A 53,724-nucleotide genomic window follows, 5' to 3' on the forward strand; every position below is an offset into this window, starting at 1 on the left:
GATCCCCGCCATGGGACACAAGGTCGAGCGCCTGACCCAGATCGATGGTTCGATGCCGCGCCTCAATGCCATCCCGAAGGGCTGCGCTTTCAACCCGCGCTGCCCCAAGGCCTTCGACAAATGCTACATCGATCGCCCCGAGCCGATGCCCGCCGGCAACAGCCAGGCGGCCTGCTGGCTGGTGAAGGAGCCGGTCCATGTCTGAGAAGAAGACCATGCCGATGCTGTCGGCGAAGAATCTGCGCAAGATATTCGATGTCTCTGCGCCCTGGCTCAACCGCCTGCTGGAAGGCAAGGGCAAGAGCCTGGTGCGCGCCGTCGATGGCGTCAGCTTCGATATCAACAAGGGCGAGACGTTCAGCCTGGTGGGCGAGTCCGGCTGCGGCAAATCCACGGTGGCGCGCCTGATCGTCGGTCTGTACGAAGCCAATGGCGGTTCGATCAATTTCGAAGGTGTCGAACTGGCCACGGCGGCGGATCGTGCGCGCCATCCCGATATCCAGGGCCGCATGCAGATGATCTTCCAGGATCCTTATGCATCGCTGAACCCGCGCTGGCGCGTGGGCGACATCATTGCCGAGCCCATCCGCTTCCGCGGCCTGCTCAAGGACAAGGCCAGCGTGGACAAGCGCGTGGGTGAATTGCTCAGCCAGGTCGGCCTGTCGCCGGTCGATGCCCGCAAGTATCCGCATGAATTCTCCGGCGGCCAGCGACAGCGCATCTCGATTGCGCGCGCCCTGGCCGGCGAGCCGGAATTCCTGGTCTGCGACGAGCCGACCTCGGCACTCGACGTTTCGGTACAGGCCCAGATCCTGAACCTGATGAAGGATCTGCAACGCAAGTTGGGTCTGACCTACCTGTTCATCAGCCACAACCTGGCCGTTGTGTATCACGTCTCCGACAAGGTCGGTGTGATGTATCTTGGCCGTCTGGTCGAATGGGCCGACACGCAGACGCTGTTCAGCCGGCCGCAGCATCCCTATACCCGCATGCTGCTGGATGCCATTCCAGATCTCGACATGACCGGTCGTGCCCGCACGCCGGTGGCGGGCGAGGTGCCCAGCCCGCTCAATCCGCCGCCGGGTTGCAGTTTCCACCCGCGCTGCCCGCTGGCCAATGAGCGCTGCAAGCGCGAAGTCCCGCAGAGCATAACAGTCGAGGGCGGCGCTGTTGCCTGTCATGCGGTGGAAGAGGGGCGTCTGCCGCCCTGGAAGGCCCAGGCCGCGGCCTGATCTGCCCCATTTACCGATAGCCCGGATGCGCCCGCGCTTGTAACGACGCGGTCGCATGCCTACACTTGTTATGTGGACCGTGAGTATCGATCCGCAGTGATGTCGTCAGCGGCGCAAGCCGCCACCACCTTCCGATAACAGGCCCGCCGCCGGGGGACACAGCGGCAGGGCCCAGAACAAGGAGGCCGGGCGATGAGTTACCGCGATATCGTCGTTCATCTTACGTTGGACCCGCGCAATGCTGCGCGCATCCAGCTTGCCATCGGCATGGCGCGCCGCTTCGGTGCCCGGGTCAGCGGGCTTTACACCGTGCCTCCGCCCAACGTGCCTTATTACATGGGCGAGTACATCCCCACCGAACTGATCCAGAAGCAGATGGACGAGGCGCAGAAAGCCTCCGTCTCGGCCCATACCGAATTCATGTCGACCTGCGCGAGTGCCGGTATCGAGCATCGCTGGCTCAGCAGCGAACTAGCACCGGTGGAGGCCCTGCGGCTCACCGTGCGCGCCAGCGACATCGCCATCGTCGGTCAGCCCGATCCGAGTCCGGCCGATCCCTCCTCGATACCGTATGGCACCGACGTACTGCCGCATGAATTGGCCCTGCAGGCCGGGCGGCCGGTCCTGGCGGTGCCGCATGGCGGCCCGGTAGCCGAGATCGGCCGCCGCATCCTGGTGGCATGGAACGGCAAGCGTGAGGCCACGCGGGCGCTGCATGATGCCATGCCGCTACTGCGCAGCGCCGAAACCGTGCATCTCATCACGGTCGGCCCCGAGCGCAAGGGGCGCACCCTGCTGGCCGAGATCACCGAGCATCTGCAGCGTCACGGCCTGCGCCTGGAAACCGCAATTGTCGATCCCGCCGGCCAGAAGGTCGGCACGGCCCTGATGGCCGAGGCGCAGGCCCGCCAGGCCGACCTGGTGGTGATGGGCGCCTTTGGTCATTCGCGCCTGCGCGAGATGGTTTTCGGCGGTGTGACGGAAACCATCCTGTCCGGTATGTCGTTGCCCGTATTGCTCAGCAACTGAGACCCACCGTCAACGGATAATCCGGTTGATGCAGGTCAATGCCTCGCACGCATTGCGGGTTAGGCTGCTGGCATGACCGGGGCGAAACCCGGCGCATGATGACAACCGGAAGAGGGCACCATGGCCATTCGCGACATTCTCGTTCATCTTTCTGAAGACCCGCGCAATGGCGCCAAGATCGATGTGGCCCTGCAGGTTGCCCAGCGCGACGGCGCGCATGTCACGGCGCTTTACACGCTGCCGCCGCCGCAGCACCTCTTTTATATGGGCGAGTACGTTCCGCCTGAATTCTATCAGCGCCAGATCGACGAGGCCCGCGCCGCCGCCAAGAAGGCGAAGGCTGAATTCGAGGCGGCCGCCGCCAAGCAGGGTGTTGGCGCGGAGTGGGTGGAAAGCGAACGCCTGCCGGTGGATGCGATCGAGACCTATGGCCGCGCCTTCGATCTGCTGGTGCTCGGCCAGCCCGACCCGGATCCGGAAAACCCGGTGCTTGTGCCTTCGGGCATGGATGTGCTGCCGCATGACATCTCGCTGCGCGCCGGTCGCCCGATCCTTGCGGTGCCGTATGCGGGCAGTTATCCCAGGATCGGCCGCCGCGTGATGGTCGCCTGGAATGGCAGCCGCGAAGCAACTCGCGCCGTGCACGATGCCCTGCCGTTCTTGACCAAGGCCGAGCATGTCACTGTTTATGGCATCAATGCCGACCGCAGCCGCGGCACGCCCGGTGCCGAACTCGCCCGCCATCTCGCCCGCCATGGCGTGAAGGTGGATGTCGCCAACACGGTGGTCGAGGATATGGAAGCGGGCGAAGCGCTGCTGTCGGCCTTGACCGATCGCAGCATCGACCTGCTGGTGATGGGCGCTTATGGTCATTCCCGTCTGCGCGAGGTGGTGTTCGGCGGTGTCACCGAAACCATCCTGTCGTCGATGACGGTTCCGGTCCTGCTCAGCAACTGATCACCCATGTCGGCTACCGCCTATCGCGATATCGCCATCCATATCGGCATGAATGCCGGTGGCGAACTGCCGGCGCAACTGGCCTATGCGGCTGCAATGGCCGCCGGCTGCGGCGCGCATCTGACCGGCTTGTTCAACCGGCCGCCGCTGCCGCTGGTGCGGCATTACGTCCCGCCTGAGGTGATCGAGCGTCACAAGGCCGAATGCGACGCCGCGGCGCTGAAGGCCCGGCAGCAGCTTGAAGCGGCGGCGCGAGCCCAGGGCGTGGGTGCCGACTGGTGCGACATGCCGGGGTCGGCGCTGGAGATGGTGTCGACCCAGGCGCGCGCCAGCGACCTGCTGCTGCTCTCCGGCGTGATGCCCGGCCAGAAGGCTGCCCGTGAATACGACCGCGAGACCCTGGCCGATGAAGTCGTGCTCGCCCTGGGCCGGCCGGTGCTTCTGTTGCCCGGCAATCCGAAGCCCGGCTTGCCGGCGGCGATCCTGATCGGCTGGAATGGCAGCCGCGAGGCTAGCCGCGCGGTGCATGATGCCATGCCCCTGCTGCAGCAGGCGGCGAAAGTCACCATCCTGTGCCTCGATCCCGGGCGCAAGCAGGGCCTGCCGGGCGCGGAACTGGCACGTCATCTGGCGCGGCAGGGCGTGACGACGGATCTTCTGATCCGTGATGGCCACGACCGCGACGCAGGAAAAATGCTGCAGCAGACCGCTTGGGACACCAAGGCCGACATGATCGTCATGGGCGCCTATGGCCATGGCAGGCTGCGCGAGACGATACTGGGTGGCGCCACCGCACATATGCTGGCCAAGGCCGACCTGCCGGTTTTCTTCAGCCACTAGCGGGAAGCGGCGGCTGGGCATTTGCCGTCGGGACGACAGCGCCCTACATTGGGCGGACCGATGGATTCCGCCATGTTGCTTGCCGCGTCTGAAACCCAGCTCCTCGTGATCGACATCCAGGCCCGGCTGCTGCCGGTGATGCGGGATGGTGCGCGCGTGGTGCGCCAGGCCGGCATCCTGCTCCAGGCGGCGCGGCGGCTCGCCATTCCGGCCCTGATCACCGAGCAGTATCCCCAGGGGTTGGGGCCGACCGTGCCTGAAGTGATGGCCGAGGCCGGCGATGCGCCGGTGATGGCCAAGATGCATTTCTCGGCCGCCAGCGATCCCGCCATCCGCGGCCGCATCGAAGCGGCCGGCCGGTCGCAGGTCGTGATCGCCGGCATCGAGGCGCATGTCTGCGTATTGCAGACGGCACTCACGTTAAGGGAAGCGGGTCACAGGGTCGCCGTCGTGGTCGATGCCGTGTCGTCGCGTCATGCCGATAGCGTCTCGGTGGCCTTGCAGCGCCTGCAGGCAGCGGGCGTGGACCTCGTCACCACCGAGATGTGCCTATTCGAATGGCTGGGCAGCGCGACCCATCCCGATTTCAAGAGCCTGTCCAGCCTGATCAAGTAATCCGACAAGAAAGGATGCCGCCATGCGCCAGCCGCTGGTGCTGATTCCCGGCCTGTTGCTCACCGATGATTTCTGGCGCGAACAGGTCGCTCGCCTGTCCGATGTCGCGCAGTGCATCGTGCCATCCTGCCACTACGACATGGACAATTTCAGCGACATGGCGCGTGCCATCCTGGCCGAGGCACCCGAGACCTTCGCCCTCTGCGGCCTCTCGATGGGTGGTTACGTCGCACAAGAGATCATGCGGCAGGCGCCGGGCCGCGTCACGCGCATCACGCTGATGGATACCTCGGCCCGCGCCGACACGCCGGAACAGACCGAGCGCCGCCGCGCCCTGATCAAGCTGGGCCAGATCGGCCGCTTCCGCGGGGTGACGCCGCAATTGCTGCCGGTACTGCTGCATCCCGACAACCTGTCGGACAAGGCGATGACCGACCGGTTGATGGCGATGGCCGAGCAGATCGGCCGCGATGGCTTCATCCGGCAGCAGACCGCCATCATCGCCCGGCCCGATGGCCGCGAGGACCTGAAGGCATACACATTGCCGGCGCTGGTACTATGCGGCCGGCAGGACGCACTCACGCCGCTGGAACTGCATGAGGAAATGGCGGCGCTGATTCCCGGGGCGAAGCTGAAGGTGATTGAGCATTGCGGCCATCTGCCGCCGATGGAAAAGCCCGACGAGACGGCGGCGGCTTTGCGCGACTGGCTGGCCGCCTGAACGGCGGCGTCAGATCGGATCGAGGCTGGCTTCGCTCAGCCGGGCGACCGACACCCGGTTGCGGCCTCCGGTCTTGGCCTGGTCGAGCGCCGTTTCGGCGCGCTGCATCAGGCTGTTCCAGTCATCGCCATGCAGGCCAAGCGTCGCAATGCCGAAACTGGCGGTGATCGGGGGCGCGGTGGTCTCAGCGCCGGGATGCATGGCAGCGATCTGCTGCCGCAGACGTTCGGCTAGCTGTTGCGCACCGGCCAGCCGCGTGCTGGGCAGCAGGATGCACAGGGTGGTGCCGTCGATGCGCGCCAGGTAATCCTCGCGGCGCATGTTGGTGTTGATGATGCCGGCGATCTGCTGCAGCACGGCATCGCCAAAGCCGTTGCCTTTCTGGCGGCTGAGGGCTTCGAAATGATCGATGTCGAGAGCGATCGCCGACAGCCCGTAGCCATGGCGGCGCGCCCGTGAAACTTCCTTGGTGCCGATCTCGTTGAGTAGCCCGCGATTGACCAGACCGGTGGCCTGGTCGGTGCGTACGGTGGTCTGCAGCCGCTGCAGCAGTCGCTGGCTCACCATCAGGGCGCAGGCGATGGTCGCGAGCAGGGCAGCCAGGGCCGGGATCAGGTACACCCCTTGGCCCAGAGGGCCGGCCCGCAGGCCATCCTGCTGCAGCTGGCCGGTCATCGCGCTGAACAGACGCATGATGTACAACGCCGACAGCACGCCGAACAGCAGGCCGACAAAGGCCTGGGTCTGCATCAGCGCGGTTTCAACGCGATAGAACATGGTCCAGGCGATGGCAGCACAGATCGCGGCGATCACGACGGCCGCGATGGCGGAACGAACGACGACATCCGGGTTGGCGAAGACGAACCAGGAGAACAGCCCGAGGAATGTGGCCAGCAACAGGGCCGCGCTGCGCCAGGGCAGACGCTGTCCCTTGAACTGGCAGCTGCCGAACCAGAACAGGATATAGCCGATCACGAACAGCGTGTTGCCGGACAGAGCGACGATGGGCTCATAACCCGGCTTGCGCAGCACCAGGATGGCAAGGCCCACGCCGAAGGTGATGTTGGCCAATGCCCATGTCGAAGGTCCCGCCTCGCGCGGATGCACCACGCTGACGCCGACCATGATCACCGTGTTGATGACGGTTATGGCGATGGTCGCCAGGGCGATGATGGGCAGGTTCTCGACCCCAATCACCTCAGGCATACTTGCTCACACGTCGATGTCGGTGGCGAAGGCCGCGCGTTCCTGGATGAACTGGAACCGCAGCTCTGGCTTGCGGCCCATCAGGCGCTCCACAAGGTCGTCGGCTTCCTTGGCCTCGTCCACCGGCACCTGCACGCGCAGCAGGGTACGGTTTTTCGGGTTCATGGTGGTTTCCTTCAGCTGCGCGGGCGGCATCTCGCCCAGGCCCTTGAAGCGGCTGATTTCCACCTTGCGGCTGCCGAAATGCTGTTTGATCAGCTTGTCCTTGTCGTCGTCGTCCATGGCGTAAAAGGTCTTGCCGCCGGCTGAGAGGCGGTACAGCGGCGGCTGCGCCAGGTAGAGATGGCCGTGCTCGATCAGCTTGGGCATCTCGCGGAAAAAGAAGGTCATCAGCAGAGATGCGATATGCGCGCCATCGACATCGGCATCGGTCATGATGATGACCTTGTCGTAGCGCAGCTCTTCCTCGCGGTATTTGCCGCCGGTGCCGCAGCCCAGTGCCTGGATCAGGTCGGCCAGTTCCTGGTTGGCGGCCAGCTTGCCCGAACCGGCCGATGCAACGTTGAGAATCTTACCGCGCAGCGGCAGCACGGCCTGGCGGCGGCGGTCGCGCGCCTGCTTGGCCGAACCGCCCGCCGAGTCACCCTCGACGATGAAGATTTCCGAACCGTTGGCGGCTTCGTCGGCGCAGTCGGCCAGCTTGCCGGGCAGGCGCAGCTTGCGCGTGGCCGACTTGCGGTTGACTTCCTTTTCGGCGCGGCGGCGCAGGCGGTCCTCGGCCCGTTCGATCAGGCGCGCGAGCAGGGCATTGGCATGCTGCGGTGCGCCGGCCAGCCAGTGGTCGAAATGGTCCTTCACGGCCGCCTCGACCAGCTTCTGCGCCTCCACCGTCACCAGCTTGTCCTTGGTCTGGCCCTGGAATTGCGGGTCCTTGATGAAGACCGAGAGCATCGCCGTGCCGGCGGTGAGGATGTCGTCGGCGGTGATCTGCGCCGCCTTCTTGTTGTTGGCGAGCTCGGCGTAATCCTTGATGCCACGCATCAGGGCGCTGCGGAAGCCGGCCTCGTGCGTGCCGCCCTCGGGCGTGGTCACGGTGTTGCAGTAGGATTGCAGCCAGCCTTCGTCGATATCGCTGGGCCAGTGGATCGCCCATTCCACCTTGCCGCGTTCGCCCGCCAGTTCGGCGCGGCCGGCAAACGGCGTCGGCGTCACGGTCTGCTGGCCTTCGAGCTGCTCGTTCAGATAGTCCTGAAGCCCGCCGGGGAAATGCAGCACCGCCTCGGCCGGCGTCTCGTCGCCTTCCTTCAGCAGTTCGGGCGCGCAGGCCCAGTGAATCTTCACACCCGGATACAGATAGGCCTTCGAGCGCGCCATCTTGAAGATGCGCGCGGCGCGGAAATGCGCGCCCTTGCCGAAGATCTGCTCGTCGGGATGGAAGATCACGGTGGTGCCGCGCCGGTTCGGCGCGCTGCCCACCTTCACCAGCTTGCCCTGCGGCGTGCCGCGCGAATACTCCTGCCGCCACAGCTCGCGGTCGCGCGCCACTTCCACGGTCAGGCGGTCGGACAGCGCGTTCACCACCGAGATACCCACGCCATGCAGGCCGCCGGCGGTGGAATAGACCTTGGACGAGAACTTGCCGCCGGAATGCAGCGTGGTGAGGATGACCTCCAGTGCCGACTTGTCCTTGAACTTGGGATGCCGGTCGATCGGGATGCCGCGGCCGTTATCGGCCACCTTCAGGCTGCCATCGGCCTGGAGCGTCACTTCGATGCGGTCGGCATGGCCGGCCACGGCCTCGTCCATCGAATTGTCGAGCACTTCGGCGAACAGGTGGTGCAGGGCGCGCTCGTCGGTGCCGCCGATATACATGCCGGGCCGGCGCCGCACCGGCTCCAGGCCCTCCAGAACTTCGATGTCCTTGGCGGTGTAATCGCTGCCGCCCTTGCTTCCCTGCTGGAACAAGTCGTTCATACTATTCACGGATTTCGATTAAGGGGTGACTCGGATTTGCGCCGCAGTATAGTGGGGCCCGTGCCGGCGGCACAACCAACATATGGTAGGAATATAGGACCATGACCCAGACCTCGACGCGCGGCGAACCGGTGATTCGCTCGGCCCCGATGCCGGCCGACATGAACGGCAACGGCGACATCTTCGGCGGCTGGGTGTTGAGCCAGATGGACATCGCCGGCGGCATCGTGGCGGCCCGCCGCGCCCAGGGCCGGGTGGTGACCGTGGCGGTGGATGCCATGACCTTCCACCAGCCGATCAAGGTGGGCGACGTGGTCTCGATCTACGGCAGCGTGGTGCGGGTCGGCCGCAGCTCGATGGCGGTGAAGCTGGAGACCATCGTGGCGCGGCGGCTGGACCCCACCGAGATCAAGGTAACCGAGGGCGTCTATACCTACGTCGCCATCGACGAGAACGGCCGGCCGCGCCCGGTTCCCAAAGAGGGTGCATGAGCAACGGCCCGCGCCATTACGCCGCCGACGAGATCGTCGCGCCGGAACTGATCGCGTTGCAGGCGCTGTACGATGATTTGCGCGGGCAGCAGCCGATGCTGGCCTATGACGCGCTGCCGCCGGTGGAAGCCCTGCCGGGCGTCGCCGACCTCGCGCTGGCGGAGGCGCTGGCCGACGGGCGCTATCGTTATCTGGCCATGGGCAACGGCTATCGCCATGTGGCGGGCGAGGCGCTGAAAACCGGCGCCGATGGCACGGTGATCGAAACCCGCCCGGTGGTGCGCCAGCATTTCGACCTGGCGGTGACCGAGCGCCGGCCGGTGCATGTGAGCGTGACGCGCTGGGACGGGCCGAAAATCCTGCAATACGACCGGCTGATCCTGCCTTTGCTGGATGGCCGCGGCGAGATCGCCCACCTGCTGGCGGGCGAGGTGTTCCTGCGCTACGCCAAGGGCTGAGGCGTTCGTCCCGATAGTTTGATCTGGAACAAAGCCGCTTTACCGGGCGGGTCTAGGCTGGTGCGCAGGGATGCAGCAGCAGCGGGAGGAGACCCATGCAGGCGCAGCACACATATCAGAAACCCGGCCTCGGCTGCTGGCTGAAGGCCGTGTGGAACAAACTGGCCGAGGAGCAGGAATGGCGCGGCCTGGCCAGCGAGGACCGCCACCGCATCGCCCAGGACATGGCGTTGAGCGACGGCGACCTGGCGGCCCTGGTGCGCAATGGCGGCGGCAGCGCCGAGCTGGAGGAATTGCTGGCCCGGCGGGCGGCGGCGGGCAAAGCCCGGCTGGCGCCGGAACTGCTGCGCGACATGCAGCATAACTGCGCCTTCTGCGCCGAGCGGCCGGAATGCCGCGACTGGCTGGCAACGAATGAGTCGGCCGGCGCGCCGGCCTTCTGTCCGAACCGCGAGGTCCTGGCGCCGCAAGGTTAGTCGCCGGCACAGCCGGAAGTAGAGAGGGCGGGCGGCCGACAGGCCGGGCAGTGTCAGGGCAGGGCGGCGAGGCCGCTATGCCTTTGGTCGGCCGTGGACTTTTCCTGGCCGGGCGCGGCCAAAGCGCGGCCGAGAGCGGCAGGCCGTCGCCAGCGGCCTGCCAATAATCGCCAATAATCGACAATGATTGCCAACTTTGGCCAATCGTCGCCAATTCCGTCCGGGCTTGTGCCGGGAGCGCACCCGTGCGGCGGGTGGTGGACGACACGGATTCACGATGCGCAACAGCAGCAAATGAGAACATAGAGTGAATATTCCCGGGGACAAGATCGCGGCTTGACATTAAACCAAAAGGTTGAATATTTAACCGCCATGCAGACCGCGACCCCGATACCCCAGATTACGCCGCCCCAGATCACAGCTTTGGATCACACCCTGCTGGCGCTGGCCGACCCGACCCGGCGGGCCATCCTGCAGCGCCTGTGTGACCAGGGCGGCGAGGCCCGCGTCACCGACCTGGCGCTGCCCTTCGCCATGTCGCTCAACGCGGTGTCGAAGCATATCCGCCTGCTGGAACGCGCCGACCTGGTGCGCCGGCGCAGGCAGGGGCGGGAACATCTGCTGAGTTTCAATCCGTCGCCGCTGACCCAGGCGGAACGCTGGATCGCCGAGCGCAAGGCGATGTGGGAACGCCGCCTCGATGCGCTGGGCGATTTCCTCAATGCGACCAAACCCGATCAGGAGTGAAACAGAGAACCATGAGCCAGACCGCGATGAGCAAGCCGCGTTCCGCCCTGCACAACACCTTCACCATCACCCGCGTCTACGACGCGCCGCCGTCGCGCGTGTTCGCCGCCTTCGCCGATCCGAAGGCCAAGGCGAAATGGTTTTCGCCGCCGCCGGACTGGGTGGATGTGAAACAGAGCGTCGAGTTCCGCGTCGGCGGCCGCGAGCATAGCAGCGCCCGCGACAGCAGCGGCGTGACGCATGTCTTCGATTCGATCTATTACGACATCGTGCCGGATGCACGTATCGTCTATGCCTATGACATGCATCTGGGTGAGAAACGCATCTCGGTGTCGCTCACCACCATCGACCTGCAGCCAGAGGCGGGCGGGAAGACCAGGCTCACCTTTACCGAACAGGGCGTCTATCTCGACGGCTACGACGATGCGAAGGCGCGCGAAGAGGGCACGGCGTGGCTGCTCGGGAAACTGGGGGAGACGCTGTAAGGCCGTAACCTCACCATCGCACCACCGTCATGCCACGGCTTGGCCGTGGCATCCACGAGTTGGCTTTTTCCACCTAAAGCGTCTCATACAGATCATTCCAGTCCGGATTGAGCGTATGGATCAGCCGCACCTTCCAGGCACGCGGCCAGCGTTTCAGCGTCTTCTCGCGGCGGATCGCATCGGTGATGCTGGCATGCTCTTCGGCATAGACCAGCCGTTTAAGACCGTATGTCTTGCTGAAATCTTCGACCAGTCCCTCGCGATGCTCATGGGCGCGACGGCGGATATCGGCCGTGACGCCCACATAGATCGTGCCGTTGGGTTTGTTGGAAACGATATAGACCCAGCCACCGGACATGCGGCAGGATTGCGTGAGGCAAAGCGGCGGGCAAGGGGAAAGTTGTGGCTGTTCAGGCGATTCCACCGCCCCCAACATCGTCATGCTCGGGCTCGGCCCGAGCATCCACGAGTTATTTTGGAGGAAGCAATGGCTTCACACACCACACTAACTGGTTCGGCTGGGCAACATCTTGTAATGGCGGAATTACTTCGACGGGGCTATATCGCAGCTCTTGCTCCTGAAGGCGTGCCGATGACGGATATTTTGGTAACAGATCTAAAAGGCAGTAGGCTTTGCTCTATACAGGTCAAAACCCGCCGCGATAAAGGTTCGGATGGTGGTTGGCACATGAGTGCTAAACACGAAGAAACATCAGATGACAAATTTTTCTATTGTTTTGTTGATTTGGGTAAAGAGGGACTGGGAATTCCAAAATATTGGATAGTTCGAAGCGATGTAGTCGCGAGAACGCTTAAAGCCACCCATAAGGCTTGGCTCCAAAAGGAAGGAAAGAAAGGACAAAAACATAAAGACGGTCCAATGAGGAGATTCCAGCCGGACTACAAAGACAAATACCCAACAAATAAAAACCCATATCCGTTGGGTTGGCTTGATGAACATAGGGATGCTTGGGAGACGTTAAAATTAGACGTAGCCCCGACAATGAACGAAAGCTAATGCATGCTCGGGCCAAGCCCGAGCATGACAGTAAAAAAGCGAGCAAAAAAATACTCGTGGATGCCACGCCCACGGCGTGGCATGACGATTGGGGGATGGGCGGTCGAGCTGTGGCATGACGGTGCGGCGGGAGCGGTACCGATAGCAGCGGAGCTCGCCTAACCCCCTGAACCGCCTGTTCCTCCCGCCCTCCGCTTGACGCCGCTCTCATCTCCCCCTATACCCCGCCGCAGCAGGGCCGGCGGATGATGGTCGCCATTCCCTGATCGGCCCTGACTATGCTGGGTGGGCCGTTGCGATATCGCCGCCCTCGTATCCCGGAAGACTGGATTTCATGACCGATTCCCAAAACGCCGCTTTTGCCGGCGTCGTGCCGCCTTTGGCGCAGGCCCTCACCGCGCGCGGCTATAGCGCGCTCACCCCCGTGCAGTTGGCCGTGCTGGGGCCCAATCTCACCGAGGCCGATCTGCTGGTGTCGGCCCAGACCGGTTCGGGCAAGACGGTGGCCTTCGGTTTGGCCATCGCGCCCACCTTGCTGCAGGGTTCCGACGGTTTCGAGCCCTTTCGGCCGGGTGGCTGGGCGCCGCCGCTGGCGCTGATCATCGCGCCCACGCGCGAACTGGCCCTGCAGGTCTGCCGCGAACTTGAGTGGCTCTATGCGCCCACCAATGCCCGCGTGGTGTCCTGCGTCGGCGGCATGGACATGCGCACCGAGCGCCAGGCGCTGAATGCCGGCGCCCATATCGTGGTCGGTACGCCGGGCCGCCTGCGCGACCATATCGAGCGCGGCGCGCTGGATATCGGCGCGCTCCGCGCCGTGGTGCTGGACGAAGCCGACGAGATGCTGGACCTCGGTTTCCGCGAGGACCTGGAATTCATCCTCGATGCCGCGCCGCCCGAGCGCCGCACCCTGCTGTTTTCCGCCACCGTGCCCAAACCCATCGCCATGCTGGCCAAACGCTTCCAGCGCGAGGCGGTGCGCATTTCCACGGCGCAGGAAAAATCCCAGCATGTGGATATCGAATACCGCGTGCTGGCCGTGGCGCCGAACGAGCGCGAGAATGCCATCATCAACGTGCTGCGGTTTTTCGACGCCAAGAGCACCATGGTGTTCTGCGGCACCCGCATGGCGGTGACGCATCTGGCCGCGCGGCTGGGCAATCGCGGCTTTGCCGTGGTGGCCCTGTCGGGCGAGCTGTCGCAGACCGAGCGAACCCATGCCCTGCAGGCGATGCGCGACGGCCGGGCGCGGGTCTGCGTGGCGACCGACGTGGCGGCGCGCGGCATCGACCTGCCGGGGCTGGATCTGGTCGTGCATGCCGATCCGCCGGTGAATGCCGAGACTTTGCTGCATCGTTCGGGCCGCACCGGGCGGGCCGGCAACAAGGGCATCTGCGTGGTGCTGGCGCCGCATAACCGCAAGCGCGGGGTGCAGCGCCTGCTGCAGGAGGCCAAGATCGTGGCACAATGGGGCACGCCGCCGCGCGCAACTGACATCATCGCCGCCGACCGCACGCGCATGCTCAACGATGCCAGCCTGCTGGCCGATGTCACCGACGAGGAACGCAGTTTCGCCACCGAACTGCTGGCACAACATGGCGCCGAGAAAGTGGCGGCGGCTTACCTGCGCCTGCAGCAGGCCAGCCGCCCGGCGCCGGAGGAACTGCTGGACATCGCGCCGGAGCCGGAATTCCAGCCCAGGCCGCGCCGCGAATACGGCAGCGGGGAGAGCCGGGGCGGCGTGTGGTTCAGCATCTCGGCCGGGCACAAGCAGAATGCCGAGCCGCGCTGGCTGCTGCCGCTGATCTGCCGGGTCGGGCACATCACGCGCCGCGATGTCGGCGCGATCAAGATCTTCCACACCGAAAGCCAGTTCGAGATTTCGGCTGAAGCTGCCGAACGCTTCGCCGCGCAGATCGAGCGCGAGGGCACCGGCGAGAAGCAGATCACCATCACGCGGCTGCCCAACGGGCCCACCGAACAGGCCGCCGAGGCGCGCCCGCGCGAGGATGCCAGGCCCTATAAGAAGACGCCTTACAAGCCGGGGCAGTACAAGGGCGGCGAGGGGAAATTTGGCGGGGGCAAGCCGGGCGCAGGCGGCGCAGACGGCAATCACAAGCCCTTTAAGCCAAAGTTCGCCGGCAAGCCGAAATTCAAAAAGCGCGACCACAAGGCGTAAATTGCCGCTGACTTGGGCGGGCGGCCATGGCATGACTAAGCCATGCTGCTCACCCTGTTCGACTATCTCGGCACCTTCGTCTTCGCGCTCTCGGGCGCCACGGCCGGCGTACGCCGCCGGCTGGATGTGTTCGGCGTGCTGGTGCTGGCCTTCGCTGCCGCTTCGGCCGGCGGCATCCTGCGCGATGTGCTGATCGGCGCCCTGCCGCCAGCGGCTTTGCGCGACTGGCCCTATCTGGCGATTGCCGTGGTCGCCGGGCTGATCGTGTTTTTCTTCCATGCCCAGGTCGAGCGGCTGAAACATCCGGTGCAGATTTTCGATGCGGCCGGCCTGGCGCTGTTCGCCGTGCTGGGCGCGCAGAAGGCGCTGGTCTACGGGCTCAACCCGCTGGCCGCCGCCTTGCTCGGCACGCTCAGCGGCATCGGCGGCGGCATGGCGCGCGACATCCTGCTGGCGGAAATCCCCACCGTGCTGCGCGCCGAGGTCTATGCCGTGGCGGCCTTGGCCGGCGCCGCGATGGTGGTGGCGATGGATGCCGCCGGGCTGGACCTGCATGCCGGCGTGATCGCCGGCGGCGTGCTGTGCTTCGTGATCCGCATCGCCGCGTTACGCCGTGGCTGGCGGCTCGCGGTCGCCAGTCTCGCTGGGGCGGAGCCGAAGGACGACGAGGCTCAGAAGCGGTAATCCGGCTGCTCGCGGTCGAGCTGGCGTTTGGCCGAGTCCAGATGCAGGCGCGCGGATTCGCGGTCGCCCTCGCGCATCTGGGCATAGGTCGCCTCGGCGATCTCCTTCGGCACCGGCACCACCTTGCGGCCCGTCGCCATGGCGATGCACTGCACCTGGCAGGCGCGCTCCAGGTAGTACAGATCGTCCCAGGCCTCGGCGATGGTCGGCGCCAGCACCATCACGCCGTGATGGCGCATGAAGATGATATCGGCGCTGCCGACGCTGGCGGCGATGCGGTCGCCCTCGGCATGGTCCAGCGCCAGACCGTTATAGTCGCCATCCACCTTGGTGCGGCCGTAGAATTTCAGCGCGGTCTGGCCGGCGAACACCAAAGGATCGCCTTCGGTCATGCACAGCGCCGTGGCATAGGGCATGTGGGTATGGAAGGCGACGCGGGCACGCGGCACGCGCAGGTGCATGCGGGCATGGATGAAAAACGCCGTCGCCTCGGGCTGGCCTTGGCCGGCGATCACGTTGCCATGGAAATCGCAGACCAGCAGGCTGGAGGCGCTGACCTCCGAAAAGGCCTGGCCATAGGGATTGACCAGGAACAGGTCGTCATGGCCCGGCAGCACGGCGGAGAAATGGTTGCAGATGCCCTCATGCATGCCGTGTTTCGCCGCCATGCGGAAACAGGCGGCGAGGTCGACGCGCGCCTGCCTGATCTCAGGCGTGTTGAGATCGGGACGGTTATGGCCGGTCTGCACGGCAGGGCGGAAATCGAGGGGGCGAGGATCGAGGGCATGGGCCATGGGGCGGCTCCGCAGATAATGGTCGGATAGACTCTGGCACAGCCGCTGTGTGTACGAAAGCGATGGAAATGCATGGCGACAATTCCGCTGTTGCCGCCATGGCCGGCCTGCGGCAGGGTTGGCAGGGTGATCATCGGATGAGGCCGGAAGAATGTCGCTACAGATCGGTTTCCTGCTGTTTCCCAACCTGACGCAGCTCGACCTGACCGGGCCGTGGGAGGTGTTTTCCAAGCTGCCCGGCGCCACCAACCACCTGCTGGCACCTACGCTGGACCCGGTGCGCAGCTCCAGCGCCGGCCTCACCATTCTGCCCACCATGCGCTATGCCGATTGTCCGCAGCTGGACGTGGTCTGCGTGCCGGGCGGGCCGGGCCATCTGCAGGCCATGGAAGACGCCGCCACGCTGGATTTCCTGAAAGCCCAGGCACCGAACTGCCGCTTCGTCACGGCGGTGTGCACGGGCGCGCTGGTGTTGGCGGCGGCGGGGCTGCTGCGCGGCTATCGCGCGCCACCACGCACTGGATGTCGCTGCAGCGCCTGGCGGCTTTCGGCGCCACGCCGGTGTCGGAGCGCGTGGTGATCGACCGCAACCGCGTCACCGGCGGCGGCGTCACGGCGGGTATCGATTTCGGCCTGGCGCTGGTGGCGATGCTGGCGGGCGAGACGCTGGCGCGCGAAATCCAGCTGCAGATCGAATACGAGCCGCAGCCGCCTTACGGCGGTTCGCCGGCCACGGCCGATCCCGCCATTGTGGCCAGCCTGCGCGGCCGGCTGGGTGCCTATGCGACGGCGATGGCGGAAACCGATGCGCGGGCGGCGGCGCGGCTGAACGGCTGATCGGGGTCTGCCGGCTCAGTTTTTTCCGGTGGCCTGCTCCTCGCGGGCGGTGATATCGCTGTCGGTGAACAGATACTCGCCAAGCTGCTCGGCGAAATCGGCGTCGTTGCGGCGCAGCCATTCCAGCACCATGGCGGCATGCTCGATCTCCTCGCGCATGTTGTGCAGCAGGATTTTCTTCAGCGCGGCATCCTCGCAATCGTCGGCGCGCTGGCGATACCAGTCGGCGGCTTCAAGTTCTTCCATCAGCGAGACGATGGCGTGATGCATGGCAAGGGTTTTTGCGCTCAACCGGTCGCGCGGCGCATGCAGGGTTTCACTGGACATATTATCTATTCCTCGGGATGCGGGTTTCCCGCCATAAACGACCCGAGGCGGCGGCCGGTTCCGCCTGATGGCCGGCAGAAGGCCTAGTGCCGCCAGAAGGAGCGGCTGAAGGGGATCAGCAGGATCAGGATTTCCAGGCGGCCGGCCAGCATGCCGAACGACATCAGCCATTTCACCTCCGTCGGCACGTTCTGGAAGGTGCAGCAGGGGCCGGAATTGGGGCCCAGGCCGGGGCCGTTATTGCCGATGGCGGTGGCGGCGGCGCCGAGGCTTTCGCGGAAATCGAGGCCGAAGAAACCGATGGCCAGCGTGAGGCCGATCAGCAGCAGCAGATAGATGAAGATATAGGTGGCAACGCCGGCGCGCACCGCGTCGGGGATGTTTTCACCGTTGAAGGTGACGCGGAAGGTGCCGTGCGGAAACATCTGGCGGTGCATCTGCGCACGCAGCATCTTCAGCATGGCGAAGATGCGGAACACCTTGATGCCGCCCACGGTGGACCCGGTGCAGCCGCCGATCAGCATAAGCAGCAGGGCGACCACCTCGGCGAAGCCGCCCCAGGCGGAGAAATCGTGGCTGGTGAATCCGGTGGTGGTGATGGTGGAAACGGTGACGAAGACGGCCTGGCGCAACGCGGTCCAGAACGGCGCGTCCTGCTCGATCATGCGCCACAGCACCAGCAGCAGGACGGCGCCGGCGATGATGCCGAGGAACAGGCGCACCTGGTCGTCGCGGAACAGCCGGTCGGGCCGGCCATAGGCGGCGACGATGTATAGACCGAAGGGCATCGCACCAAGCGTCATGAAGAGCGCGGCAAGCCATTCGATCGTCGGGCTGTCGAAATAGCCGATGCTGGAATCATGGCTGGAATAGCCACCGGTGGCCAGGGCTGTCATGGCGTGGCCGATGGCATCGAAGCCGCTCATGCCGGCAAACCAGAAGCACAGCGCGCAGATCGCGGTGAGCACGGCATAGATGATGGCGATCTGGCTCACCACCTCGGTGATGCGCGGCACGAATTTGGTGGAATTCGGCGAGAGGTCGAGGCTGAAGAGCTGCAGGCCGCCGATGCGCAGGAAGGGCAGGGCCAGCACGGCAATGGTGACCATGCCGAAGCCGCCGATCCACTGGATCAGAAACCGCCACAGCAGCAGGCCGCGCGGCAGGTCGTCGAGCCCGGCGATCACGGTGGAGCCGGTGGTGGTGAGGCCCGAGACCGATTCGAATACCGCGTCGGCCAGCGGCAGCTGCAGTTCCGACAGCATGAAGGGCAGGGCGGCGACCAGGCTGACCGTGACCCAGGTCGCCGGCAGCAGCAGCAGGGTTTCCTTCAGGTTGATCTGCTGGGCGCGGTTATAGGTGGCGATCACGATGCCGGCGCCGACAAACAGCGTGCCGGCGGCGCAGGTGAGGAACACCGCGTAATCCTCATGGCCGTCGGCCAGGTCGAGCAGCAGCGGCGCCAGCATGGCGATACCGATGCAGCAACTCACCGCGCCGACGAAGAACAGGATCGGCGCCAGCCGCACGGCGGTATCGTCGCGACGGGAAGAAAGGGCGGGGCTGCTCATGAGCGCGGAGTGTCGTCGGGCCGTCCCGGCGGGTCAAGGGGGGCGGGGGACAAACCCGGGCAAAAGAAAAGCCCCGCCGGCAGGAACCGGCGGGGCTCATTGGACTCTCGGCGGTTAGGCCGCGGGCCCAGGGAAGAGGGTCTTAGACCGAGTAGTACATGGAGAATTCGATCGGGTGCGGGGTGTGCTCGAAGGCATACACCTCTTCCCACTTCAGCTCCATGTAGGCGTCGATGAAGTCGTCGTTGAACACGCCACCGGCCTTCAGGAAGGCGCGGTCCTTGTCCAGGCTCTCCAGGGCTTCGCGCAGCGAACCGCAAACCTGCGGCACCTTGCTCAGCTCTTCCGGCGGCAGGTCATAGAGGTTCTTGTCCATGGCCGGGCCGGGATGGATCTTGTTCTTGATGCCATCGAGACCGGCCATCAGCATGGCGGCATAGGCCAGGTAGGGGTTCGCGCCCGGATCGGGGAAGCGGACCTCGACGCGCTTGGCCTTCTCGCCGGCGCCGAACGGGATGCGGCAGGAGGCCGAACGGTTGCGCGCCGAATAGGCGAGCAGCACGGGAGCCTCGAAGCCGGGGATCAGGCGCTTGTAGCTGTTGGTCAGCGGGTTGGTGAAAGCGTTCAGCGCCTTGGCATGCTTGATGATGCCGCCGATGTAGTACAGGGCCAGTTCGCTCAGGCCGGCATACTTGTTGCCGGCGAACAGCGGCTTGCCGCCCTTCCACAGCGACTGGTGGACGTGCATGCCCGAACCGTTGTCGCCCTTGACCGGCTTCGGCATGAAGGTCGCGGTCTTGCCCCAGGCATGGGCCACGTTGTGCACGCAGTACTTATAGATCTGCATGTTGTCGGCGCACTTCAGCAGGGTGCCGAACTTGATGCCCAGCTCGTGCTGGCTGTTCGCCACCTCGTGATGATGCTTCTCGACCGTCACGCCCATGGCGGCGATGGTGGAGAGCATCTCCGAACGCAGGTCGCCGCCCTGATCCAGCGGCGCCACCGGGAAGTAGCCGCCCTTGACCGGGGCGCGGTGGCCCATATTGCCGCCTTCGTAGACCTTGCCCGAATTGTAGTCGCCTTCGATGTCGTCCATGTAGACGAAGGTCTCGTTCATCGAGGTCTTGAAGCGCACGTCGTCGAACACGAAGAACTCGGCTTCGGGGCCGAAATAGGCGATGTCGGCGGTCTTGCTCGACTTGATGTAGGCTTCGGCGGCCTTGGCGATCGAACGCGGGCAGCGATTATACGGGGTGCCTTCGCTCGGCTCCAGCACGTCGCAGAACAGGATCGCGGTGGTCTGGGCGGAGAAGGGGTCAAAGGTGAGGCTGTCGAGGTCCGGCTTCAGCAGCATGTCGGACTCGTTGATCGCCTTCCAGCCGGCGATCGAGGAGCCATCGAACATGATGCCTTCCTTCAGCGTCGGCTCGTCGATCATGGTGATGTCGAAAGCGACATGCTGCCACTTGCCGCGCGGGTCGGTGAACCGGAAATCGACGTACTTGGCGTCCTTTTCCTTCAACTGCTTCACAATGGATTTTGCATCAGCCATGGCTGTTTTCCTGCTGCTTCTTCCCTGGGTTGGTAATGCTCACGGAGAGGCCCCGCGCGGGATACTCGATACGGGGTACTCAATGAGATGGAATGACGGGGATGGACTGCCCCGCCGTCAGACTGCTTCCGCGCCCTTTTCGCCGGTGCGGATGCGAATCACGTCTTCGACCGTGGAAATGAAAATCTTGCCGTCGCCGATCCGGCCGGTGCGTGCGGCCTGGGTGATGGCCTCAACGGCCTTCTCGACCATGCTGTCGTCCAGCACCACCTCGATCTTCACCTTGGGCAGGAAGTCGACGACGTATTCGGCGCCGCGATAGAGCTCGGTATGGCCCTTCTGGCGGCCGAAGCCCTTGGCCTCGGTCACGGTCAGGCCCTGTAGGCCGATCTCGTGGAGGGCTTCCTTCACTTCGTCGAGCTTGAAGGGCTTGATGATGGCTTCGATCTTTTTCATGGGTGCGACAACGCTTTTTGGCCAGAATTGAAAGACGGTTGGGAGTATGCACAGGCTGTGCCAGTGTTAACCAGGGTTTAACCCGCTGGATTCCCGCCGTCAGGTGGGGGCTGTGGATAGGTTTTGGGCGGTATATGCATCAAAAACAGCCTCAATGATGAAAAAATAAGCTGAAATCTGCCTATTGTTTCGGCTTGTTCTGCCCCAGGAAGTTGGCCATCCGCTGTAATGCCTCGGAAATCGCCTCATCCGAGGCGGCGAAGGACAGCCGCAGATAGCCCTCGCCATGGCGGCCGAAGCTGGTGCCGGCGATGGTGGCCACCCCGGCCTGTTCCAGCAGGCCGTCCTGCATCTGGCGCGCGGTCAGGCCCGTGCCGGTGATGTTGGGGAAGGCATAGAAGGCGCCTTCCGGCCGGATGCAGGAGAGGCCCGGAATCCTGTTCAGCCCGGCGACGCAGAGGTCGCGCCGGCGGCGGAAGGCCAGCCGCATCTGCTCCACGGCATCCTGCGGCCCCTGCAGGGCGGCGATGCCGGCATATTGCGTGGCAGCGTTGACGCAGGAATGGGTGTTGATCGCCAGCCTGGTCGCGATCTCGGCCAGCTTGGCGGGCCAGAGGCCCCAGCCCAGGCGCCAGCCGGTCATGGCATAGGTCTTCGACCAGCCTTCCAGGATGATCAGGCGGTCCTGCAACTGGTCCAGATACGGGATAAAGCTGGCATAGGTGCCGTCGCCGTCCAGCACCAAGCGGGAATAGATCTCGTCGGCCATGATGGCGACATGGGGGAAGCGCTGCAGCCCCTCGACCAGCTTGCGCACTTCCTCGGCCGGGGCCACGCCGCCGGTGGGATTGGCTGGCGAGTTCACGATCAGCAGCCGGGTATTCGGCGTGATGCGGGCCAGCAGGTCGTCGGCGCGGAAGGCGAAGCCATTCTTTTCCAGCAGCGGATAACCGGCCATCTTCGCGCCGGTGAAATTGACCAGGCTTTCATAGATCGGGAAGCCGGGATCGGGATACATGATCTCGGCGCCGGGTTCGCCGAACATCATGATGACGGTGGCCATGGTCACCTTGCCGCCGGGCACGATCACGATGCGGTCGGGCGACACGGTGGTTTTGTAGCGCTGCGCGATCTCGGCGCAGACCGCCTCGCGCAAAGGCAGGATGCCGTTGGCCGGCGTGTAGCCGTGATGGCCGTCGCGCAGGGCCTTGATCGCGGCCTCCACCACATGGGGCGGGGTGGGGAAATCGGGCTGGCCGATGCCGAGGTTGATGATGCTCTTCCCCTGGGCTTCCATGGCCTTGGCGCGCGCCAGAACCTCGAAGGCGCTTTCCGTGCCCAGTCGCGACATGCACGCGGCAATCTGCATGTACCCCTCCCGTTATATCTCCGGCTGCTTATGACCGGATTCCGGCGGCCGGGCAACCGATGCGGCCGGGCAACCGATGTGGCGGTGCAACATGGCGGCCGGACGCGATGAGCGGCACGCTTTCGGCATGACGTCATGCGCGGCCATCATCAACCCGCGGGCTTATTCGGGGGCGCGCCGCAGTATGCCTTGCGGGGGCCAGAGGGCTTGCCTAGTGTCCTCGTCATTATAAAGAGGAAACCCGCAAAAATGCTGCTCGACGTCCGCACCTATACCTGCCGGCCCAGCACCATCAAGCTGCAGCTTGAAATGTACGAGAAGCTCGGCTTCAAGCCGCAGACGCGCCATCTGGGCCAGCCTGTCGCCTTCCTGGTCACCGAGACCGGCCCGATCAACACCTATATCCATATCTGGGCCTACGAGAGTGCCGGCGACCGCGAAACGAAGCGCGCCGCCATGCAGGCCGATCCCGAGTGGCAGGCCTATCTGAAGGCCAGCGCCGAGGCCGGCTACCTGGTCAACCAGCAGAACCAGCTGATGACCCCAGCGGCCTTCGCGCCGATCAAGCGCTAAGCCATTTCCCTCCGTCAGAGCAAACCAGCAGAGAGTAGAGTCATGAAACGTAGCGGCGGTCATATCCTGGTCGAGCAGCTTCGCATCCAGGGCGTGGACACCATGTTCGGCGTGCCCGGCGAAAGCTTCCTGAATGTGCTCGACGGTCTGCACGATCATGCCAATGCCATGCGTTTCGTGATCTGCCGCCAGGAAGGCGGCGCGGCGATGATGGCCGATGCCTATGGCAAGACCACGGGCAAGCCCGGCATCTGCATGGTGACGCGCGGCCCGGGCGCCACCAATGCCTCGGCCGGCGTGCATGTCGCGTTTCAGGATTCCACGCCGATGATCCTGTTCATCGGCCAGGTCGGCCGCGACATGATGGAGCGCGAGGCCTTCCAGGAGATCGACTACCGCCGCATGTTTGGCCAGATGGCCAAATGGGTGGCCGAGATCGACGATGCCCGCCGCATCCCCGAATTCGTCAGCCGCGCCTTCAGCGTGGCGATGTCGGGCCGGCGCGGCCCCGTTGTGCTGGCCCTGCCGGAAGACATGCTGACCGAAGAGGTCGAATGCGCCGACGGCAAGCCGGTGCAGCATGCCGAGGCGCATCCTTCCGATGAGCAGATGGCGAAACTGAAGTCGATGCTGCAGGCGGCGAAGAACCCGATGATGATCGTCGGCGGTTCGGGCTGGAGCGAGAAAGTGCGTGAGCAGGTGCAGGCCTGGGCCGGTGCCTCGAACCTGCCGGTGGGCGCGGTGTTCCGCCGCCAGGATTACATCGACAACGACTGGCCGAATTACGTGGGCGATGTCGGCATCGGCATCAATCCCAAACTGCAGGCGCGCATCAAGGAGGCCGACCTGCTGCTGGTGATGGGCGCCAAGCTGGGCGAGATGTCCACCGGCGGCTACACCATGATCGACATCCCGGTGCCGAAACAGGCGCTGATCCATGTACATGCCGGCGCCGAGGAACTGAACCGCGTCTATACCGCCGATCTGCCGATCCATGCCTCGGCCGCCGGCTTCGCCGCCGCGCTGCAGAAGATCGGCCCGGTGGATGGCCGCGCCTGGGCGGCGGGAACCAGGCAGGCCCGCGCCGATTACGAGGCCTGGCAGGCGCCGGTGGTCTCGCCCGGCAATATCCAGATGACCAGCATCATGCGCTGGCTGACCGACACGCTGCCGGCCGACGCGGTGTTCTGCAACGGCGCCGGCAACTACGCCACCTGGATCCATCGTTTCCACCGCTACCGCCGCCACACCGCGCAGCTGGCGCCCACCTCTGGCTCGATGGGCTATGGCGTGCCGGCGGCGGTTGCCGCCAAGCTGACCAACCCGGAGCGCACGGTGGTGGCCTTTGCCGGCGACGGCTGCTTCCTGATGACGGGGCAGGAATTCGCCACCGCCATGCAGTATGGCGTGAACATCATCGTGGTGGTGGTGAATAACGGCATGTACGGCACCATCCGCATGCACCAGGAGCGCGACTATCCCGGCCGTGTCAGCGGCACGCAGCTGGTCAATCCGGATTTCGCCGCCTATGCGCGCGCCTTCGGCGGCCATGGCGAGACGGTGGAGCGCACCGAGGATTTCGCTGCCGCCTTCCAGCGCGCCCAGGCCGCCAACAAGCCGGCGATCATCGAGGTGAAGCTGGACCCCGAGGCGCTGACGCCGCGTGCGTCGCTGTCGGACATCCGCGCCGCCGGGCTGAAGGCCAAGGCGCATCACTCGGATCGGTAAGCGGGTCTATTCTTCCGGCAGGTAAGCCGTCTTCACCGCCTGCACGCTGGCTTCGGCGGCGGTTGCTCCGAGCAGGGCCTCGATCTCGGCGGGATTGTCGAGGAAGGTGGCCAGGTGGCTGCCCTGGAACAGCCGGATGCCGTGTTCGATGCCGATGCCGATCTGCGCGGTGGTTTCGCAATGGCAGAGCACCATCTTGGCGGCCGTTTCCGGCGCTAGGCCGGTCAGGGCCTTGTCGAGTTCGGCATCCTCCTGCGCCACTGCATCCAGCTTCAGGTAATCGGCGGCGGCCAGTTCTTCCGGGGTGAGCGTGTCGATGTCCTGGGCGCGGACGCCATCCAGCGCCAGGGCAACGCCCATGCGCTGCAACTGATCGAGGATGCGGCCGGCGACATCGGCCGAGCGGCGCCAGTCGAGCAGGGCGGTTTCGACGGTGAGGCGCCGCAACTGTTCGGCCGGCAGGTTGGCGACCAGCTTGCGGAAACTGCCGCCGACGATGCTGGAGGGGTTGAGGTTGAGGAACAGCCGCAGCGCGGTGACCGGCGGTTCCTTGCTCAGATGGCTCAGCATGCGCTGGTCGAGCAGTTCGGTGCTGCGGCCGAACAGCCAGGCATCGGAGTGGATGAACTGGCCGGTGATCTGTTCGATGGCGGCGATCGAGACCCAGAATTCCTCGGCGAAGGCAGCGGGCGGCTGGTCCTTCTCCAGCTGCCAGATGGTCTGCGAGCGGATCTGCAGCGTCAGGTCGGCCTGGCCGATGCTGCCCTGGATGCCGATCATGCGGTCGAGGCTGGCGATGTCGGGCGGGGCGGGATCGGTGATCGGTACCGAACGGTCGGGGGGCGGGGCCGGGGCCTGTTCCATCAGCCGGGTGCAATAGGCCACGAAACGGTCGGGGCTGTTCTCCAGGTCGTAATGCACGAGCTGGATGCGGCCATGGCGCTGGCTGAGCAGGAAGTCGTTCAGTTCCTCGATCCGGCGGGCGACCTGCGGGCGGTCGTCGCTGGGCACCAGCAGCACCACCACGTTCATCGCCAGCGGATGCACGCGCACGGCCCGCTCCAGCGCATGTTCCTCGAGGTAGCGCGCGAAGGCGCGGAACAGCACGCGGTTGCGGATCGCCGGCACGCCGGACAGATCGACGATCAGGGCGGAATAGCCGGCCTTGTGCTGGCTGATCTCGCGCGCCAGTTTCAGCAGGGCCTTGGCTTTGATGGCTTCGGGCAGCATGACAGCCTCAATTTTCCATCATTCTTGAATAAAGGCGAGGGGCGGGGTTTGAAATGGATCAATTCCGCCGCGGAATTTCGCTATTTTTACGGTAACCCTCAGCGCATGCCGAAAGCTCGCCTGAATACCTCGCCCAGGGCGGCGCCAACCTCGGCCTGGCGGGCGACGCTGTCATAGGGGCCGGTGTAAAGCTTGGTGATGATGGCCGCGCGCGGGGCGCCCGCCCCGAAACGGACATGCACATGCTGCCCGCCGGCGCTAGTGGTATGGGCGGTGGCGGGGCCGATACCGTCAATGTCCAGGATCACGTCGGCATCGCGCAGGGCCGGCGCCAGTTCCGGCGCCACTTCCAGCCGTGCGCCGGATACCGACATGTCGCGCAGGCGCACGGCCTCGCGCCTGCCCTGCCATAGCAGGGCGGCGGGCTCGTTGAGGTCGAAGCGTTCCTCGCGGCGCATGCGCGGACGCTCGACGGCGAGCAGCATAACCAGCGCCAGGATCAGCAGGTTCCAGCAGCTCCAGAAGGTGTAGAGCTTGGGGTCGCCGCCATCGGGCTGCAGGCCGCCGACCAGCGAGGCCCGGTAGGACAGGATGGCGAAGGCGGTCAGCGCGAAGATGGTGCCGGCTTCCAGCATCACCGGCCAGTTTATCTGCACACGGTCGGTCAGCATGCCCTTGGCCGTGACGCGGAAAGGCTGCGATTTGCGGAACAGCAATGCCTGCCACACCGAGGGCGCCACGCGCGAGGCGCAGACGAATTCGGTCAGGTCGGTCAATAGAGGCATGATGCGCCCGCCTGACACCCAGACGAACAGCGCCGTGGACGAAATGAAGGCGGGCAGGAAGTGATAGGCATAGGTGGCGGCTTCGGCGCGCAGGATCGATATGCCGCCATACCAGTAGAGCAGCGGCGCGATCAGGCCGAACAGGCAGAAGGTGGGCAGGCTGAGCCAGTAATTGGCGGTTTCCAGGAACAGCAGCCGTTGCAGGAAATTCAGGTTGTTGCGGCCGAAGGGTCCGCATTGCACGAACAGCGACTGGATGGCGCCGATGCCCCAACGACTGCGCTGCTTGATGTATTCGCCGATGGTTTCCGGCGCCAGGCCATTGGACAGCTTTTCGTTCAGGTAGCGTGTAACATAACCGGCATCGATCAGCTTGAAGCTGAGCAGGATGTCTTCGGTGATGGTCTCGGTGGGATAGCCGCCGATTGCCTCGATGGCGGCCCGGCGTGCCACGAAGGATGTGCCGCAGCAATACGATACGTCCCAGCCATCCTTGGCCGGCTGCAGCGTGTCGAAGAAAAAACGCTGCTCGTCGACCCAGGATTCCGACAGCATGAAATTATGCTGCAGCATGTTGGGGTTGAAGAAGAATTGTGGCGTCTGCACCAGCGCCACCTTCGGATCGTCGAAAAAGCCGGTCACGCGACGCAGGAAATTGCGCTTGGGCACGAAATCGGCATCCAGCACCATGATCAGCGGGGCTGCGGTCTCGGCCTTTGAGATCGCAAGTGCGTTGTTCAGGTTGCCGGCCTTGGCGCCCCTGTTGTCGTCGCGGCGCAGATAGCGCACACCGAATAATTCGCATTTCTCCCGCAGCCAGTCGCGCCGGGTATCGTCCAGCACCCAGACGGTGACGCGCGGGTAATCCAGGGCGCGGGCTCCCAGGATGGTGCGCTCCAGCACCTCCCAGCCTTCGTTATAGGTGGGGATGAACACATCCACCGCCGGCAGGGCGTCGGGATTCCGGCGGCTGGTCTGCTCGAAGGCATCGGCAGCGGGGGAATTGTCGCGATGGCGCCAGAAGGTGAGCAGGCACATATAGGTGCTGAAGGCCAGCATCAGTTCCAGAATCAGGAACAGCAGGCCGAAAACGAAATCCGCGGGCTGGGCAGTCGGCGGCAGCGTTTCGGTAATGCGCCACCAGAAATACCGCAGGCTCAGGGTGAAAACGACAAGGATCAGGCCGCGCCGCACGATCAAGTTGGTCGGCCGCGTCAGCGGCAACAGCAGGATCGCGCCGATCAGCAGCGCAAGGCCGGGCAGCAGGGCAAGGTAGTCGATCACGGAATTCAGCCGGCGATCTGCCGGCCGATCCGGTCGAACAGGGTATCGCTGTGACGCAGGCGACCGGTGCGGCCAATCGGGCAGGCTTCGGTTGTGCCGGCGAAATCGACGGCGAATATCCAGCGGATCTGGTCCGCGCCGGTGCTGCTCGCCAGCGCGAATTCGCGCCGGTCGGCATCCTGGTCGCTGCGCAGGCCGACCAGGCGCGCCGGGTACCGGGTCATCTGGCCGTTCTGCTCGAACTCCACCGTCGCGCTGTCGCCCAGCGAGAGGGACTCGTCGTTCCGGCGATCGCGCGGCACCTCGAAGAAAATCCGCGCGCAATCGGCCACCTGCAACAGAGGCGCACTGATGCCGATGGTGCTTTCGCTGCTTTCCATCTGCCGCCACAGGATGCCATCGACCGGCGCGTGGATGGATGCCTCACCCATCTGTTCGCGGCGGCGGCGCTCGGCCTCGACCTGGCGGCGCACCTGGCTTTCTTCGGCAATCAGTTCGGCAAGGCGTGTCTGCAGCGTCAGGCGCTGCAATTCCACTTCGTCCCGCCGCTGCTGGGAATAGGGGGCGTTGTTGTAGGAGTCGCTGAGATAAACACCCTGTTCGGCGGCGTCGCGTTCCTGGCGCAGGCGCGCCAGGGTCTGGCGCTGGGCCGCCAGTTCGGCATGGGCAACATCGGCCTCGGCGCGGCGGCGATCTAGTTCGGCGCCGCTGGCGTAATTCTTCGCCGCCAGCGGTGCAACCCGCTTGAACTGGGCATCGAGCAGGCGGACATTGGCTTCGGCCTGGCGAATGCGCGCCTCGGCTTCGCCGATCTGCGCCGACAGGTTGTTGATCACGGCCATGCGGAAAGTCTGGCTGTCGCGGCCGAGCCGCTGCACGAAGGGCTCCAGTTCGGCAATCTGCTGTCGCAGGCCGGCTATACGTTCGTTCAGGCTGCCAAGCTGTGCTTCCAGATTGGCGAGCCGCACATCGCGTCCGGGTGGATCGCGCAGGATGGCAAGCACCTGACCACGCTGGATACGATCGCCGACGCGGGCATCGCCGAAAGTGATCTGTCCCTCGATCGGCGCGCGCAGCGTCACCAGTTCGGCATTGACGCGGCCCTGCGGATACTGACTGAACACCACACCCGGCAGCAGCGCATAACCGAACAGGCCCAACAGGAAGATGCCGAGGGCGACGCGAAGCAGGCGGCCGAAACTGCGTTGCTGTGGTTTTAGCGGAAGCATGTACATTGCGTGCTAGTAATCCGGAGGGGTTCTGAGTCTGTTTATCCGGATACTTGCAAATCAGCGCATTAAAATACCGTAAGTAGTCCGAGGGGTCGCTGGCTGTAATGGTTATTATTTGATTTATTTCTTCAACTTAGGCCTCTACACTTCCTCAATCGGAAGAGGCGAACCGCAGGCCTGTAGCTGCAAATAACCACTTTCTGGTGTGTTCGGCCGGCCTTGCCTCAGCCTCGCCGCATTCCTGTGACGAAGTACGGCCTGCGAAAAAAATTGTGTAACTGTTTGTGTCGGCAGCCTGCAGGGCACCGGCCGACGGATCGAAGTGGATAAACCATGGTTGCATCGCTGGCGCCGGTGGGGGCGCTGCTGCTCAGTGTCGCCCTGCTGCTGACCGGCAATGGCCTGCAGGGCACCCTGCTGCCGGTGCGCGCCAACCTGGAAAGCTTCGGCGCGCTGTCCATCGGCGTGCTGGGATCGGCCTATTACATCGGTTTCGTCGGCGGCTGCCTGCTGACGCCGCATTTCATCCGGCGTGTCGGCCATATCCGCCTGTTCGCCGCGATGGTCTCGGCCGCCTCGGTGGTGCCGCTGGTGCATGCCATCCTGGTGCAGCCGGCGCCCTGGTGGCTGTTGCGCGGCCTGACCGGCTTCTGCATGGCGGGTTTGTACCTGATTATCGAAAGCTGGCTGAACGAGCGGGCGACGCGGGAAAATCGCGGCCTGATCTTCACCACCTACACCACCGTGAACTTCACCGTGATCACGCTGGGCCAGATGCTGATGCTGGCCGACGATCCGCTGCGTTTTCACCTGTTCAGCCTGGCCTCGATCCTGGTCTCGCTGGCCGCCGTGCCGGTGGCGATGACGCGCGCGCCGGCACCGGCGCCGATTTCCTCAACGCGGCTGTCGCTGCGCAGCCTGTATGCCGTTTCGCCGGTGGGCGTGGCGGGCGTGCTGGCCGTCGGACTGGCGAATGGCGCCTTCTGGGCCATGGGGCCGGCCTTCGCGGCGCAGACCGGCCTGGGCGTGTCGCAGGTCGCCTGGTTCATGAGCGCCACCGTGATTGGCGGAGCATTGTCGCAATGGCCGTTCGGTCGCCTGTCGGATCGCATGGATCGCCGGCATACCATCCTGATCGCCTGCGCCTGCGCCGCCGGTGCCGGCATGCTGATCGTGTTCGGTTATGCCGTATGGCCGAAGATGCTGCCGGTCGCGGCCTTCCTGTTCGGCGTCTTTTCCTTTCCGCTGTATGCGCTGAGTGCTGCCCATACCAACGACATGGCCAAGGATGTCGATTTCGTCGCCATCGCCGGCGGCCTGCTGCTGATCAATGGTGCCGGCTCGGTGATCGGGCCACTGATCGCAGGTCTGACCATGGAGTGGATGGGGCCGCTTGGCCTGTTCGCGTTCACGGCCGCCATCCATGTCGCCATGGCGCTGTTCGCGCTGCATCGCATGCGCCAGCGCGCGGCGCCGGCCCAGGAGGACAAGACGGAATTCGTGACGATGCCAAGCTCCGCGCCGGTGCGGGCCGACCTGGACCCGCGCGCCGAAGAGGCGGGCGAGGCCGCTGCCGGGCAGCCGGATAACGGCGCCCCTGAGAACGACCAGCCGGATAATGGGCGGCCGGATAGTGACCGGGCAGGATAATGGAGCGACAGGCATTCGCCGTGCCGTCCATCCGGTCTAGATTGCGCCCATGGGCGAATTGATTCTTTCCCACGAGCCGGCCATCAGGCTGGCCGCCTATCTCGGCATTCTCGGCCTGCTGGTCGCGGCCGAACTGCTCGCGCCGCGCCGACGGCTGGGGCAGGGCCGGCTGCGGCGCTGGCCGGCCAATCTGGGCATTGCCGCCCTGAACACGGTGATGCTGCGGCTGGTGGCGCCCGGCGCGGCCGTCGGGGTCGCCCTGTGGGCCGCCGAAGCAGGGATCGGCCTGTTCAACCTGGTCGCCGCGCCGCATTGGCTGGCCGTGGCGGCCTGCGTGCTGGCGCTCGACCTGCTGATCTATGGCCAGCATGTGGCCTTCCACAAGGTCGCGCCGCTATGGCGGCTGCATCGTATGCACCATGCCGATCTGGATATCGACGTTACCACCGGGGCGCGGTTCCATCCGGTTGAAATCCTGCTCTCCCTCGGCATCAAGCTGGCTGCCGTGCTGGCGCTGGGCGCGCCGCCGCTGAGCGTGCTGCTGTTCGAGGTGCTGCTGAATGCCACCTCGATGTTCAACCATGCCAACCTGGCCCTGCCGGGCTGGCTGGACCGCGGGTTGCGGCTGGTGCTGGTAACGCCGGACATGCATCGGGTGCATCATTCCTGGCATCGCGACGAGACCGACAGCAATTTCGGCTTCAGCCTGCCGTGGTGGGACCGCCTGTTCGGCACCTATCGCAACCAGCCTCGCGACGGCCATGAGGCAATGACGATCGGCCTGGCAGATTTCCGCGATCCCGCCGAGTTGCGGCTGGACCGCATGCTGTTGCAGCCGCTGCGCATGGAAAATGTGCCGCCGTCACAGGAAACCGCCGGCAAGGCCGTGTAAGGTGAAGTCATGATGATTCCCAATACGGATTCGATGCCGGCCAGCGACATACCGGTGGCGATGTGGCTGGTGCAGGCCGGGCTGGACAATGTGCCGGCCGAACGTCTGGTCACCGATTTCTGCACCTCGACCCTGGAAGCCGGCATACCGCTGCAGAGAGTGTTCATCGGCACGGCGACCCTGCATCCGCTGATGCGGGCGCATGGCTATATCTGGCAGGCCGGGAACGGGCTGATCGCCAACGAAGAGATGCCGCACCGGGACCCCGATGACGAGCCGCCGGCCTGGCAGGCCAGCCCGCTGCGCCACATGCTGGCCAACGACGTGCAGGAGATGCGCCGGAACCTTACCGGGTCCGACGCGAATTTCGATTTTCCCGTCCTGACCGAATTCGCCGAGCAGGGGCTGACCGACTGGTTCGCGCTGGCCCATGATTTCGGCTGGGATTTCGACAAGACCCTGATGGTGACCGACCGTTACGCCGGCATCGGCATGATCAGTTCGTTCACCACCACCCATGCCGGCGGGTTCAGCGAAGACCACCTGACCCGTCTGCGTCGGCTGGTGCGATTATTGGCCCTGTCGATGAAGTCATCAGTGCTGACGCGATTGAGCCGCGATGTGGCCGCTGCCTATCTCGGCGGCGATGCCGCCAATCGCGTGCTCAGCGGCGCGATCCGGCGCGGCATGGCACAGAAGATCGATGCCGCCATCCTCTATGCCGATCTGCGCGGCTTCACCGCGCTGGCCGACCGGCTGGCAATCGAACCGCTGACCGCGACGCTGAATGCCTATTTCGATTGCCTGGGTCCGGCCATCGAACGGCATGGCGGGCAGGTGCTGAAATTCCTTGGCGACGGCCTGCTGGCGAGTTTCCAGTTGCAGGCCGGGCAGGATGCCATGCCGATCTGCCGTGCCGTGCTGGCCGCTGCCGACGAGGCGCATGCCGCCGTGGCGGAACTGAATGCCGCGCGCGAACAGGCGGGACAGCCGGTGCTGGCGCTGGATATCGCGCTGCATCGCGGCGAGGTGATGTATGGCAATGTCGGTACCGGCGCGCGGCTCGACTTCACGCTGATCGGACCGGCGGTGAATGAAGCTGCGCGGCTGGAAAACCTCTGCGCCGCGCTGGATCGCAGCCTGGTGGTTTCGGCATCCTTCGCGAAAGCGGCAGGCGAGGGGCTGGGGCTGACATCCCTGGGCTTCCATCCGCTGCGCGGCCTGCCGGAACCGCAGGAGGTTTACGGCCGCGTGCGCGATGCTCAGGCGCCGGTCGGCACCACGTAACCAATCACCTGATCGACGGTGTCGCCGCCATCGGTGGCGATGGGCAGGAACAGGCCGTCGAAGCTCTGATAGGCGCGGTTGGCATGGCGGAAGGTGCCGAACACACGCGCCGGCCGTTTATGTTCGGCCACCCAGCCGAAGCAGTATTTCATCTCGGCCAGCGATGTCGGATCGTAAAGTTCGTCGAAATAGCGGCCGGTGGCGTCACGGCCGCTGCGGTCGGCGAGTTCGGTGCCGACCAGGCGGTAGCGGTAGCGCACCTGGGCATGGTCGGCATGTTCGATATCGGCGATCACCAGGTTGCCCAGATAGCGGCGCAACGAAATCGGTTCGAAGGCCGTGCGGTCGGGCAGGCCGCGGGCGCTGCGGTTGGCCTGCCAGTAAGCCAACAGATCCTGCGCCGCTGGCAGCAGGTGCCCCAGATCGGGATCGAGAACGAGTCCAATATTGGGACCTGTCATTCTGACCAGCCCTTCTCCCTAGACAAAACAACTATAAGCGGCGGGGAGGGCAGGGCAATAGCGAAAGAGCGACGGTCCTGGGAGGCCATCGCGACAGAACGAGAGTGGACAAACAAATCATGCGGTAGCCACGAACAACGATGTTGCTGCCTCGTTATTCGCTTTCGCGTGCTAAAATATTAAAGAAGCGTCAACGCGCAAATAAGGCGGAAATGTGAATTCTCGATAACCTGCGCAGGACGGGCTTGAAACCTCCGTCAGAGTTCTTATCTTCTTTCACAGGTCGTCAAGACCACGATGATCGCCGCCCGTAACGCGGGATGCAGTGACCCGCCGGCGCATCATCGAGCATTCCCCGATATCCCCCTACAATGTGTGATGTCGTAGCCTTTCGGTATCCCTGCGTTTATTTGACGCTGGCGATCCGGAAGGTGTGGGAGTCTCCGTCCGGTTCGGTGATGGTGATATATTCGCCCATCCGGAACAGGTGGCGGTCCAGCTTGTAGATCGCCTCGTCATCCGCATCGCCCGGTTCATAGGAAAACGCCCAGCCCTGGCGGGTATGGATCAGTTCGCCGTTGCGGTCGCCTTCGCCGGCCCAGAAGCGGCGCACGCGGCATTCCGCGCGCTGTTTTCGCCAGGCCTCCGCATCCAGATGCCCTTCTGCATCCAGCGGGGCCTTCAGATCATAGCCATGCGCGGCGCTCCCTTCGGGGAAATCCGGGTTGCGGGCCAGCTCAAGGCGAATGGTCTTCAGGGTCATGGGCTGCCTTCTTTCCTTTCGGCGGATAACGTTTAACGAATTCCGACAGTATCAGTTTCAGGGCCAGGGCATGGGCGGTATCCCCGCGTGCCCTTGCGCCGGCGATATCGTCGAGGATGATCCGGCGGATCCGCATGCCGCCATCGGGGGCGGCGAGCAGGTAGTTGCCGAATTCGGCCGCGACGATCTGTGGAATATGCTCATGCTCGGCGATGGCCTCGATTTCCGCCTGCGTGAGCCGGCAAAAGGCCAGGCAATCCTCATAGCTCAGCATGGGCACCTCCCACCCCGGACGGGGCAGGAGCTACCCTAGCGTGGCAGGAACGGCCTGCATTGATTCATCGCAACCCGGCAAATGATGATTTTTTATGCTGCTCTTGGGCTGCCAATGCTGCCAAAACGGCCCCTGACTGAAAATTGTATGCAAAATTTCGGGCCATCCCGGCCACTGAGGGTTGCTCCCGCCGCGGACAACATCAACAATTCCCGTCCAGCCCGGGGCGAGTCCGCGCCGGCATTCCCGCATTCCCGTCCCGCTTGGCGAGCTTTCCCATGATTTTCGGTATTCCGTATTCAGAACTGGCCTGGCTGGCCGTGGCCCTGCTGGCGGCTGGCGCCGTCACCGGAATCCTGGCGGGCGTGTTCGGCGTGGGCGGCGGCGCGGTGGTGGTGCCAGTGCTCTACGAGCTGTTCGTGATCATCGGCATCCCCGAAGAGGTGCGCATGCCGCTCTGCGTCGGCACCTCGCTGGCGGTAATCATCCCCACCTCGATCCGCTCGTTCAACGCGCACCGGCGCAAGGGCGCCGTCGACATGTCGATCGTGAAGGTCTGGGCCTTGCCGGTGATCATCGGCGTGGTGGCTGGCAGCTATGTGGCCCGCTTCGCGCCGGCCGATGTGTTCAAGGCCGTGTTCGTGGTGGTGGCAGGCATTTCCGCCTTCCGCCTGCTGTTCGGCCGGGAGTCCTGGAAAATCAGCGACACCATGCCCGGCAACGCCATCATGCGCGCCTATGGCCTGCTGATTGGCGTGCTGTCGTCGCTGATGGGTATCGGCGGCGGCCAGCTCTCCAACCTGTTCATGACCTTCTACGGCCGGCCGATCCACCAGGCGGTGGCGACCTCGTCCGGCCTGGGCGTGCTGATCTCCATTCCCGGCGCGATCGGCTATATCTATGCCGGCTGGCCAAAAGCTGCGGAATTCCCCGACGTGGTCGCCCTGCAGCCGCCGCTGGCGCTGGGCTATGTCTCGCTGATCGGCTTCATCCTGTTCGTGCCGACCAGCATCTGGACCGCGCCGATCGGGGCCCGCATCGCCCATGCCCTGCCCAAGCGCAAGCTGGAGGTGCTGTTCGGCCTGTTCCTCTCGGTTGTTTGCGCCCGCTTCGTTTTCAGCTTTTTCTTCTGATCCAGGTCAAAAATACCCTTCCGTCCCTGTACTAGACACCCGCAGCACGGGTAATTTTACCCCCTATATGCGTGGAGTGGGGCCGAGGGGTCATGATTTTCGGTGTCTTGGACCGGCAGCGGCTGGTCGTCATAGTCAGCGTTCTGTTGATCGGCGGTTTTCTGGCGACATCTCTGGCCAGCTATTTCGTCTCGCGGCAATCGCTGCGCCATGCGGTGATCGACACCGAACTGCCGCTGACCTCGGACAACATCTATTCCGAAATCCAGAAGGACCTGATCCAGCCGATCCTGATCTCGTCGGTGATGGCCACCGATACTTTCCTGCGCAACTGGGTGCTGGACGGCGAGGGCGAGCAGACCCGCGTGATCCAGTATCTGCATGACATCAAGCAGCGCTATGGCGCCTTCACCAGTTTCTTCGTCTCCGAACGCACCCGCCGCTATTACCATGCCGACAGCGTGTTGAAGACGGTGCTGGAAAGCGAACCGCGCGACGAATGGTATTTCCGCGTGCGGCAGATGACGGCGCCGTACGAGATCAACGTCGATCCCGACCTGGCCAACCAGGACGCGATGACGATCTTCATCAATTACCGGGTGCTGGACTACCAGGGCAACTTCATCGGCGCCACCGGCATCGGCCTGACCGTCAATGCCGTGCGCAGCCTGATCAACGATTACCAGCGGCGTTTCGGCCGCACCGTCTATTTCGCCGACCAGGACGGCCGCATCGTGCTGATCGGGGAAGGCGAGGCGGTGCCGGAAGACAATGCGCGGCAGCGCGGCGATCTCGGCCGCCTGATGCCGCAATGGTCGCGCAGCGAAACGCGCAGTTTCGAATACAATTACCTTGGCCGCAGCCGCTTTCTCAATGTGCGCTTCATTTCCGAACTGGGCTGGTATCTGCTGGTGGAGAAGGATGCCGATGGCGACCTGGCCGAGATCCGCAACGCGCTTTATGTCAACCTCGCCATCTGCCTGCTGATCACCGCCCTGGTGCTGCTGGCGCTCTGGGTGACGATCACGCGGTATCAGAGGCGGCTGGATGCGACGGCGGCGGCCGACAAGCTGACCGGGCTGACCACACGGCATGCCTACGACATCCTGCTGCAGCAGGCGGTGCGCGATGCCGGGCGGCTGGCGCAGCCGGTGGCCGCGATCATGATCGATGTCGACCGCTTCAAGGCGATCAACGACAGCTTCGGCCATCTGGCCGGCGACCGCGTGCTGTGCGGCGTGGCGAATGCGATCCGTGCCAGCCTGCGCGCCTCCGACATCATCTGCCGCTGGGGCGGCGACGAATTCCAGGTGGCATTGCGCAACTGCGACCTTGTCAATGCCGAGCGCGTGGCCGAGACGATCCGCCAGACAGTGGAGAATGCCGGCTTCGGCTTCGAGGGGCGCAGCATGCCGGCCACGGTGAGCGTCGGCGTCGCCGTGCTGAAACCGGGCGAGGACATGCAGGGCCTGATCGCCCGCGCCGATGCCGCGCTGTATCAGGCCAAGCAGGCCGGGCGGAACTGCATGCGGTCGGAAGGGTGAGGCTCAGGCCTTCTTCACGAAGCAGGTCTTGAGCACGAGGCCCTTCACCTTGTCGGTGCGGCCCTCGATTTCTTCCTCGTCGGCGGTGAGGCGGATGTTCTTGATCACGGTGCCGCGCTTGAGCGTGGTATTCGCGCCTTTCACCTTCAGGTCCTTGGTCAACACGACGCTGTCGCCATCGGCCAGCAGGTTGCCGTTGCTGTCTTTCACGTCCACGAAAGTCTCCTGGGTGCAGGCATAGGTTGGTGCGCCTGGCGGATGGGGTGAGATTCGAACTCACGGTACCGTTCCCGGTACGGCGGTTTTCAAGACCGCTGCCTTAAACCACTCGGCCACCCATCCATCGCGTGCCATCCTGCGCGGGTGCGGCGGTGATACGGCGCGGCGGGCGGGTCCGTCAACCCGTACCCACCGCTCTGGCCCGAGACCCGAGCGGGCTGGCAGACCTTCAGCGCCGCGCAACCGCGGCCGCCAGGGCTGCCGCCAGCATCAGGCCGGCTGCGGCCAGCGGCAGGACGGAGAAAGCCCCGCCGGCATAGGCCGTGCCGAAGCCAAGTGTGCCGGCGAAAAGGGCGATATAGGTGACGCCGCTGTTGAGCCCCATGATGGCGCCGCGTTTTTCCGGATCGAGGGCGGTGAGCCGCATGATGAGCACGTTCAGCCCGAAATGGTTGGCGAGCCCCCAGAGGAAAACGACGACCAGCATCGCGGCATAGGAACCGCTTGCCATGCTCATCAGGACGTAGATGCCGGCGACGACCAGGAAGATGAGCGGCAGCAGCCGGTCCGAGCCAAAACGATCCATCAGGCGGTCGAGGAAAGCCGCGGCGCCGAAACCCAGGCCGTAGGAAACGGCGATGATCCCGTTGGCGCTCAGCGGCAGGCCGAGCCGGACATGCAGGTGATCGCCGATATAGGCATAGACGCCATAGAAGGCGGCCATGAAGGCGGCACAGGCGAGCAGAAGCGGCGCGACGCCGCGCACGCCGAGCGCCACCAGCGGCGATGTCGTCCGGCCGGCGGCTTCCTCCTGCGCCGGGGCGAACCGGACGGCAGCGCAGGCGAACAACGTCGTGGCCGTGATGACGATGTAGATCGAGCGCCAGCCGGCAAAGTCGGCAATGGCCGCCGACAGGGGAACGCCGGCCACCATGCTCAGCGTCCAGCCGGTCAGCACGAGGCCGATCGTCTCGCTCTCGCGACCGGCCGGGGCGATCACCGAGGCCAGCGTATAGATGGCGGGCAGGGCAATGCCCGTGGCGCCGCCGGCCACCAACTGGGCCGCCACCAGCAGCGGAAGGATCGGTGCTGCCGCGCTGCCGGCAAGGCCGATGGCAAGCAGCAACAATGCGGCCATCAGCATCCGGCGCGGCCCGTGCCGGTCGATCAGGCGGCCGAGAAAGATGGCGCTCGCGGCGGTGCCCAGGCCGAAGGCGGCGGAGGCTGTCATCACCGCAGGAACGCCGGCTGCGAGGCTTTGCGCCACGTCCGGCGCGACCGGCCCGAGCGCCAGCGAGTTTGAGCCGATGACGCCGATACAGGCGGTCAGCACGAAGGCGAAGGGCGGGATGCGGGTTCTGCCGGCGGAGGCCGGAATCGATTGATCAATATTCGTCATTGGCTCATATTTACAGAATGTGATTCTGCAACAAGGCGGAATAACGGAATGAGCGAAAATACAGATGATATTCGGCGGAAGCGCCCCTCCGAGCGCGACCTCGATGCGATGGACCGAAAAATATTAGGCGTTCTGGTCGAGGATGCGACCGCGAGCTACGCCGAGTTGGGCGAGCGGGTCGGGCTTTCGCCGCCGGCCGCGCATGAGCGGGTGAAACGGCTCAGGCGTTCCGGCGTGATCCGGCGCATGGCGGCCCTGGTCGATCCCGAGGCGCTGGGCAAAACGCTGCTCGCCTTCGTTCATGTCGATACCACCGGCTGGGGCAAGACCACGGCCCTGCTGGCGATCGAGGAATATCCCGAAGTGGAAGAGATCCACTCCGTCGCGGGCGATACCTGCATGCTGCTGAAGGTGCGTGCCGAAAACACCCATGCGCTTGAAGGATTGCTGGCGCGGCTCTACGATACGCCGGGCGTGAAGGCGACGCGAAGCTATGTCGTGCTTTCAACCTATCTGGAACGGCCGGTGCAACCCGGCAAAACGAGCCAATGGCCGACCCTGGTGAAGAGCCAGGGGTGAAGGGGCATCAGCCCGCCAGGGAGCGCATGCTGGCCGGGTCGGCGACCTTGAAGAAACTGTCCACCGTTTCGCCGTCGCGGCTGAGCGGCAGGATCAGCCGGACGTATGACCACATGCGGTCGTTGATGGTGATGTAGCTGCGCCGGGCCAGCGAGGGTCGGCGCGAACGGGCCACGACCTGCGCCGCCGTCACCACGGCATCGGCATCGTCGGGGTGGAAGAAATCGTCGGTGGTCAGGCCCTTCATCTCGCGGCCATGCTTGGCGCAGACCTCGGTGCCGGCGAGGCGGATGCGCAGGCGGGCGCGCAGGCCGGCCTCTTCCAGGTCGAGCAGCATCACATAGGGCAGCAGGTCGCGCGGCAGGTCGAGCGGGTCGAGCCGGGCCGGCAGACGCCCGGTGCCGTCGATCCCGGCCTGCCACAGCGCGGTGGCCTGACCCAGCAGCGGATAGGCGGCCAGATCGGAAAGCGGCAGGTCGTGGTGTTCCCCGGTTTTCAGCCAGTCGAGGCTGGCGGGAGACGGCAGGCGGCTGAACGCGGTCATTGAACGAAATCCTGATGGCGCTGACATAACCGGTTATACGCAGCCAGCGTGCTGCCGGATCATGCTGGCGGATCACGCTTCCGAAAATCGCGGAAAACCTCAATGCGGGCCAAGCTCAATGCGGGCCTGGCAGGACCACCACGGTGGGCTTTTTCGGCAGGGATGCCCGCGAGACCTCCAGCATCGGTCCCTCGTTCAGCCGGATGTCGTGGCTGTCGCGCAGGCGGACGAGAAAGCGTTCCAGCGTGCTTTCGCTGAAATAATGCATCGGGATCAGCAGCGGCGCGCCGATCTGCGCGATCACTTCCTGCATCTCGAAGATGTTCAGTGTGAAGCCGCCATCGACCGGCACCATCAGCACATCGATCTTGCCCAGATCGGCCAGGTGGCCGGGCGTCAGCTTGTGATGCAGGTGGCCCAGATGGGCGATGCAGAGCTGCGAGACATCGAAGATGAAAATCGAATTGCCGTCGTATTCCGTGCCGCTGCCGTAATTGCGCAGGTTGGTGGGCACGTTGCGCACGCGCATGTCCTTGTATTGCACATTGTGACGTGCCTGTTTGCCCTGGTGCGTCCAGCCGCGCAGAACGTGAGCGATGCCCGGTTCCGGGCTGTCGGTGAAATGGGTGGTGTGGGCGTAGTTCATCGTCACGATGTCGGGCCGCACCGGCGGGCGGATGTAATCGTTGTAGTCGGTGGCGGCCGTCGCGCCCTGCGGGCTTTCGATCAGGAATGTGGCATGGCCGATAAAGGTGATGCGGGCGGTGTTCGGCGCCGCGGCAGCCAGGGAGTATGAGAGCGGGGAGTATGAGGCCGGCATGATGCGGGCCGGGGGATGTCCGGCGACGGCACCGAGGCAGGCCGCCAGCAGCGGCGCCGGCAGCAGTATCAGGGTGAAAGCAAGCATTGAAACGCAGAAAACCGGAAGACGCAAAACCGTACGGTGCCACATGGCAGTCACCTCGGGGTCTGGGGCGGTCTTGTGCGGAGAGTATAGGCCGGAAGCGGGCGAGGCCCAGAGGAGATTGAGTCGGAGGGGCGGCGGGCCGGCGACGCCGCCGATATCAGGGACGGCAGATCGGGATTTCGTTCACCAGCAGGTTGTTGTGCAGCTTGGCGTAATACTGGAAGCCCTTCCATTTTTCCGTCTTGATCCGCTCGACCACGTCATAGGTCGCCTTACAGACGGCGTCGTTCACCTGCACGGCCTTCATGGTGGCCACGATGGAATCGGTCTCCCACTGCGCGGCCTGGGCGCGGTTGGGATAAATCCGCGCGATGGCCTGCTGCCGCAGTTCCACGGCGTTGCGCAGGCGGTCGGCATTTTCCTGGTCAAAAGCATACCAGTCATCCAGCGCGCCCTGGCCCGCCGGATCGATCTGCACGCAGCGGCGCAGGATTTCGCGCAACTGAACGCCGGTGCGCACTTCCGCCTCGGCCTGGGCTTCCTTCGGCATGAAGCAGGGGCCAGGCTTGCGGTTGCCCTGGTTCGGCGCCTGCGCCCAGGTTGCCGGCGCGGCGAGCAGCAGCAGGAACGTGACAATAAAACGATACATGGCGGGATAGTTATACCACGGCCTGCGGCAGGTCCGGTATCGGCGCATCTTCGGCCAGGGCAAAAATCGCGTCGATGAAGCGCTGCGGTTCGGCAATGCCGCCATAGTCCAGCAGCATGGCGGCCTTGGCGCGCATGGCGGACTCATCCAGCGGATTTTCCGGATCCCCATAGGCATGTTCGCGCTCGGCGCTGATCGTCGCGCCATCACCCAGCCAGGCCGTGACGCGCGCGCCCCAGGCATCGGGATAGCGCGTGGTGAAAGGCGCAACCGCCTCGATGCTCACCGTGGCGGCCGTGGCCGCCAGCCGTGCGCGCGCTGGCGCATCGAAGCTGGCGAAATCGACCTTGCCATCGGTCAGTGCGGCGGCGGCGGTATGCTGCAGCGAGAATTTTGCTTCGTATTCGCTGTTCGATACCACACGGTCGCAGACATCCAGTGCCGCCTGGTAGGTAGCGACATGGATGCGCTCGATGGGTCGGTTGCCGATCTTCGCCGCGATCTCCAGCCCGGCATCGATGGTGGGATGCGTGTGGCGGCAGCTTGGCCATGGCTTGATCGAGGTGAGCGTGAGTTGCCACGGCGCATCCGCATCGGCCAGCAGGCGCTCGGGACGTGGATCGGCGCAGGTCGCCTTAAAGAAACCCTTCTCGCCTTCCAGGATCTGCGGCGGACCGGAGAAACCGCGCGATGCCAGGTCGGCGGCCAGCAGGCCGGCTTCGGCCGCGCGGCCGGCATGCAGATGTTTGCTCATCGCGCCGGTGGCGAGGAACTGCCACAGGCCGGAGGATTGCGTGCCGGCATTGCCCAGCGCGTCGGTCATCGCCGCATGATCGAGGCCAAGCAGGTCGCCGGCGGCATAGGCGGAACCGAACGGTCCGCAGGTGGCGGTATTGTGCCAGATTTTGTAATGCGCGGGCCCCACCGCCATGCCGACGCGGCAGCAGGCCTCGAAGCCGCGCAGCACGGCAGCCAGGAAAGCGCGGCCGCGGATGTTGCGACGTCGCGCCAGCGCCCAGGCCGCCGGCACCACCACGCAGCCCGGATGCACGACGGAGGCGCGATGCAGGTCGTCGACTTCCAGGATATGCGTCAGGCCGCCCAGCAGCAGCGCCTCGCGTCCCGTGGTCAGCGGTTCGGCGGCGGCCCAGTCGAGCAGGATGGCGCCCGGTTTGGTCATGCGCCCGGCAATCGCATTGGCCAGAGCATCGAGGGTGAACAGCACGGCGGCGCGCCCGTCCTGCGGCGTGATAGGTCGGGCGGCGATGAGGGCGGCGAGCCGGCCGGTGAGCGAAAGCGGGGCATGGGCTGTCATGAGATGACCTGAAACTGGAAAACGGTTAACGGAAATTTACCATCCATGCCGGCAATGTCACTTTTTTGCCCATCACCGGCCGAATCGGTCTTTCGGGAAAGCATGTCCGCGACCTTGAATACCATTCTGTGGGGATTCCTGAATCCCGGCAATCTGCTCTTTGCCCTGCTGGTGCTGGCGCTGGTGCTGTCGTGGTGGCGGCGCACCCGGCGGTTCGGGATCGGCCTGGGTGTCGTCATGCTGGGCGTGATGCTGGCATTGGCCGTACTGCCGATACGCAAGATTCTTCTTGCACCGCTGGAGCAGTATTTCCCGGCCCCGATGCTGCCTGAACGCGTGACCGGCATCGTGGTGCTGGGCGGGGCGGAAGAGCCGGATGTCTATGCGCGACACGGCTGGCCGGAGGTGAATGGCAATGCCGACCGGCTGATCGCCTTCGCCGCGCTGGCGAGCCGCTATCCGGAGGCAAGGCTGGTTTTCACCGGCGGCGCGGCAATTGCCGCCGAAGGCCGCCGCCAGACCGAGGCGGATGTGGCGGCTGCGGTTTTTACCATGCTCGGGCTGGAGCCTTCGCGGGTCGAATTCGATTCCAAGGCCGGCAATACCATCGAGAATGCGCGGTTTGCCAAGGAGATTGCCCAGCCGAAGCCGGGTGAGACCTGGCTGCTAGTGACGTCGGCACGGCATATGCCGCGCGCCGTCAACTGCTTCAATGCCATCGACTGGCCGGTGCTGCCTTACCCGGTCGATTACATCACTGCGCCGTCGCGGGGATGGGACTTCCAGCCCTTGCGAGCTTTATCGAGCCTCAATGCCCTGAGCAAGGAATGGATCGGCCTGCTGGTCTATCGGCTGACCGGGCAGACGCGGGCATTCCTGCCGCCCAGGCCGCCAGAGGCAGAGTCGCGAAATATCACAGGTCAGGTCTTGGCCCCGCGCGCGGCGCGGGGTAACACCCCAGAGTGACAACGATGCGTGGATTCGGAGACGGAATGATGCGACGGATGCGGTACGGCGCAGTAATGCTCGGACTGGTGCTTGCGGCCTGCGGCATGCGGCAGTCCGGCCAGCCCGCGGATGCGGCCGTGCCGCCGGCGGTTCCAGGCGGAACTGCGCAGAATGCCGCCATCACCGCGCCGACCACAACGGGCGGACAACCGACGGAGCAGGTTGCTTTCAACCGCGCCGATTTCGATGCCTTTCTGGCCGACGTGCGCAGCGAGGCCCTGCAGAAGGGCATCAAGGCCGATGTGGTGAATACCGCGCTGGCCGGAGTCGAGCCGGTGATGCGCATTATCGAGCGCGACCGTAACCAAGCTGAATTCAAGCTGACTTTCTCCACCTATCGCGACCGCGTGATCACACCGGCGAATGTGTCGCGCGGGCAGAAGCTGCGCGAGGAACAGCAGGTCTTGCTGCGTCAGGTGGCGCAGCGTTACGGCGTGCAGCCGCGCTTTGTGCTGGCGATCTGGGGCATCGAGACGCGCTACGGCGCCGTGAAAGCGGATGTACCGCTGTTCCATTCGCTGGCGACGCTGGCCTTCGACCGTCGCCGGTCCGCTTACTTCCGTAACGAGCTGTTCGCCGCGCTCACCATGCTGGATCGTGGCTATATCGATTTCACCAGCATGAAGGGGTCGTGGGCGGGCGCGATGGGGCAGCCCCAGTTCATGCCCAGCAGCTACCTGGCCTATGCCGAGGATTTCGACGGCGACGGCAAGCGCGACATCTGGAACAACCGCGGCGACGTGTTCGCCTCGATCGCCAACTACCTGGCCAAGGCCGGCTGGAACACGGCGCAGACCTGGGGCCGCGAGGTGAAGGTCTCTCCGGCGCTGCAGAACCGGCTGGGCGAGTTTGCCCGCGAGGGCAAGTCGGGCTGCCGCGCCATCGACCAGATGACCCGAGACCTGCCGCTTGCCGAATGGGAAAAGCTGGGCCTGCGCCGCGCCGATGGCGGCGATCTGCCCAAGGCCCAGATTTCCGGTGCCCTGGTGCAGCCGGATGGGGCCAAGGGGCCGTCCTTCCTGGTCTATGGCAATTATCGCTCCGTCCTGCGCTATAACTGCGCCCATCACTATGCTTTGACCGTCAGTCTGCTTGCCGATCAGCTGGGTGATGGCTAATATGCACCACATATAGATTATGCAGCATCGTCGGCACGCCATCCCTTGCTTGATCCTGGGGGGTCGGGGGGAGTCCCGAACCGCCGGGGTATCGCGCGCCCAGTCGCCCGGCGCCTGGTCGGCGCGTGCCCGGCTGGCTGTCCTACTCCTGGCCGCCAGCTTCGGTCTGGCCGGCTGCGCCGAGACCACCCTGTTCAACCATGCCGCCAAATCGGTGATGCGCGGTGAACCCGGCCAATCCTCCGGCCCGGGCAAGGGCGGCATCTACAAGGTCGGCAATCCCTATCAGATCAACGGCGTCTGGTATTACCCGAAGGAAGACCCGAATTACGACGAGACCGGCATCGGCTCGTGGTATGGCGAGCAATTCCACGGCAAGGCCACCGCCAATGGCGAAGTCTTCGACATGAACGAGGTGACGGCGGCGCATCCGACGCTGCCGATGCCATCGCTGGTGCGCGTCACCAATCTGGAGAATGGCCGCTCGATCGTCGTGCGCATGAACGACCGTGGGCCGTATGCGAATAACCGCATCATCGACCTGTCGCGGCGTTCGGCCCAGTTGCTGGGGTATGAGCGTCAGGGCACTGCGAAGGTGCGGGTGCAGTATATCGGTCCGGCGCCGATGGGCGGCGAGGCCGCGCCGACCATGGTGGCTTCGCGCAGCGTTGGCGGCGACGAGCGTCCCGCAGCCGCGCCGCGGGGTGGCGTTTCGACTGAGGCATTGCCGCCGCCGCCCGGCGTGAAGGGCAAAAGCGCAGAAGTGGCCAAGCCGGCGGAAGGCCAGCCGTCGCCGATGCAGATCCTGGCCGCGCAGCGACCGGCCGAGGGCGCTGCGGCGACCACCTCGACCGACGCCGCATCCACCGACCTGAAACAGCAGAAGGTGGAGGTCGGCCCCGCCCGCGGCGGCCAGATCTATGTGCAGGTGGGGGCCTTCACCCTGCACGAAAACGCCCACAAGCTCGCCGCGCAGATGTCACTGATCGGCCCCGCCAACGTGTCATCGACCTTCGTCAACAAGCAGGAATTCTTCCGCGTGCGGCTGGGGCCCTATAACCAGGTGGCCGCCGCCGACCAGGCCCTGCAGCAAGTGATCAGTAACGGACAGACCAATGCGCGTATCGTCGTTGAATAAGATTGCCGCTGTTTTCCTCGCCGGACTGATGCTGGCGGGTCTTGCCCGTCCGGCCGTTGCCCAGCTGGGGCAGGTCGAAACGGTGGCGCGGCAGATGATCCTGATCGATGCCGATACCGACACCGTGATCTTCGAGAAGAATTCCGAAGAGCTGATGCCGCCCTCGTCGATGTCCAAGCTGATGACGGCCTTCATGGTGTTCGAGCAGCTGGCCGCCGGCAAGCTGCGCATGGACGACATGCTGCCGGTCAGCGAAAAGGCCTGGCGCATCCAGGGCTCCAAGATGTTCGTGCCGCTGGGCGGACGGGTGAAGGTGGAAGACCTGCTGCGCGGCGTGATCGTGCAGTCGGGCAACGATGCTTGCATCGTGCTGGCCGAAGGCATTGCCGGCACCGAGGAGCGGTTTGCCGAAATGATGACCGACCGCGCCCGCGAACTCGGCCTGAAGAACAGCACCTTCCGCAACGCCTCGGGCTGGCCCGATCCGCAGCACCTGACCACGGCGCGCGACTTGGCCATCCTGGCCAAGCAGATCATCCGGCATCACCCGCAATTCTATCATTTCTACGCCGAGAAGGAGTTCACCTACGGCGTGGACCAGGTATCCAAGAAGCCGATCACCCAGGGCAACCGCAATCCGCTGCTTTACAAGGATATTGGCGCCGACGGCCTGAAGACCGGCCATACCGAGGCGGCCGGTTATGGCCTGACCGCGTCGGCCAAGCGCGGCGACCGCCGCCTGATTCTGGTGGTGAACGGCCTGAAGAGCATGAACGAGCGCTCGCGCGAGTCCGAGCGCCTGCTGGAACTCGGTTTCAGCCAGTTCGACAATTACAAGCTGTTCAGCGCCGGTGCGGTGGTGGACGAGGCCGATGTCTGGCTTGGCGATGCCCCGCGTATTCCGCTGATCATCGACCGCAACCTGACCCTGACCCTGCCGCGGCAGAGCAAAAATAACGTCAAGGTAACGGTATCCTACGACAACCCGATCCCGGCACCCATCGTCAAGGGCACCCCGGTGGCGACGCTCACTGTCACTAACAAGGAAGGCGCACTGGCCGAATTGCCGCTGGTGGCCGGCGCGGATGTGCAGCAACTCGGCTTCACCGGTCGCATCGGCGCGGCGATCAGCTATCTGCTGTGGGGCGCGAAGAAGCAGTGAGCGCCACCTTTCCCGGGCGGTTCATCACCCTGGAAGGCGGCGAGGGCGCCGGCAAATCCACCCAGATCAGGCTGCTGGCCGACCGGCTGGCAGAGCGTGGCATAGAAACCCTGCTGACCCGCGAGCCCGGCGGCACGGCTGGCGCCGAAGCGATCCGCAGCCTGCTGGTGACCGGCGATCCCGAGCGCTGGGACGCGATGACCGAAACCCTGCTGCATTACGCCGCGCGTCGCGCCCATGTCGAAAAGACCGTGAAGCCGGCGCTGCGCCGGGGTGTCTGGGTGATCTCCGACCGCTTCGCCGATTCCACCATGGCCTATCAGGGTTATGCCGGTGCGGTGGGGCGCGAGGCGGTGGCGGCGCTGCACAGACTTGTGCTGGACGATTTCGCCCCGGACCTCACGCTGGTGCTCGACCTGCCGGTGGAAACCGGGCTTGCCCGGGCGAAGCAGCGCATGCAAGGCCAGAATGTACAAGGCTTGGCTGCCGCCGAGGATCGCTACGAGCGCATGGGCCGCGAGTTCCATGAAAAACTGCGCGGCGCGTTCCGCGACATCGCCGCGCGCGAGCCGCAGCGCTGCCGCCTGATCGATGCGGACCGCGACGTGGAGAGCGTCGCCGTGGCGCTCTGGCAGGCCGTGGTGGCGCAGTTTAGTCTCAAGCCATGAGTGGTCACGATCCGCAACAGGCCGCGACCTGGGGGCCGCGCCATGCTTCCGTGCTGTTTGGCCATGCCGCAGCCGAGAAGGCGCTGCTGGAGGCCTGGGCCTCGGGTCGGCTGCCCCATGCCTGGCTGATCACCGGGCCGCGCGGCGTTGGCAAATCGACGCTGGCCTTCCGCTTCGCGCGGTTCCTGCTGGCCCATGGTCCGGCTTCCGCCATGGACAGCGGCCCCAGCCTGTTCGGCGATGCGCCGGCGCTGCCCGACACGCTGGCCATCGCGGAAGAGCATCCGGTGTTCCACCGCATTGCCAGCGCGGGCCATGCCGACCTGATCACCGTGGAGCGCAGCTGGGACGACAAGGCCGAACGCTGGCGCGGCGACATCGTGGTGCAGGATGTGCGCGCGGTGAACGAACGCTTCGGCATGACGGCGGCCGAGGGCGGCTATCGCGTCTGCATCGTCGACGCGGCCGACGACATGAACGTGAACGCGGCGAATGCGCTGCTGAAGATCCTGGAAGAGCCGCCGCCGAACGCCATCCTGCTGCTGATCACCCATGCGCCGGGCGGCCTGCTGCCGACCATCCGCTCGCGCTGCCGCCGTCTGGCGCTCAAGCCACTGGACGACGCGGCCTTGCTGCCGGCACTGGACCGCCTGCTGCCCGACCTCGACGCCGCCGAACGGCGCGGGCTTGCGGTGCTGGCCGAGGGCTCGCCGGGCCGGGCCGTGATGCTGGCGGCACAGGGCGGGCTGAAACTGCTACATGGCCTGCTCGACATGGTTGGGCAGTTGCCCAAGCCCGATATCGCCAAGCTGCACGCCTTCGGCGATGCCATCAATCGCGACAAGAGCGGGGCGGGTTTCCACCTGATGACGGAACTGTTCCGCTGGTGGCTGGCACGGCTGGCCCGCGCCGCCGCCGCCGACCGGATCGGCGGCACCGGCTGGGCGGAAATCTTTCCCGGCGAGACGGCCCTGGCCCGCCGACTCGCCAGTTGGCAGGGTCCGGAACGCTGGGCCGAGGACTGGGAACAGTTCGGTCGCTTGCTCGATCGCGGGGAATCGGTCAATCTCGACCGCAAGCAGATGCTGCTCAATCTGTTTGCGGCATTGGGGCGGGCCGCCCGCTAGGCTGGCTACCCCGGCCGTTTGCCGCCGATTTTTGCGGCATGGGGGATCCAATGGCCGAAGAAACCGTCAAGACCACCGGCAAGGGCCGGGGCGCCGCGTTATCGGCCCCCGACAGCCTGGAGAAAATAGACCTGCTCAGCGACCTGAGCCCGGCGGCGCGCGCCGACGTCGAGCGCGCCTGCCAGTGGCGCCGCTTTGCCTCCCATGAACAGATCCTCGACCGTAACAGCGACAGCCGCGATGTGTATTTCGTGGTGGAGGGCACGGTCGAGGTGGTGAATTTCTCAGGCAACGGCCGCGAGATTTCCTATGCGCTGGTTTCCTCAGGCAGCTATTTCGGCGAAATCGCCGCCATCGACGGCGAACGCCGTTCCGCGAGCGTGGTGGCGCAGACCGCCTGCCGGCTGGCCACCATGCCGCCCAAGGCCTTCGAGGCGCTGCTGGCGCGCGAACCGGCCGTGGCGCTGAAGGTGATGCGGCGGCTGACCGCCATCATCCGCGCCAACAACGAACGCATCATGGATCTGGCGACGCTGGGTGCCATTCAGCGCGTGTATCGGGAATTGCTGAAGCTGGCGCGGCGCGATCCGCTCAACGCCAGCGGCTGGCTGATCTATCCCATGCCCAAGCAGCACGAGATCGCCCGTCGCGCCGCCACCACGCGCGAAACCGTGGCGCGCGTGCTGGCCAACCTGCTGCATGGCGGCCAGATGACCCGCAAGGACAAGACCTATTACCTGACCGACCGCGAGGCGCTGGAACAGGCGATCGTGCGGCTGGATGTGCGCCAGCACGGCGTGGTCTGAAACGCCCCACTTGTCATTCCGCGATACAAGTGATCGGCGAAATGCCGCATCGCACAAGCATTTTTGCGCGTTGCCCTGACATATCAGATGGGAGATAGTGGCGTAGTCCGCACGGATCGCACGTCACCATGATGCGCCGGCTGGACGAGGAAACGCGAACCAGCAGGAGGGTAGCCCGATGCGTGGCTTGAAAGCGGTGTTTGCCGGCGCGGTCGCCGGCGCAGTAACCATTTTTTCGGCGGCAGCAGCCTTTGCCGCATGGCCGGAGCGGCCGGTACAGGTGATTGTGCCCTGGGCCGCCGGCGGCGGTACCGATGCCACCGGACGCATCATCGCCAAGATGTTGCAGGACGAGTTCAAGAAACCCTTCAATGTCGTGAACCGCACTGGCGGCGGCGGCGTGGTCGGCCACGCAGCCATCGCCCAGGCACCGGCCGATGGCTACACCATCGGTGTGATCACCATCGAGATCGGTACCTTCAAATGGCTTGGGCAGTCGAACCTGTCGGGTTCGAAGGATTTCACGCCCATCGCGCTCTACAATTTCGATCCCGGCGCCTTCTATGTGTCCAACAATTCGCCGTTCAAGAATGCCAAGGAAGTCGTGGCGGCGCTGAAGGCCAATCCGAAGGTTTACAAGCTGGCCTCCGGCTCGGCGATTGGCGGCGCCTGGCACATGGCATTCGGCTCGATCCTTCTGAAGGCGGGCGTCGATCCGGGGCAGTTCAACTGGATCCCGAGCCAGGGTGCCGCACCGGCCCTGCAGGAATTGCTGGCGGGTGGCACCGATATCGTGCCGTGCTCGCTGCCCGAGGCGAAGGCATTGCTGGATGCCGGCCGCATCCGGGCGATGGCCGTGGCGGGAGACCAGCGCCTGCCGGCCTATCCGAACGTACCGACGGCAAAGGAAGCCTTGGGCGTCGACGTGCTGGCCGGCGCCTGGCGTGGCATCGGCGGACCGAAGGGCATGCCGGCGGAGGCCACGAGCAAGCTGGTCGCCGCGATGGAGAAGATCCACAAGAGCGAAGAATTCCGCAAATTCATGACCGAGCGCGGCTTTGGCCTGATGTGGAGGGCGGGACCCGATTTCGCCAAGTTCATGGATGAATCGGAAGCCGACAGCGGCAAGGTGCTGAAGGCCATCGGCCTGTCGAAAGCGTCCTGACGTCGGAGAGGATCGGATGTCCTGGCTGCTTGAGCGGCAGCCAGGACATGCTCCCAGCGTATGCTTTCTGACGCGGAGTCTCGCGCCATGCGCATCAATGATGCCATTTTCGGAATCCTCCTGTTCGGCCTCAGCCTGTTCATCGGCTTTCATGCTGCCGGCTTCCCGAAGATGCCCGGCACGGCCTATGGCCCGGCCTTTTTCCCGCAGGTCCTGGCGGCGGGGCTTGGCATCTGTGCCGTTTTGCTGATCCTGCGCGGCATTGTCGCGCTGCGCCAGGGCGCGGCACTGGTTGTTCTGTCGCCCTGGATGCGCATGCCGGGCCGCTGGATGGGCGCCATGCTGATGCTGGCCTGCGTCGTCGCCTATACCCTGCTGGACGACATGCTCGGTTTCCATCTGGCCGGCATGGCAGTGACGCTGGTCTTCATGCTCTATCTCGGGGTGCGGCCCTTATATGCCGTGGGGTTCAGTCTCGGCGCCGTGATCGTGATCTGGCTGCTGTTCGCCCGCCTGTTGCTGGTGCCCCTGCCGGGCGGCGTGCTGACCGGTCTGTTGTGGTGAAGCCATGACAGCACTTCTGGCCGCGCTCGACCTGATCCTCCAGCCCGACGTGCTGTGGGTGATTCTGCTGTCTTCGATATTCGGCCTGTTCGTCGGCGCCATGCCGGGGCTTTCGGCGACGATGGCGACGGCCCTGCTGGTGCCGGTCACCTTCTTCATGCCACCGGTGCCGGCGATTGCGGCGATTGTCAGTTGCACGGCCATGGCGATTTTCGCGGGCGACATTCCCGGCGCGCTGCTGCGGATTCCGGGCACGCCGGCCTCGGCGGCCTATGCCGACGAAGCCTATCGCATGACGCAGAAAGGGCAGGGCGAGCTTGTGCTGGGCGCGGGGCTGGTTTTCAGCGCCATCGGCGGATTGTTCGGCATCGCCATCCTGATCACCGGTGCGCCGCTGCTGGCCGAATTCGCCCTCAATTTCTCGTCCTTCGAGTATTTCTGGCTCGCGCTGCTGGGGCTGACCTGTGCGGCCTTCATCGCGCCGGCATCGCCGCTGAAAGGACTGGTCGCACTGCTGCTCGGATTGCTGCTGTCCAGCATCGGCATCGGCGCCAGCGGCGGCCATCCGCGTTTCACCTTCGGCAACCTGGAACTCACCGGCGGCGTACCGCTGATCCCCGCGCTGATCGGCATGTTCGCGCTGCCCGAACTGTTGCGCTACATATTGTCCGACCGGGCCAGGCTCAGCGTGGCGCAGCGACGCATCGGCAACATCTTCCGCCAGCAGGGTGCTTTGCTGGCCCGCTACTGGCGGAACCTGCTGCGCGGCAGCCTGCTGGGCACGGTGATCGGCGCCATGCCGGGTGCCGGCGCCGATATTGCCGCCTGGGTCACTTACGCCACTTCGAAGAAACTTTCAAAGGAACCCGAGAAATACGGGACCGGTCATGTCGAGGGCGTGGTTGAGGCGGGCGCGGCGAACAATGCCGCCCTGGGCGGCGCTTGGATACCTGCCCTTGTCTTCGGCATTCCCGGCGATTCCATCACGGCAATCGCCATCGGCGTTATGTTCATGAAGGGCCTGACGCCCGGTCCGATGATCTTCATGAACAATCCCGACATGCTGTATGGCGTATTTGTCGCCTTTATCCTGGCCAATATCCTGCTGCTGCCGCTTGGCTGGGTCGCGATCAAGAGTGCCGGACGCCTGCTCAGCGTGCCACGTCCGGTGCTGATGCCGATCATCCTGCTGTTCTGTATCGTTGGGGCCTTCGCCAGCAACAACACGGTCTTCGGCATCGTGACCATGCTGGCGCTGGGCGTGATTGCCTATGTGATGGAGGAGAACAATTTCCCCATTGCGCCGGTCATCCTAGGGCTGGTGCTGGGTCCGATGCTGGAAGAGAACTTCCTCAATTCCATGCAGAAGACGCTGGGCGATCCGGTCGGTTTCGTCAGCCGCCCGATTGCGGGCATCCTGGCGACTCTTACGATCGCCATCTGGCTCCTGCCGCTGGTCCTATGGTTGCGGGCGCGGTTCAGAGCCGCGCGAGAAATTTCGTCAGCTCACCATTGAAGGCATCCGGCATTTCCAGATGCGGCGAATGGCCGGCCCCGTCCAGGCATAGCCGTCGCGCGCCAGTGATATTGGCCGCCAGCCACTGGCTTACCGCCGGCTCGTAAAGCTGGCTCTCGCTGCCATGCAGGATCAGAACCGGCAGTTCCAGCTGCGGCAGCAGCCAGCGGTAATCCTGCTGCGCCATCGAATCCCACAGCGCCGCCATCGTCGTGCCATCGTTGCGGACCATCTCCTCGCCGACCCACTGCACCAGCGCCGGGTCGATCCGGCTGTCGCGCGCGAACAGATGCGGCAGGGCGTTATGGGCATAGGTTTCCCAGTCGGTGCGCATCATCTGCATGGCGGCTTCGCTCTGGGCCTGGTCGAAGCCATTGCGGATACCGAAATGCCATTCGCGGTCGTTGAGGATGCGCGGCGTCATGTCCTCGACCACCAGGCCGGCCAGCAGGGCGCTGCCATAGCGGCCGATGTAGTCGAAGGCCACCATGGCACCCATCGACCAGCCGACCAGCACGGCGCCGTGCAGGTCGTGAGCGCTGAACATGGCATGAAGCTGGTCGGCCAGATAAGGAATCGTCATGTCCGCCGGTGTCGCCAGGCTGTGGCGATGGCCGGGCAGGTCGGGCAGCAGGATGCGATGCCGTTCGCCGAAGGCGGCGACCTGCGGCGCGAAATAGCCGCCATGGGCGGCCCAGCCATGCAGGAAAACCAGCGGGCGTCCGTTTGCGGCACCGGTTTCGGCGACATACATCATGCGATCCTTAAGCGCCGACATCCTGGGCCAGCACAAGCGCACGGCCACGACAGATCACGGTGCCGGCCGCATCGGTGCAGGTGGTGGCCAGATCGACCAGATGCTTGTCAGGCCGCAGGCGGGTGATCTCGACCTTTGCCGTCAGCGGCTGTCCGACCGGGGCCGGCTGCTCGAAACTCATTTCCTGTTTCAGGTAATTGGTGCCGAAGCCCGGCAGCTCGACACCAAG

At 64.9% G+C, this 53,724-nt stretch carries 57 protein-coding genes, 1 tRNA gene and 1 pseudogene (2 of these 59 cut by a window edge); 35 read left to right on the top strand and 24 right to left on the bottom strand.

Translation table 11 applies throughout. From position 1 onward, the window contains the following. From ACK4FJ_RS14110 to ACK4FJ_RS14140, 7 genes are all read left to right on the top strand, one after another. Positions 1-205 carry the final stretch of an ABC transporter ATP-binding protein gene (locus tag ACK4FJ_RS14110; protein WP_409767351.1) on the top strand. 776 nt of this gene lie to the left of the window's left edge, so the window shows 205 of its 981 coding nt (coding positions 777-981); its start codon lies beyond the left edge, outside the window; it ends in the stop codon at positions 203-205. Beyond that, positions 198-1,232 (top strand): ABC transporter ATP-binding protein, encoded by a 1,035-nt coding sequence (locus ACK4FJ_RS14115; RefSeq protein WP_409767352.1) that lies wholly within the window; start codon positions 198-200, stop codon positions 1,230-1,232. The genes ACK4FJ_RS14110 and ACK4FJ_RS14115 overlap by 8 nt, the downstream gene beginning before the upstream one ends. Positions 1,233-1,424: 192 nt before the next feature. Continuing rightward, positions 1,425-2,261: a universal stress protein gene (locus ACK4FJ_RS14120; RefSeq protein WP_409767353.1), complete on the top strand. Its 837-nt coding sequence runs from the start codon at positions 1,425-1,427 to the stop codon at positions 2,259-2,261. 120 nt (positions 2,262-2,381) lie between these two features. Beyond that, positions 2,382-3,218, top strand: a complete 837-nt coding sequence (locus ACK4FJ_RS14125; RefSeq protein ID WP_409767354.1) for a universal stress protein — start codon at positions 2,382-2,384, stop codon at positions 3,216-3,218. Between the two features lie 6 nt (positions 3,219-3,224). Beyond that, the gene (locus ACK4FJ_RS14130) at positions 3,225-4,058 is read left to right on the top strand and encodes a universal stress protein (RefSeq protein ID WP_409767355.1); all 834 of its coding nucleotides are present in this window, start codon (positions 3,225-3,227) and stop codon (positions 4,056-4,058) included. Positions 4,059-4,130: 72 nt separating this feature from the next. Beyond that, the gene (locus ACK4FJ_RS14135) at positions 4,131-4,673 is read left to right on the top strand and encodes an isochorismatase family protein (protein WP_409767356.1); all 543 of its coding nucleotides are present in this window, start codon (positions 4,131-4,133) and stop codon (positions 4,671-4,673) included. 22 nt (positions 4,674-4,695) lie between these two features. Beyond that, positions 4,696-5,394: an alpha/beta fold hydrolase gene (locus tag ACK4FJ_RS14140; RefSeq protein WP_409767357.1), complete on the top strand. Its 699-nt coding sequence runs from the start codon at positions 4,696-4,698 to the stop codon at positions 5,392-5,394. Between the two features lie 9 nt (positions 5,395-5,403). On the opposite strand, the gene ACK4FJ_RS14145 is transcribed toward ACK4FJ_RS14140, so the two are convergent. Together ACK4FJ_RS14145 and parE are read right to left on the bottom strand one after the other, a co-directional pair. Beyond that, the gene (locus ACK4FJ_RS14145; protein ID WP_409767358.1) at positions 5,404-6,600 is read right to left on the bottom strand and encodes a GGDEF domain-containing protein; all 1,197 of its coding nucleotides are present in this window, start codon (positions 6,598-6,600) and stop codon (positions 5,404-5,406) included. Positions 6,601-6,606: 6 nt separating this feature from the next. Continuing rightward, positions 6,607-8,574 carry a DNA topoisomerase IV subunit B gene (gene parE, locus ACK4FJ_RS14150; RefSeq protein WP_409767359.1) on the bottom strand — a complete coding sequence of 656 codons (1,968 nt, stop codon included), beginning with the start codon at positions 8,572-8,574 and terminating at the stop codon, positions 6,607-6,609. Positions 8,575-8,675: 101 nt separating this feature from the next. On the opposite strand from parE, the gene ACK4FJ_RS14155 reads away from it, so the two are divergent. From ACK4FJ_RS14155 to ACK4FJ_RS14175, 5 genes are all read left to right on the top strand, one after another. After that, complete coding sequence (locus tag ACK4FJ_RS14155) at positions 8,676-9,065, top strand: acyl-CoA thioesterase (protein ID WP_409767360.1); 390 nt, start codon at positions 8,676-8,678, stop codon at positions 9,063-9,065. Continuing rightward, positions 9,062-9,523 carry a hypothetical protein gene (locus ACK4FJ_RS14160; protein ID WP_409767361.1) on the top strand — a complete coding sequence of 154 codons (462 nt, stop codon included), beginning with the start codon at positions 9,062-9,064 and terminating at the stop codon, positions 9,521-9,523. Before ACK4FJ_RS14155 ends, ACK4FJ_RS14160 begins: the two co-directional genes overlap by 4 nt. Positions 9,524-9,618: 95 nt before the next feature. After that, on the top strand, positions 9,619-9,999 hold the full coding sequence (locus tag ACK4FJ_RS14165) for a DUF6455 family protein (protein WP_409767362.1): 381 nt from the start codon (positions 9,619-9,621) through the stop codon (positions 9,997-9,999). A gap of 372 nt (positions 10,000-10,371) precedes the next feature. Next, positions 10,372-10,746 carry an ArsR/SmtB family transcription factor gene (locus ACK4FJ_RS14170; RefSeq protein ID WP_409767363.1) on the top strand — a complete coding sequence of 125 codons (375 nt, stop codon included), beginning with the start codon at positions 10,372-10,374 and terminating at the stop codon, positions 10,744-10,746. A gap of 11 nt (positions 10,747-10,757) precedes the next feature. Further along, positions 10,758-11,231: an SRPBCC family protein gene (locus tag ACK4FJ_RS14175; RefSeq protein ID WP_409767364.1), complete on the top strand. Its 474-nt coding sequence runs from the start codon at positions 10,758-10,760 to the stop codon at positions 11,229-11,231. A 73-nt stretch (positions 11,232-11,304) separates the two neighbouring features. Here the strand turns inward: ACK4FJ_RS14175 and ACK4FJ_RS14180 are convergent, their stop codons facing one another. After that, on the bottom strand, positions 11,305-11,589 hold the full coding sequence (locus tag ACK4FJ_RS14180) for a GIY-YIG nuclease family protein (protein WP_409767365.1): 285 nt from the start codon (positions 11,587-11,589) through the stop codon (positions 11,305-11,307). A 129-nt stretch (positions 11,590-11,718) separates the two neighbouring features. Between ACK4FJ_RS14180 and ACK4FJ_RS14185 the strand changes: the two genes are divergently transcribed. The 3 genes from ACK4FJ_RS14185 to ACK4FJ_RS14195 all read left to right on the top strand — a co-directional run bounded on the left by ACK4FJ_RS14185 (position 11,719) and on the right by ACK4FJ_RS14195 (position 15,112). After that, positions 11,719-12,249 (top strand): hypothetical protein, encoded by a 531-nt coding sequence (locus ACK4FJ_RS14185; RefSeq protein ID WP_409767366.1) that lies wholly within the window; start codon positions 11,719-11,721, stop codon positions 12,247-12,249. A gap of 334 nt (positions 12,250-12,583) precedes the next feature. Beyond that, the gene (locus ACK4FJ_RS14190) at positions 12,584-14,428 is read left to right on the top strand and encodes a DEAD/DEAH box helicase (RefSeq protein ID WP_409767367.1); all 1,845 of its coding nucleotides are present in this window, start codon (positions 12,584-12,586) and stop codon (positions 14,426-14,428) included. Positions 14,429-14,470: 42 nt separating this feature from the next. Continuing rightward, on the top strand, positions 14,471-15,112 hold the full coding sequence (locus tag ACK4FJ_RS14195) for a trimeric intracellular cation channel family protein (protein ID WP_409767368.1): 642 nt from the start codon (positions 14,471-14,473) through the stop codon (positions 15,110-15,112). Here the strand turns inward: ACK4FJ_RS14195 and ACK4FJ_RS14200 are convergent. Continuing rightward, entirely contained in the window at positions 15,100-15,906 is an 807-nt protein-coding gene (locus tag ACK4FJ_RS14200) for an aldolase (RefSeq protein WP_409767369.1), read from the bottom strand. The two genes, ACK4FJ_RS14195 and ACK4FJ_RS14200, sit on opposite strands and share 13 nt — an antisense overlap. A gap of 151 nt (positions 15,907-16,057) precedes the next feature. On the opposite strand from ACK4FJ_RS14200, the gene ACK4FJ_RS14205 reads away from it, so the two are divergent. Beyond that, positions 16,058-16,486, top strand: a complete 429-nt coding sequence (locus ACK4FJ_RS14205; protein ID WP_409767370.1) for a DJ-1/PfpI family protein — start codon at positions 16,058-16,060, stop codon at positions 16,484-16,486. After that, complete coding sequence (locus ACK4FJ_RS14210) at positions 16,429-16,743, top strand: hypothetical protein (protein WP_409767371.1); 315 nt, start codon at positions 16,429-16,431, stop codon at positions 16,741-16,743. Before ACK4FJ_RS14205 ends, ACK4FJ_RS14210 begins: the two co-directional genes overlap by 58 nt. A 15-nt stretch (positions 16,744-16,758) precedes the next feature. On the opposite strand, the gene ACK4FJ_RS14215 is transcribed toward ACK4FJ_RS14210, so the two are convergent. From ACK4FJ_RS14215 to ACK4FJ_RS14235, 5 genes are all read right to left on the bottom strand, one after another. Beyond that, positions 16,759-17,070: a ferritin gene (locus tag ACK4FJ_RS14215; protein WP_409767373.1), complete on the bottom strand. Its 312-nt coding sequence runs from the start codon at positions 17,068-17,070 to the stop codon at positions 16,759-16,761. A gap of 83 nt (positions 17,071-17,153) precedes the next feature. Continuing rightward, positions 17,154-18,641: a TrkH family potassium uptake protein gene (locus ACK4FJ_RS14220; RefSeq protein ID WP_409767374.1), complete on the bottom strand. Its 1,488-nt coding sequence runs from the start codon at positions 18,639-18,641 to the stop codon at positions 17,154-17,156. Positions 18,642-18,783: 142 nt separating this feature from the next. Beyond that, the gene (glnA, locus tag ACK4FJ_RS14225; RefSeq protein WP_409767376.1) at positions 18,784-20,193 is read right to left on the bottom strand and encodes a type I glutamate--ammonia ligase; all 1,410 of its coding nucleotides are present in this window, start codon (positions 20,191-20,193) and stop codon (positions 18,784-18,786) included. Between the two features lie 117 nt (positions 20,194-20,310). Next, entirely contained in the window at positions 20,311-20,649 is a 339-nt protein-coding gene (locus ACK4FJ_RS14230) for a P-II family nitrogen regulator (RefSeq protein ID WP_409767377.1), read from the bottom strand. Between the two features lie 181 nt (positions 20,650-20,830). Continuing rightward, positions 20,831-22,018, bottom strand: a complete 1,188-nt coding sequence (locus ACK4FJ_RS14235; RefSeq protein ID WP_409767378.1) for a pyridoxal phosphate-dependent aminotransferase — start codon at positions 22,016-22,018, stop codon at positions 20,831-20,833. Positions 22,019-22,267: 249 nt separating this feature from the next. On the opposite strand from ACK4FJ_RS14235, the gene ACK4FJ_RS14240 reads away from it, so the two are divergent. Beyond that, entirely contained in the window at positions 22,268-22,591 is a 324-nt protein-coding gene (locus tag ACK4FJ_RS14240) for an NIPSNAP family protein (RefSeq protein WP_409767379.1), read from the top strand. Positions 22,592-22,633: 42 nt separating this feature from the next. Beyond that, entirely contained in the window at positions 22,634-24,319 is a 1,686-nt protein-coding gene (locus tag ACK4FJ_RS14245; protein WP_409767381.1) for a thiamine pyrophosphate-binding protein, read from the top strand. Positions 24,320-24,325: 6 nt separating this feature from the next. Here the strand turns inward: ACK4FJ_RS14245 and ACK4FJ_RS14250 are convergent, their stop codons facing one another. From ACK4FJ_RS14250 to ACK4FJ_RS14260, 3 genes are all read right to left on the bottom strand, one after another. Next, complete coding sequence (locus tag ACK4FJ_RS14250; RefSeq protein WP_409767382.1) at positions 24,326-25,549, bottom strand: hypothetical protein; 1,224 nt, start codon at positions 25,547-25,549, stop codon at positions 24,326-24,328. A 98-nt stretch (positions 25,550-25,647) separates the two neighbouring features. Next, positions 25,648-27,618 (bottom strand): glycosyltransferase, encoded by a 1,971-nt coding sequence (locus tag ACK4FJ_RS14255; protein WP_409767383.1) that lies wholly within the window; start codon positions 27,616-27,618, stop codon positions 25,648-25,650. A gap of 5 nt (positions 27,619-27,623) precedes the next feature. Continuing rightward, on the bottom strand, positions 27,624-28,847 hold the full coding sequence (locus tag ACK4FJ_RS14260; protein ID WP_409767384.1) for an HlyD family secretion protein: 1,224 nt from the start codon (positions 28,845-28,847) through the stop codon (positions 27,624-27,626). A gap of 336 nt (positions 28,848-29,183) precedes the next feature. On the opposite strand from ACK4FJ_RS14260, the gene ACK4FJ_RS14265 reads away from it, so the two are divergent. The 3 genes from ACK4FJ_RS14265 to ACK4FJ_RS14275 are packed head-to-tail and all read left to right on the top strand — an operon-like array spanning position 29,184 to position 32,679. Further along, positions 29,184-30,500, top strand: coding sequence for an MFS transporter (locus tag ACK4FJ_RS14265; protein WP_409767386.1), 1,317 nt, complete (start codon positions 29,184-29,186; stop codon positions 30,498-30,500). A gap of 49 nt (positions 30,501-30,549) precedes the next feature. After that, the gene (locus ACK4FJ_RS14270; RefSeq protein ID WP_409767387.1) at positions 30,550-31,392 is read left to right on the top strand and encodes a sterol desaturase family protein; all 843 of its coding nucleotides are present in this window, start codon (positions 30,550-30,552) and stop codon (positions 31,390-31,392) included. A gap of 9 nt (positions 31,393-31,401) precedes the next feature. Then, positions 31,402-32,679: an adenylate/guanylate cyclase domain-containing protein gene (locus ACK4FJ_RS14275; protein WP_409767388.1), complete on the top strand. Its 1,278-nt coding sequence runs from the start codon at positions 31,402-31,404 to the stop codon at positions 32,677-32,679. Here the strand turns inward: ACK4FJ_RS14275 and ACK4FJ_RS14280 are convergent. From ACK4FJ_RS14280 to ACK4FJ_RS14290, 3 genes are all read right to left on the bottom strand, one after another. Beyond that, the gene (locus ACK4FJ_RS14280) at positions 32,655-33,140 is read right to left on the bottom strand and encodes a PAS domain-containing protein (protein ID WP_409767389.1); all 486 of its coding nucleotides are present in this window, start codon (positions 33,138-33,140) and stop codon (positions 32,655-32,657) included. The two genes, ACK4FJ_RS14275 and ACK4FJ_RS14280, sit on opposite strands and share 25 nt — an antisense overlap. A gap of 406 nt (positions 33,141-33,546) precedes the next feature. Continuing rightward, positions 33,547-33,903 carry a hypothetical protein gene (locus ACK4FJ_RS14285; protein ID WP_409767390.1) on the bottom strand — a complete coding sequence of 119 codons (357 nt, stop codon included), beginning with the start codon at positions 33,901-33,903 and terminating at the stop codon, positions 33,547-33,549. Beyond that, positions 33,878-34,177, bottom strand: a complete 300-nt coding sequence (locus ACK4FJ_RS14290) for a hypothetical protein (protein ID WP_409767391.1) — start codon at positions 34,175-34,177, stop codon at positions 33,878-33,880. The genes ACK4FJ_RS14285 and ACK4FJ_RS14290 overlap by 26 nt, the downstream gene beginning before the upstream one ends. Before the next feature lie 278 nt (positions 34,178-34,455). Here ACK4FJ_RS14290 and ACK4FJ_RS14295 point away from each other — a divergent pair, with 278 nt between their 5' ends. Both ACK4FJ_RS14295 and ACK4FJ_RS14300 read left to right on the top strand, forming a co-directional pair. Continuing rightward, positions 34,456-35,310, top strand: a complete 855-nt coding sequence (locus tag ACK4FJ_RS14295) for a sulfite exporter TauE/SafE family protein (RefSeq protein ID WP_409767392.1) — start codon at positions 34,456-34,458, stop codon at positions 35,308-35,310. A gap of 92 nt (positions 35,311-35,402) precedes the next feature. Then, positions 35,403-36,854 (top strand): diguanylate cyclase domain-containing protein, encoded by a 1,452-nt coding sequence (locus tag ACK4FJ_RS14300; protein ID WP_409767393.1) that lies wholly within the window; start codon positions 35,403-35,405, stop codon positions 36,852-36,854. A 3-nt stretch (positions 36,855-36,857) separates the two neighbouring features. Here the strand turns inward: ACK4FJ_RS14300 and ACK4FJ_RS14305 are convergent. From ACK4FJ_RS14305 to ACK4FJ_RS14315, 3 genes and pseudogenes are all read right to left on the bottom strand, one after another. Next, positions 36,858-37,064, bottom strand: a pseudogene (locus ACK4FJ_RS14305) (alkylphosphonate utilization protein); the annotation flags it as partial. Between the two features lie 42 nt (positions 37,065-37,106). After that, positions 37,107-37,196 (bottom strand) — tRNA-Ser (locus ACK4FJ_RS14310). Between the two features lie 106 nt (positions 37,197-37,302). Further along, a complete protein-coding gene (locus ACK4FJ_RS14315; protein ID WP_409767394.1) occupies positions 37,303-38,472 on the bottom strand; it encodes an MFS transporter in 1,170 nt (389 codons plus the stop codon). A 48-nt stretch (positions 38,473-38,520) separates the two neighbouring features. Between ACK4FJ_RS14315 and ACK4FJ_RS14320 the strand changes: the two genes are divergently transcribed. Continuing rightward, positions 38,521-39,051: an Lrp/AsnC family transcriptional regulator gene (locus ACK4FJ_RS14320; protein WP_409767395.1), complete on the top strand. Its 531-nt coding sequence runs from the start codon at positions 38,521-38,523 to the stop codon at positions 39,049-39,051. A gap of 7 nt (positions 39,052-39,058) precedes the next feature. Here ACK4FJ_RS14320 and ACK4FJ_RS14325 read toward each other — a convergent pair whose 3' ends face one another. From ACK4FJ_RS14325 to ACK4FJ_RS14340, 4 genes are all read right to left on the bottom strand, one after another. After that, positions 39,059-39,595: a PAS domain-containing protein gene (locus ACK4FJ_RS14325; protein ID WP_409767396.1), complete on the bottom strand. Its 537-nt coding sequence runs from the start codon at positions 39,593-39,595 to the stop codon at positions 39,059-39,061. A gap of 115 nt (positions 39,596-39,710) precedes the next feature. After that, complete coding sequence (locus ACK4FJ_RS14330; RefSeq protein WP_409767397.1) at positions 39,711-40,502, bottom strand: MBL fold metallo-hydrolase; 792 nt, start codon at positions 40,500-40,502, stop codon at positions 39,711-39,713. Positions 40,503-40,659: 157 nt separating this feature from the next. After that, positions 40,660-41,151, bottom strand: coding sequence for a hypothetical protein (locus ACK4FJ_RS14335; RefSeq protein ID WP_409767398.1), 492 nt, complete (start codon positions 41,149-41,151; stop codon positions 40,660-40,662). Between the two features lie 10 nt (positions 41,152-41,161). Next, entirely contained in the window at positions 41,162-42,466 is a 1,305-nt protein-coding gene (locus tag ACK4FJ_RS14340) for an MmgE/PrpD family protein (RefSeq protein ID WP_409767399.1), read from the bottom strand. Positions 42,467-42,568: 102 nt separating this feature from the next. On the opposite strand from ACK4FJ_RS14340, the gene ACK4FJ_RS14345 reads away from it, so the two are divergent. From ACK4FJ_RS14345 to ACK4FJ_RS14390, 10 genes are all read left to right on the top strand, one after another. Continuing rightward, positions 42,569-43,432 (top strand): YdcF family protein, encoded by an 864-nt coding sequence (locus tag ACK4FJ_RS14345; protein WP_409767400.1) that lies wholly within the window; start codon positions 42,569-42,571, stop codon positions 43,430-43,432. A 26-nt stretch (positions 43,433-43,458) separates the two neighbouring features. Beyond that, positions 43,459-44,592 (top strand): lytic transglycosylase domain-containing protein, encoded by a 1,134-nt coding sequence (locus ACK4FJ_RS14350; protein WP_409767401.1) that lies wholly within the window; start codon positions 43,459-43,461, stop codon positions 44,590-44,592. A gap of 49 nt (positions 44,593-44,641) precedes the next feature. Then, complete coding sequence (locus ACK4FJ_RS14355; protein WP_409767402.1) at positions 44,642-45,730, top strand: septal ring lytic transglycosylase RlpA family protein; 1,089 nt, start codon at positions 44,642-44,644, stop codon at positions 45,728-45,730. After that, positions 45,723-46,892, top strand: coding sequence for a D-alanyl-D-alanine carboxypeptidase family protein (locus ACK4FJ_RS14360; protein ID WP_409767403.1), 1,170 nt, complete (start codon positions 45,723-45,725; stop codon positions 46,890-46,892). The genes ACK4FJ_RS14355 and ACK4FJ_RS14360 overlap by 8 nt, the downstream gene beginning before the upstream one ends. Next, complete coding sequence (gene tmk, locus ACK4FJ_RS14365) at positions 46,889-47,560, top strand: dTMP kinase (protein ID WP_409767404.1); 672 nt, start codon at positions 46,889-46,891, stop codon at positions 47,558-47,560. The genes ACK4FJ_RS14360 and tmk overlap by 4 nt, the downstream gene beginning before the upstream one ends. Beyond that, positions 47,557-48,687: a DNA polymerase III subunit delta' gene (locus ACK4FJ_RS14370; RefSeq protein WP_409767405.1), complete on the top strand. Its 1,131-nt coding sequence runs from the start codon at positions 47,557-47,559 to the stop codon at positions 48,685-48,687. The genes tmk and ACK4FJ_RS14370 overlap by 4 nt, the downstream gene beginning before the upstream one ends. A 50-nt stretch (positions 48,688-48,737) precedes the next feature. Next, positions 48,738-49,493, top strand: coding sequence for a Crp/Fnr family transcriptional regulator (locus ACK4FJ_RS14375; RefSeq protein ID WP_409767406.1), 756 nt, complete (start codon positions 48,738-48,740; stop codon positions 49,491-49,493). Between the two features lie 178 nt (positions 49,494-49,671). After that, on the top strand, positions 49,672-50,658 hold the full coding sequence (locus ACK4FJ_RS14380; protein ID WP_409767407.1) for a tripartite tricarboxylate transporter substrate binding protein: 987 nt from the start codon (positions 49,672-49,674) through the stop codon (positions 50,656-50,658). Positions 50,659-50,745: 87 nt separating this feature from the next. Continuing rightward, positions 50,746-51,222, top strand: a complete 477-nt coding sequence (locus tag ACK4FJ_RS14385; protein ID WP_409767408.1) for a tripartite tricarboxylate transporter TctB family protein — start codon at positions 50,746-50,748, stop codon at positions 51,220-51,222. A gap of 4 nt (positions 51,223-51,226) precedes the next feature. After that, a complete protein-coding gene (locus tag ACK4FJ_RS14390) occupies positions 51,227-52,738 on the top strand; it encodes a tripartite tricarboxylate transporter permease (RefSeq protein ID WP_409767409.1) in 1,512 nt (503 codons plus the stop codon). Here the strand turns inward: ACK4FJ_RS14390 and ACK4FJ_RS14395 are convergent. Together ACK4FJ_RS14395 and ACK4FJ_RS14400 are read right to left on the bottom strand one after the other, a co-directional pair. Further along, a complete protein-coding gene (locus tag ACK4FJ_RS14395) occupies positions 52,701-53,516 on the bottom strand; it encodes an alpha/beta fold hydrolase (RefSeq protein ID WP_409767410.1) in 816 nt (271 codons plus the stop codon). The two genes, ACK4FJ_RS14390 and ACK4FJ_RS14395, sit on opposite strands and share 38 nt — an antisense overlap. After that, positions 53,503-53,724 carry the 3' portion of a hypothetical protein gene (locus ACK4FJ_RS14400; protein ID WP_409767411.1) on the bottom strand. It continues 171 nt past the right edge of the window, so 222 of the gene's 393 nt are visible here — the last part of the coding sequence; its start codon lies off the right edge, out of view; it ends in the stop codon at positions 53,503-53,505. Before ACK4FJ_RS14400 ends, ACK4FJ_RS14395 begins: the two co-directional genes overlap by 14 nt.

This window comes from Ferrovibrio sp., assembly GCF_046297595.1.
Taxonomy (GTDB): Bacteria; Pseudomonadota; Alphaproteobacteria; order Ferrovibrionales; family Ferrovibrionaceae; genus Ferrovibrio.

Bases quoted from the DNA above. Each gene is read 5' to 3' on its own strand.
- parE (WP_409767359.1), bottom strand. From the start codon at position 8,574: ATGAACGACTTGTTCCAGCAGGGAAGCAAGGGCGGCAGCGATTACACC.
- ACK4FJ_RS14380 (WP_409767407.1), top strand. From the start codon at position 49,672: ATGCGTGGCTTGAAAGCGGTGTTTGCCGGCGCGGTCGCCGGCGCAGTA.
- ACK4FJ_RS14250 (WP_409767382.1), bottom strand. From the start codon at position 25,549: ATGCTGCCCGAAGCCATCAAAGCCAAGGCCCTGCTGAAACTGGCGCGC.
- ACK4FJ_RS14200 (WP_409767369.1), bottom strand. From the start codon at position 15,906: ATGGCCCATGCCCTCGATCCTCGCCCCCTCGATTTCCGCCCTGCCGTG.
- ACK4FJ_RS14215 (WP_409767373.1), bottom strand. From the start codon at position 17,070: ATGTCCAGTGAAACCCTGCATGCGCCGCGCGACCGGTTGAGCGCAAAA.
- ACK4FJ_RS14285 (WP_409767390.1), bottom strand. From the start codon at position 33,903: ATGACCCTGAAGACCATTCGCCTTGAGCTGGCCCGCAACCCGGATTTC.
- ACK4FJ_RS14175 (WP_409767364.1), top strand. From the start codon at position 10,758: ATGAGCCAGACCGCGATGAGCAAGCCGCGTTCCGCCCTGCACAACACC.
- ACK4FJ_RS14235 (WP_409767378.1), bottom strand. From the start codon at position 22,018: ATGCAGATTGCCGCGTGCATGTCGCGACTGGGCACGGAAAGCGCCTTC.
- ACK4FJ_RS14375 (WP_409767406.1), top strand. From the start codon at position 48,738: ATGGCCGAAGAAACCGTCAAGACCACCGGCAAGGGCCGGGGCGCCGCG.
- ACK4FJ_RS14155 (WP_409767360.1), top strand. From the start codon at position 8,676: ATGACCCAGACCTCGACGCGCGGCGAACCGGTGATTCGCTCGGCCCCG.
- ACK4FJ_RS14125 (WP_409767354.1), top strand. From the start codon at position 2,382: ATGGCCATTCGCGACATTCTCGTTCATCTTTCTGAAGACCCGCGCAAT.
- ACK4FJ_RS14205 (WP_409767370.1), top strand. From the start codon at position 16,058: ATGTCGCTACAGATCGGTTTCCTGCTGTTTCCCAACCTGACGCAGCTC.
- ACK4FJ_RS14330 (WP_409767397.1), bottom strand. From the start codon at position 40,502: ATGCTTGCTTTCACCCTGATACTGCTGCCGGCGCCGCTGCTGGCGGCC.
- ACK4FJ_RS14275 (WP_409767388.1), top strand. From the start codon at position 31,402: ATGATGATTCCCAATACGGATTCGATGCCGGCCAGCGACATACCGGTG.
- ACK4FJ_RS14165 (WP_409767362.1), top strand. From the start codon at position 9,619: ATGCAGGCGCAGCACACATATCAGAAACCCGGCCTCGGCTGCTGGCTG.
- ACK4FJ_RS14145 (WP_409767358.1), bottom strand. From the start codon at position 6,600: ATGCCTGAGGTGATTGGGGTCGAGAACCTGCCCATCATCGCCCTGGCG.
- ACK4FJ_RS14220 (WP_409767374.1), bottom strand. From the start codon at position 18,641: ATGAGCAGCCCCGCCCTTTCTTCCCGTCGCGACGATACCGCCGTGCGG.
- ACK4FJ_RS14260 (WP_409767384.1), bottom strand. From the start codon at position 28,847: ATGCTTCCGCTAAAACCACAGCAACGCAGTTTCGGCCGCCTGCTTCGC.
- ACK4FJ_RS14280 (WP_409767389.1), bottom strand. From the start codon at position 33,140: ATGACAGGTCCCAATATTGGACTCGTTCTCGATCCCGATCTGGGGCAC.
- ACK4FJ_RS14370 (WP_409767405.1), top strand. From the start codon at position 47,557: ATGAGTGGTCACGATCCGCAACAGGCCGCGACCTGGGGGCCGCGCCAT.
- ACK4FJ_RS14140 (WP_409767357.1), top strand. From the start codon at position 4,696: ATGCGCCAGCCGCTGGTGCTGATTCCCGGCCTGTTGCTCACCGATGAT.
- ACK4FJ_RS14180 (WP_409767365.1), bottom strand. From the start codon at position 11,589: ATGTCCGGTGGCTGGGTCTATATCGTTTCCAACAAACCCAACGGCACG.
- ACK4FJ_RS14325 (WP_409767396.1), bottom strand. From the start codon at position 39,595: ATGACCGCGTTCAGCCGCCTGCCGTCTCCCGCCAGCCTCGACTGGCTG.
- ACK4FJ_RS14160 (WP_409767361.1), top strand. From the start codon at position 9,062: ATGAGCAACGGCCCGCGCCATTACGCCGCCGACGAGATCGTCGCGCCG.
- ACK4FJ_RS14185 (WP_409767366.1), top strand. From the start codon at position 11,719: ATGGCTTCACACACCACACTAACTGGTTCGGCTGGGCAACATCTTGTA.
- ACK4FJ_RS14290 (WP_409767391.1), bottom strand. From the start codon at position 34,177: ATGCTGAGCTATGAGGATTGCCTGGCCTTTTGCCGGCTCACGCAGGCG.
- ACK4FJ_RS14315 (WP_409767394.1), bottom strand. From the start codon at position 38,472: ATGACGAATATTGATCAATCGATTCCGGCCTCCGCCGGCAGAACCCGC.
- ACK4FJ_RS14120 (WP_409767353.1), top strand. From the start codon at position 1,425: ATGAGTTACCGCGATATCGTCGTTCATCTTACGTTGGACCCGCGCAAT.
- ACK4FJ_RS14240 (WP_409767379.1), top strand. From the start codon at position 22,268: ATGCTGCTCGACGTCCGCACCTATACCTGCCGGCCCAGCACCATCAAG.
- ACK4FJ_RS14335 (WP_409767398.1), bottom strand. From the start codon at position 41,151: ATGTATCGTTTTATTGTCACGTTCCTGCTGCTGCTCGCCGCGCCGGCA.
- ACK4FJ_RS14300 (WP_409767393.1), top strand. From the start codon at position 35,403: ATGATTTTCGGTGTCTTGGACCGGCAGCGGCTGGTCGTCATAGTCAGC.
- glnA (WP_409767376.1), bottom strand. From the start codon at position 20,193: ATGGCTGATGCAAAATCCATTGTGAAGCAGTTGAAGGAAAAGGACGCC.
- ACK4FJ_RS14190 (WP_409767367.1), top strand. From the start codon at position 12,584: ATGACCGATTCCCAAAACGCCGCTTTTGCCGGCGTCGTGCCGCCTTTG.
- ACK4FJ_RS14270 (WP_409767387.1), top strand. From the start codon at position 30,550: ATGGGCGAATTGATTCTTTCCCACGAGCCGGCCATCAGGCTGGCCGCC.
- ACK4FJ_RS14245 (WP_409767381.1), top strand. From the start codon at position 22,634: ATGAAACGTAGCGGCGGTCATATCCTGGTCGAGCAGCTTCGCATCCAG.
- ACK4FJ_RS14230 (WP_409767377.1), bottom strand. From the start codon at position 20,649: ATGAAAAAGATCGAAGCCATCATCAAGCCCTTCAAGCTCGACGAAGTG.
- ACK4FJ_RS14320 (WP_409767395.1), top strand. From the start codon at position 38,521: ATGAGCGAAAATACAGATGATATTCGGCGGAAGCGCCCCTCCGAGCGC.
- ACK4FJ_RS14295 (WP_409767392.1), top strand. From the start codon at position 34,456: ATGATTTTCGGTATTCCGTATTCAGAACTGGCCTGGCTGGCCGTGGCC.
- ACK4FJ_RS14395 (WP_409767410.1), bottom strand. From the start codon at position 53,516: ATGTCGGCGCTTAAGGATCGCATGATGTATGTCGCCGAAACCGGTGCC.
- ACK4FJ_RS14135 (WP_409767356.1), top strand. From the start codon at position 4,131: ATGTTGCTTGCCGCGTCTGAAACCCAGCTCCTCGTGATCGACATCCAG.
- ACK4FJ_RS14170 (WP_409767363.1), top strand. From the start codon at position 10,372: ATGCAGACCGCGACCCCGATACCCCAGATTACGCCGCCCCAGATCACA.
- ACK4FJ_RS14265 (WP_409767386.1), top strand. From the start codon at position 29,184: ATGGTTGCATCGCTGGCGCCGGTGGGGGCGCTGCTGCTCAGTGTCGCC.
- ACK4FJ_RS14210 (WP_409767371.1), top strand. From the start codon at position 16,429: ATGTCGCTGCAGCGCCTGGCGGCTTTCGGCGCCACGCCGGTGTCGGAG.
- ACK4FJ_RS14115 (WP_409767352.1), top strand. From the start codon at position 198: ATGTCTGAGAAGAAGACCATGCCGATGCTGTCGGCGAAGAATCTGCGC.
- ACK4FJ_RS14340 (WP_409767399.1), bottom strand. From the start codon at position 42,466: ATGACAGCCCATGCCCCGCTTTCGCTCACCGGCCGGCTCGCCGCCCTC.
- ACK4FJ_RS14350 (WP_409767401.1), top strand. From the start codon at position 43,459: ATGATGCGACGGATGCGGTACGGCGCAGTAATGCTCGGACTGGTGCTT.
- ACK4FJ_RS14130 (WP_409767355.1), top strand. From the start codon at position 3,225: ATGTCGGCTACCGCCTATCGCGATATCGCCATCCATATCGGCATGAAT.
- ACK4FJ_RS14390 (WP_409767409.1), top strand. From the start codon at position 51,227: ATGACAGCACTTCTGGCCGCGCTCGACCTGATCCTCCAGCCCGACGTG.
- ACK4FJ_RS14345 (WP_409767400.1), top strand. From the start codon at position 42,569: ATGTCCGCGACCTTGAATACCATTCTGTGGGGATTCCTGAATCCCGGC.
- ACK4FJ_RS14195 (WP_409767368.1), top strand. From the start codon at position 14,471: ATGCTGCTCACCCTGTTCGACTATCTCGGCACCTTCGTCTTCGCGCTC.
- ACK4FJ_RS14385 (WP_409767408.1), top strand. From the start codon at position 50,746: ATGCGCATCAATGATGCCATTTTCGGAATCCTCCTGTTCGGCCTCAGC.